We start from the raw sequence: 57,671 nt of genomic DNA, 5'->3' as shown, positions 1-57,671 counted from the left end.
TGTGCTCTCGGACGCAATAGCTAGGTCTGCGTCTGCAATTGAAAAGGACTCATCACCCAAGTCCGCCAAATAAAATCGCATTTTCCAATGAATATGGCTGAAAATATGATCGGCATCCATAAACCAGCTGCGCGGCCGAATAAGAAGTCCAGTGTCCTCCTCAACCATTCGGCTGATCATCTCGGCTAGCTCTCCCTGTTCCTTCGGCGCTGTTTCATCCAGCCATTTCGTCTTATCCAGCGGCAACAGCAAATGCGGAAGCTCCCACATTTGCGCTAGTAGGCCTGTAGCTGGCCGCTGCCTAACGAGCACTTTGCCTTCATTTTCCCCGCTGCCGACAACGATTGCCGCCGCCCTGAACTCTGGACGAGGCGGCTTCGCCTTCGTCTTAATCGGCAATTCCGTCTCTCTGCCTGCAAGTCTAGCCTCACAATGCTCCATTACGGGACATGGCAAACAGCTTGGAGACTTCGGCGTACATACGAGTGCTCCTAGCTCCATCAGCGCTTGGTTGAAATCGCCGGCAGCGCCTTCCGGAATAAGCGAAGCAGCCAGCTTCTCAATGCTCACTCGCGTAGATGCTTTCGCAATATCATCCTCCAAGCAAAAATATCGAGAGAGCACACGCATAACATTTCCATCAACTGCCGGTTCTGGACGGTTAAACGCTATGCTCATAATCGCACCGCTAGTATAAGGTCCAACGCCCTTTAATCCAGCAACGGAGGCCTTGTCATCTGGCACGATGCCGCCATAACGCTCTACTACTTCTTTGGCTCCTGCTTGCAAATTCCGAGCGCGCGAATAGTAACCTAGACCTTCCCAACTTTTGAGCACTTCCGTCTCTGGAGCCTCTGCAAGCGCCCTTACGGTTGGGAATTTACTCATGAATTGGTTGTAATATGGAATAACCGTATCTACCCTCGTCTGCTGCAGCATAATTTCGGATACCCATACCCGATAAGGATCGCGATTCATCCTCCATGGCAAATCACGCTTAATCAGTCGATACCAATTTAGAAGCTCTGTGCTAAAATACGTCTTTACGTCTATTTCTCCCATTATTTGTTCTTCTCCTCGTTCTTTCTCGTTGTAAGATTTTTTGGGTTGCCTCCGCTGCTCTTACCAATTCGTCTGTATTGAAGCGGTGTGATGCCTGTATATCTTTTGAATAACCTTGATAAATAATGGTTTTGCATGCCCACCTGCTTCGCCACGACTGCTACCGGAAGCTCCGTTTCCATGAGCAGCTGCTTAGCGATCGCGATGCGGCGATTCGTCACATATTGGATCGGCGAGCAGCCCATGATGCTTTTGAAGGATGTAATGAAGTAATTAGGATGAAGAAAAGCAAACTTCGCCAGCTCATTGATTTGTATATTTTGATGCAAATTCTCCTCAATATAAGCGAGTACCTCATTCCATTTCACCTCTAAACTAGGTTGATGAAGTGTTTGTCTCTGAACATGGCTCTCGTCCAAATAGTAGGCAAGCAGCTCGAGCAATACCGACTTTAGCCGCAGCTCTCTCGTAATCGAATGGCAATGCTGATATTCATTCATTTTTGTAAAAAGGTCCTTCATCATCTGTCTATCCTTCACATAAACAAATGGCGGAAGCTGTAAAGTATCTATGACTTGAAAATCACTCAGCGCCAATCGGAAATGGCACCAATATCGTCCAAAAATTTCATTTCCCACTGTCCCAAACGATTGTTGTGTACCCGCAGGCAAAAAATAAAGCGTGTCAGGCTGCAAATTATAACTCTCATTTTGTATGTTAAGCCTGGCTTCTCCCTTTTCTGTATAACAAAATCGGAAAAAATCTGGCTCGGTTTTTTGCTCGAACCAGCCCGGCTCGTTTTCGGTATAGGCGGTCATAATAACCTCGGCCTGAATGTTGTTCAATTGGTTTTGCAAAATACTTTCTATTGTCGGTTTCATGAATTCTCCTGTAAGTAAAACTGAGATATAATATTTATATCTTCTCTCTATATGGTTAACTATCTTCTCTATTATACGAACTAACGATTCAAATTCATATGGAAGTCTTATGAATACCCTATATAAGTATACTCTTCCATAATAAAGAATTCACGAAAGGGATGCTATTTATGAATAGAAAATGTAACTTCTCTATTGTAATGACATGCCTCTTCTCTGTGACACTGCTATTTTCTTTGGCAGCCTGCGGAGGAAAGGGAAATAGCGCGACTGACAAAAGCAATGCACTTGATGGGCCAGAGGAAGTGATTTCAGTTTATAAGGCCAATTGCGTCAGCTGTCACGGAACAGGGCTTCAAGGCAGAGTTGGCCCAGCAACGAATCTCCAAAAAGTTGGAGAACGCATGAGCGCGTCAGATATTACGAAACAGATTGAGCAGGGTGAAGGTTCGATGCCTGCCTTCAAAGAGCGCTTGACTGCTGAAGAAATTGCTGGACTTTCAGATTGGTTAGCAAGCAAAAAATAAACAGTCACCTAGCAACAAAAAAGGATGCTTGAGCAGATTATGCTGCTCAGGCATCCTTTTTTCTTGTTCATTATCATTTAATAGCCGATATGATGACCGTTTATTTTTGGAGAACTCATGAAATGAAGTGCCGCTTGGCCAGCGTACGTCCAATGTGTTTCACCCATTTGGGGATGCATCGGAAAAAGATCACCCTGTACCAGCACTAAGTCTCCGCCCCAATCGTCCGAATACAATCCGTCGAACTCAACCCATTGCCCGGTTTTAAACCGGCGCTTCTTTTTTTGAAGCCGCTGCTCCTCCATTGTCGGCATCCCCTCTCGACTAGCTAACTTGGTATATTACATTCCAAGTATAGTCAAAAGGTTACTCCGATATCCGTTCCGCAACGGCAAACGCAGAAGCCAGCTTCCGCTCATGTGTAATCGTGACATGAATTCGGACAGCTTCAGGGTGAAGTCCTAAGCGATTCCACGCTGCCACAGTTAAGGAGCACTCAGGCTTACCGCAGCTTCCTCGCAAAATTTCGATGTCTGTGAATCCGATCACATTTCCAATCCCGCAGCCAAAAGCTTTCACAACGGCTTCCTTCGCAGCGAAGCGCCCAGCCGTAAATTGATAAAGCCGCTCGCCAGTGTACGCCGCAGCCAGCTCTCGTTCCCCGGCAGATAACACCCGCTCCAAAAACCTTCTGCTTGTGCGGCCGTCCAATATTTTCGCGATTCTTGTAATATCTGATAAATCATGTCCGATGCCGATGATCATGCTAACACCCGCCTTTTCCCTGATGGTGAGATTAGCAGAAGCATGAAACGAAGTCAAGCATTGACGGTTCTTTGCTCTTATTTGGACGAATAGAACTATTCCGTTAACGAATCGCCTATCACTCGTTCATAATGGAAGTTGTTTCCTTTCTCGTCTTTTACATCTATAGTAATTAAGCCATTTTTCTTATCATCGATAAATTCACCTGATGAGCGATACGTATATTTCGTAAAGCCTGGAAATTCAAATGGTTCAACAACCTGAGGCTGCAATTCCAGTGGAATGACTATTTTGCTGCCTTGCTGAGTCTCGGCTTCCGTTTGATTCGAGTCCAGCGTAACAGCCGCATCTGCTGATAAGGGTGCTCCCTGCTCTTCAGGCAGCCACACATCAAGGCGAACAACCTGATCATTCGTCTGTTCATTCTCCGAAACACGTAAACTCATATGCGCTTGCTCACCCATCACATGCCAATAAATCGGTTCAGACAGCTTCGATTCCACGCGTGCTTCCGGTGGCGATGTTGTAGACAACCAGCCTGCCAGCACGAATAAAGCAACTGCAAGCAGCACTTCGATTCGAATACCGACCAGCATGCCTCTTGAAGCGCTCGCCTTCGCGATTTTCGGCATGAATACGAGCTTATGAAGTGCTCCAATGACAACCACTAGCAGCATAAGGAAGGTTTTAGCGAGAATTAGCTTGCCATACGCTGTGGATAGCAATTGCCCCCATGCTGAGAGTCTAGCCGCTGAAAGCCATATCCCGCTGATCAAAATAAGAATCATGCTTGGCAGCGCCCAGCTTGCGAAGCGCACAGCCGCTTGATTCAAGCGCTCCACAGCATTCCTATGGAAAGTTAATGACAGCAAGCCTGCAAGACCGCCAAACCATATTGCGGCGGCAGACATATGGACGGCATGGGTCATAATTCCAAGCGCCACATCCGTTAAAGCAGCATTCGCATGGCCTGTAAGCGGGAAGGTCACAATCAATACCGCTGCTAAAGCAAACTTGATAACATTCGCCCATCGCCGCTCCCGAATAGGAGCAAAAGCAAGAAGCAGCGTGATTAATGCAAGCGCAGCTCTAAGCGTCCCTATCTTCCCAACCATTGTTCCGTTAGCTAATGCATAGATGGATACGCCGCCGAATTGCTCTGCAAGCATCGACAAGCGGATTAATCCGGATATTACCCAAATAAGCGTTGCTGCGCCCATCACTAATCTCTCTGCTCGGATTGAGAAACCAAAGGGTGCCTCATTTGCATCGTCTCTCCAGATGACATACCTGAAAAATAATATTCCCGTGAGAATAACTCCAGTCAAAATATCGAGCACGCGCAGCAGCACCATAATACCCTGGCCTTTCGCGTGATCATGCTCACTCGTTTTTGCATTGCTGTCCCCGCTTTGGTTGCCATGGCCGCTATGCTTGCTAACTGCGTCCTGTTCTACCTGCGGGGTAGAATACTGATCATCCGCAGCAGCAACAACATTATCGGTAGTCGTTTCTTCCGTATCCACTGTCTTATCTCCACTGCTCGGGTCAGTAGGAGTAGGAGTCGGAGTCGGAGTCGCAATGGTGCCCTCACTGATCGCTATCGACTCTGCAGTCGGCTTAGGCGAAGCAGTTGGCTTGGGCGTTATAATCGGCTTGTTTGTATACTTGGGCTTATCCGTCGCCACGGGTCTCTCGGATTGTAATGGCTTTTCCGTCACTTTTGTCCCCGTTCCGGAGTTGTTCCCTACATTCCCAGCAGCAGCACCGTCCAGTGATACTGTATCATCCGGTTTAACCGCCTCAAGCTTCACACCTACCGCAAATTGAAAGGAACCGTCTGTTATATGCGAATCCAGCGATAATACCTGCCAGCTTACTTCATAAATGCCCTTATCCAGCTTAGGAATCGTATAGATTAGCGTTAGATCGTCGTCATTGCTTAGCTTACCTGCAATAGCAATGCTGCTATCGATGTTTTTTAGTGAAATATTGCTTAGTTTCGTATCCACTTTTTCTGTAAATTTAATTCGAATGGCTGATGGAGCTTCCGCCAGCTCCGCGTCCTCGTAGGGTGTCGATTGCGCAATATAGGCATGCGCCGAGACGAAGCTCGGCAAGCATGCCCACATCATGAATATCGCAAAAATCAATCGTATCTTTTTCATCTGCAATCCTTATTTCGTGTAAATAGCGATAGCTGCTTGATTACCGCCTACTGCCGGAAAATATTCAACAAAAGCACCAGTTGCTTCTGCTGCGGAACGGAGTGTTACTGCACCTGTGCCTTTATAAGCTTTGTCTACATATTGCTTAATGAACGCTGCATCGACCTTTGTTGTTCCATTCGAAACCGTCAGACTGCTTACGGCAACTACGTTTCCATTTACGTAAATATGGGGTTTAGCGGACAGTGTGCTGCCTGGAAGTTTCACAGATTTATTTTGAACGGTAAACGTCATAGTCGCCTCATAATTGGTTGTGCTGTACTCGCCTTCCTTGGCTTCCGATGTGCTTGGTTTTGCACGTACTAAGTAATAATCAGCAGCGTCTGTCGTAAATGAAACCAAGCCCTTTTCATCCGTCTTCAGCTCCACGGCTTCAGAATTGCTGCGGCGAATAATATCAACGGATGTGTTAGCAAGCGGCTTGCCTTTTAGAAGCAGTTGAATCGACACCTTTTCACCTTGCGTTGTTGCAGCAGGGTTGAACATCGGAATGAGCTCAGCTCTATCCGGGCTTACTTGTTTAGCGAAACCTGTAAGTGCTTTGACCCGCTCAACAACAGGAATGTCACTAATCGCTACGAAAGATTTAGCACTGCGCAAGGTACGGCTTGCAGCATCTGCGCCCTTGTACACGCTATCTGCTTCTGTAGAAATAATATACGCGCCTGGAACATTTGATTTAAAAGACGCTACGAAATAATTATTTAGTGCTGGCGTTGTTTCCGTAGCCGGCTCGCCAGTGTAGAAACGAGTACCCGTAATATCTGATTTCAGCCCTGCTGGCGTAGTCACATATACTTTCGAAGTACTGCCCCACTGACCTTCTAGCCGATAGCTTTTGTGCTCGTTGGAGTGATTGCCGTACATAAGCTCAACATAGGATACTTGGCCCTGTGCTATGATTGGAGCACTTGTCTGCGACCATCCGTCATGCGCGAACACTGGAGCCGCCGCTCCTAGTGTCAACATGGCAGCCAGCGCTGCTCCCGCGATTTTTTTCTTAAACTTCATAAAAAATACCCCCATCGGTTTGGATTAACTGTCCAAATTGTAACAATGGGGGAGTAGTATCACATGACTCATTAGAGCTATATAGTGGTGAACGATATGTGAATACATTGCGTTACGGCTTTAGTCAGTGCAGCTTTCCTTCCGCCAGGCACGATAATATACTCAAAAATAATTTTTCAAATCTTATATTCCGTAAAATCAATTGATAGCCCATTAATCCATTTTTCGCTTTTACCTTGTCTATCAACATTTAGTTCAAGCACGCTCTTATCCTGGCTCACATAACGGACACTAAGCTTTTTGTCTGTTGACCAAGTTGGCATATTCCGCTTTGCCTCTTCCACAAACTCCGCATAGCTGCTTATGCCCCTCTTAAGCGCATCGCTGTAACTGATTGCTTCGACAATTACGCCGTTTTCCGAGCCTTCGCTTGTCACGATATGGCGGTCGGAACGACGATCCAGTTCATAGGGCTGCATTAGGTAGAGTGCCAAATAGACATGGCCTGTCTGGCCAAGCAGCATCCCCGGCTCTTGCTGCCACTCTATACAAGGCAATACCCCTACAATAGTATTGTCTATGCCCGTGGGAATAGGATATAGGGCCATTATCGTATTTTTGTAATAGAGGACTTCCGTGTGCTCGGTTTGATGCCTCAAATCATCCACTGCGTTCGACTCTGCCGGATGGAAGAAATAGAGTTGATTTACGCCGCTTTGCTGTCCGAGTGGCAATGAAATGTCCCAGCGATGCTGCTCATTGTCAAACTCCTTGAAACGCTCCCACATCCCGCCTGATGCAAAATCCGATGTAATGTAAGCATAGCTGTGAAGCGTGCTTACTCCCCCATCCGTTAGCTTCGTGATCACCTTATTCACCTCAGTGGGCTCATTGCGATTAAGCGCTGTACGACGAGCTGTTTCAGGCGCCTCGTAATATAAAAATCCCGCATACTCCGTCCGAGGCATTTGCTCTGGAAGCTCGAAATCACCGAATTGCACATAATCATGCAAAACGTTGCTATCAAGCGGAATGTCATGCTTCTGACCGCGGCAATGAGCGCCTACCCAAGCCCCTTTCAAGTAAAACACCGCTCGCTCGTTCCAGAGAAAATCCAGCATGTCGGCCAGCTCTCGCTTAATTGCTGCGTCACTTATCTCATGCCATGCGCATGTGAATGCCTGCACCCAATGCCAGAACCAAGGCATACTGCTGTACTCGGACATGCCATGCTTACGAATATGGGCTAATGTGAGCTGAAGATTGTTTCGCCCATCCTCCAGCAGCTCAGCATCATCAAACATTTGTCCGAAAATCAGCTTTGCAGCTGTATATTTAGCATCATGATGACCAAATACATTTTTTTGATGGTAGAAGCCGCTTCGATAAATATGTATAAGAGCTGCATCAAATGCCTGTATTAGCTTTTCGTCAAAATACGTCCTATACCGGCCCGCAAAAAATGCCATCAAGCTCCCCATCAGCTCCACGGGCAGCGTATTTGGTTTTGAGTCCTTAGGAACCAGCTCCAGCCACAGCGGCCAATGACCATAGGTAACGCTCTGAGCATCCTGATCTTGAAGAGCGAGCACCTCCAAAAGAACAGTTACTGCCGTTTGTTTAGCAGATTCCCGCTCGAAGGGCAGCGGCTCTGATTGATCAACTGCTGCTGCGAACAAGTAGGAAGCATAATAAAAATTATCGCGTAAATCATGATGAAACCATAGACCGCTGCTTAAAATAGGCTGGCGATGCGCTGCTATCGCAATTTTTTGAATGATCTCTTTTTGATTAGCTGTAAAACTCATTATACGGATCTCCTCAATTTACCTTTTTTCTTCTAATCATATATAATATCTTTAATAAGAGAAACCTTTTCGTTATTTTCTATCGCTAATCATAATAACTTTTTCGGATCAGGAGGTCTTTTTATGTTCAGAAAAAAAATCCCTCGTTAATCCCGAGGTCCACCTCGTATCCTCTCATTAATGAACCCAGCTTATAAGAAATGAGAGGAAGATGACCATGTGGCCAAAATTAGTGGATTGGAAAGACCTGCGCTTCGGCGTTGAAATTGAGTTTATAGGTGGAAGCCCGGAAAGCTTGGAGCTATTGCCTGGCTGGGTTATGTCTTTGGATGAACGACAGATAGATGAGAGCGGAACGGAGTCAGGAAGCGAGCTTAAGCCGCCACCGATCTTATGGGCAGATCGAGAACAAATTCAGACCACGCTAACCCGCCTGCAAGAACAAGGAGCAACGGTTAATTGGAGCTGTGGGCTTCATGTTCATATTGGACTGGAACCATGGGGAGAAGACGCTGTCCTCCCGCTTGTAGACGCTGCACTGGAATATCAACAAGCCATCCAAGCATTACTCAATACTAGTGAGCATCGATTGCTGTTTTGCCCGCCGGTTACGCCTGAGATGCGAGAAAACTTTATGACAAACAAAGGTGCTGATGCTGTTCTCCATCGCGGGCGCCCCCAATCCCATCGTTGTGGAATAAACTTAGCAGCTTGGTTTGATATGGGTACGGTGGAAATTCGGTACGCCAATGGTTCTGTCAGCTATGATGAGATCCTCCATACCATTGAACTGTGCTTGCGGTTCGTAGCAGCGATAGGTGCCGGACGTAAACTTTCAGCTGATCCTCGAAGCTTGGCTCTCGAGCTTGAAGCGCCTATTCAAGGTTATCCTGCTGCTATTCCGATTCCTCAGTGGTATCAAGAAAGATGTTGGCTTGAGGAATCTCTCATTCCAATCTTAACCCCACTTGCAACAGCTCTTGTACCAGGTGGAGAAATTCATCACATTTTACCCGTTCAAAATGGCATTTTGGTTGCTATTGAGAAATCTGGCGGAAAACTATTTAAATATGTGCTGCGGCCTTCTGATAAGAGCTGGACAGTAGTCTGTCAAATCGAATAATAGCAATAAAAAATCAAGTAATGCAAAAACCCTTCCGCCATTTTTTTGGTGGAAGGGTTTTCTTATGTCTTTTGGATAAAATACCTATCAACGATCAAAGCAATCATAATGCCCACACTGTACCTGATTAAATCTACGGTCAAAAAACCGCTCCCGAGCACTAAGGCACCAACAAATGTGCTGCGAATCTCATTCATCCAATCCACTTGATAGAGCTGACTAAACTCAATGCCGAAACAAAAGATGACGCTTATACCTCCAGCCCAAAACAAGTTCTTATTCACCCCTATAGCACGAAAACCAAAATAAATCATGCTTGCCCACAGCGCATCGCCAAAATGCTCTGCAACGAACGCTGGCAGTGAATCAGCATACCTTCTAGAGCTGTAGCCAAGCACCATGGATATGACCACTGCTATAACGTATGGTATTCTCTCTTTCAATAGGTACTCACCTACTTAACCGGCTTTGCATATCTGAATAAATTTGGCTGTGGATCTTATTCCAATCTTGGCTGCTTCTACCCAACATTATTTTATCGATCGGCAAATCCTCTAGTATCGCAAATTCATATGTCTTTCGCAGTTCAAGCACTTCAAGAAGACCCTCTACTCCCTTTAGCTCTTTACTTTTACCGTAGCCTTGCTCCGTGTAATACCAAGTAATAAAGTCTAGCCAGTCCGTTGACCTCTCAGCAATAATAGAAGGGAATGCATTTCTGAAGTCATCTTGATGCAAATAGCACACTACAGGATTTAACGGCTGAATCAAGCGATTCAACTCATGAATGTAGGCAGATATGTCAGGCTCAGAACAATTTTCTCGTGCGAGCATGATTGTTAAAGGATTTTGCAAAAAGCAGCATTCCAATATGTACACTTCATCTCCGTTAATTGCTTGTTTCGCAAAATCGCTCCACTTTTCTAAGATGAGTTGTTGATGCTGCGCCAAAGAAATGTTATATACATCATAGGCTGCGAAATCTTCTCTATTGATCGAATCCGTTTCCATCAGCAGCTTCCCGTAATAAACAACAAATCCGTCCTTTTTTGCTTCTGAATATTGTTTGATTAGCTGCTGTTGTTCCGTATATTTTTGCAGCAATTGCTTAAATTGCGCTTCTGTAAAATAAGCCGTGGAATCATAATCCGCTGGGTGATCCAAATCGCCCTCCAAAAACAAGCGATTAGCGATATTTTGTTCATCCAATAATTGTTTCACATAACGAGCCGTACTCGTTTTTCCTGAACCGGGCAATCCCTCAACAAGGATTAACTTCGTATTTTTCATAGCTTACAGCTCCTTCCACAACTAGTATATTCTCTCCCTCTTTCATTTTTCCTCCCCGTATTGTTGCACACTTCACGTTTCTAAACCTGCTCGATTGCAAAAAAAAAACTGCCCCCTGCCGATTTCTCGGTTCAAGGAACAGTCTTCTTAACGCATGAAACCAAAGCAGCGATTTATATACCCGGAATCGGGGAGCGCTTATGCTCGGTTTTCAAATATTGTTTTTCTAGCTTCTCGCGAGCCTCGTCGCTAATTTTCTTACCTTCGAGGTAGTCGCTGTTATCACCGTAAGTGATGCCTAGCTCGCCTTCGTCGGTTTGTCCGTCCCATAGGCCTGCCGTAGGCGCTTTGTCGAGCACGCTTTGCGGTACCCCAATATGAGAGGCCAGCTCACGAACCTGCCGTTTGTTAAGCGTACTAAGCGGAGTAACATCGACCGCTCCGTCGCCCCATTTCGTGTAAAAACCCGTAATGGCCTCAGATGCATGATCTGTTCCAACTACTAGCAAATTAAGGTCGAATGCAAGCGCGTATTGCATAACCATCCGCGTTCTTGCTTTCACATTGCCTTTGCCTCCACGGCTTAAATGACGCGGAATGCCTAATGACTTAAAGCTATGCTCTACCTCAATCGCGATTTCATCCACGGCTTCTTCGATATTCGTCTCAGCGCGATGCTTCAGCTGGAATGCTTCCGCCACTGCATAGCTATCGGCAATGTCGGATTGCTCGCCATAAGGCTGAAACACACCAAGTGTCATATACTCGCGACCCGTTTCCGAGCTAAGCTCATCTGTTGCCAGCTTGCAAAGACCCGCTGCTACCGCGCTGTCAATTCCACCGCTAATCGCAATAAGCAAGCCCGTTGTTCCCGATTGCGTTACATATTGCTTCAGGAAATCAACCCGTTTGCGAATTTCCTGCTCTGGATCGATTTGCGGCTTAACGCCAAGTCTTTCAATGATTTGCTGTTGTAAACTCATATCTACCGTCCTAATTAGCGGCAAAACCGATCGAAAGCGTCCGTCAAATCAGCTGCAATGTCCGCTGCGGAACGATTCTCGATCTGGTGGCGCTCGATAAAGTGTACTAGCTCTCCATCCTTCATCAAAGCGATTGAAGGGGAAGATGGCGGATATGGAGCAAAATATTCACGAGCTTTTGCAGTTGCTTCTTTATCTTGCCCTGCAAATACGGTATACAAATGATCAGGAGTAATATCGTGTTGAAGCGCATCAGCTACGCCTGGACGGCATTGGCCTGCTGCACAGCCGCAAACGGAATTGATAACAACAAGCGCCGTACCTTTTGCGTTTGGCAATTTTTCTTCAACTTCCTCAGGTGTGCGAAGCTCCTGAATACCAATGCGAGTAAGATCGTCTCTCATAGGCTGCACCATATCTAACATGTATCGCTCGAATGACATCGACATCGAAACACACTCCTTTAATTACTTTATTTTAGCTACTATTATACCTTCCGTAGTCAAAATAAAGCAACCGGAGCGCATTCACTCCGGCTGTTCTTTTTCGGTTTAAACAGGAGAATCTTTCGGTTTGTCCAAACCATATGCCGCATTTTTGTCAGGATGAGTAAATATGCCTCCCTGTGGCGGAAGGCCTTCCTCAAAAATATCCCGATTCTCTGCCGTTAGAAAACCTATATCCTTGAACGGATGCACCCATTCGTCGCCAGCCATGACGGCTGGATCGGTATCCACGCTCCACTGCGACAACGGTGAATCTGGAGACTCATATTCATGATCGCCTATGACAATGCCGTGTGAATTCACAAACGGCGCACGGCTTCCCCGTCCTTCGCGATACTGTGGCAGAAATTCGATTTCATAAGGATCTAATGCGGGATCATCTTTATGCGACATGTCTTCGTGCTTCTGTTCATGATCGTACATATGATCACCTCCGCACTAGGTTGAAGGACGGTTAGGTCCATCAAGCTTTTTGTCAAAACCAGCAGATTCGGGTGACTTTCTGTCAGCTGCCGCATTGTTTGCAGCCTGTTTCGCTTGCTCAGCCGAACGACCTTTTTCCTCATTATGCTGTGTCATTGTGAGCACCTCCTCCCGTCATAACATATAACCGCAATAGCCGGTTATCTTTCAGAGGTAGTATGCTCAGCTAGCGCTTTCCTTATAAATCCTGAGATAGACGAACCATGTCAATGACCTGTATCCCGTTTTCATAAATAGCTTCCGCATAATGTCTAATAAAGAAGTCTCGGTCAATACTCGTCATACGAAAGCCACATTTCTGATACAATGCAAGCTGGCTGACTCCTGAATTGCCAGTTCCGATTTCAATTGTTTTGTAGCCAAGGAGTTTTGCATAGGATATCGCATAAAGCACCATTTGCTTCCCAATCCCTTGGCCTTGCTTTGACTCAACCACTGCGACATTTACGATCTCGACGGTCTCTGGCCTTGTAGGCAAGAGTACAAATACAGCAATGATTTCATTGTTAACAACACCTACAAAACATTCCCCGCGTTTTATGTATTCTCTAACAAGCTTAACTGAAGGATCTGCTAACAGCAGCAGTTCCATAGGAGGCTGTTCGTCAGCCAACAACTTACGTATTTCCACCACGATATGCTCCTTTATTTAACCCGCGAGTTCCATCGGCACGTCGAAAGTAACAATAAATGCTGTACCTTCACCTTCCTTTGATTCCACGTCAATTCGGCCATTATGACGCTCAGCGATGCTTAAGCATAAAGGAAGACCTAGCCCTGTGCCTTGTGTCTTTGTGGAGAAAAAAGGCTCGAACAAATGCTGCATCTGTTCAGGAGGTATACCGACACCCTGATCGGCAATCCGCAGCTCAATCTTATTGCCATAATAGCGGGTACTGATATGTAACGAGCCCTTATTGTCCATAGCTTCCATTCCGTTACGGGCAATATTAAGGAAAAGCTGTTTAATTTCTCTATCATTCATCATGATTAAAGGTAAATCCTCACAAAGGCTCACTTCAATCGATTGTCCGCGCAAATTAGCATCGGCACTAAGCAGCGGTATGAGCTCATTCACAACGTCATGCAATGAGATCAGCTCCATAGCTAGATCCCTATTCTGAGCAAGCGATAGAAAATCACTAATGATCATATTTGCACGGTCTAGCTCTTCGATTACAATCTTAAAGTATTCCTCTTGATTTTTTGGACTTCGTTCCTGAATCAACTGGACAAACCCGCGAATAACCGCCATTGGATTGCGTATTTCATGGGTGATGCTCGCAGCCATTTGACCAACAAGGCTAAGTCGTTCCATACGTCCAACCTCACTCTGAAGCTGATGCAGCTCAGTAACATCCTGAGCGATAAGCGCTGCTCCTGCATTTTCATCATTAAACGATGAGCGTAAAGAAATAGTCGTCAAGACCAGCGTTTTATCGCCATTTACGTAGGGAACGAGTGTGTTCTTCTTTCCGTCTAACGCTAGAGAAAGTAGATTTATACAAGCATCACCGTGTCCATCTTGAAAGATAAGCGGAAACGAAGTGCCAATCAGCTCCGTATCTTCGGTATACAGTGAATGAAGGCTGAGCACCGTCTTCGCCGTCGCATTAAAATGTGTGATTTTGCCTTCACGATCGACGATGATTACACCAAATGAAGTCTCGTCTATAAATTGCTGGAGCTTCTCCACTTCATTGCTATAATTAACTGACATTCGTTTCACTTCTTCATAAAGCTGCTGTTTCTCCTTCACATTCTCGATCATAAAAATAGAGAGCCAGGTTGCCATTAATGCTGCAAAAATATAAAGCAACTGCACATAAACCATCGTATTTGACCACCAGATGCCATTAGATGACATAAAACCAGTAAAGGACGCAATGTAGTATACGATCAAAATCGAAATGATCAGCAAGCCTTTCCGTTCTTTCTGCTCTTTGCCTAGCAACGTGGAACGCTTGAAAGAGGGGATTGAAAGCAGCATAAACGGGACAAAAGCAACGACCAAAATAATAAAACTGATCATTTCCCAGCTGCTATCTAACATCGGAATTCTCACTGCAGTATAGATGATCGTTAAAACTGCTAATGTTGGCAGGCCTCCATAGAGCGAGCCTATCACATAGGGAATTAGACGAAAATCGACTTCATAGCCCATTAAATTTGGGCCGGTCAACATACACAGCATCATAGACCCACCGCAAAATACGCTCATAAAGATCGGTATTCCCTTCCATCTTTGGTCTTTATCATACCAAAGCTGAAAGGCGAAAACAGGCAATAAGGAAACAATGAATTGTAAGAGCAATTCCTTTAACACAGACGACACGTCCGATCCTCCTACCACACTCTGAATCTTTACCATAATATGTTTTTTAAGCTAAGCAGCATAGCTTTATATACAATCTATTAATCCGATTAAAACATAAAATAAATGTATTTACAATTGCTCTTTCAGCCACTGGATTAGCACTTGAACTGCCTCTTTTCCTTCCACATCGTTGTGCAATTCATGATATCCACCATCCCAGCGTCTAAAATAACATTGTTCCCCGAGACTTTCGGCTAAAAGTGCACTTGCATCCATGGAAGTCACTCGGTCGGAGGTACCATGCATGAGCAGCAGAGGAACCTGGAGGCTTGATGCATGAGCAATCGCCCATTCGCCGCCATCCGTAATTTCCGAAAAGGTATGGAGTGTTATTTTTGTATGACATAACGGATCTTCCACGATCGGAGCAGCCTGGTCATAGCCTGGACGAAATAAATCCGCAGGATTTAAGCCCGTTGATTGCTGCAGCGTCGGGATAACGGAAGCCAGTCTGCGACCAAACCACTCCACCGCAGGATGCGGTTTGAATGCCAGCCGCAGCCAAGGACTTGTCAGTATGAGTCCTTGAATCGGTGGATGAAGTCGCAACGCACAATTTAGCGCCACATTGCCACCCATACTATGCCCATATAAGAAGATCGGGCTGCCTGAATGCCGCTTGCCAGCCGCTTCTATCATAAGTGCAGCATCGCTTACAGCTGCGCCAAGTGAATGAAGATGCCCTCGCTTGCCTGATGAGCGGCCGTGTCCTTGCTGGTCCAGCGCGATAAGAACAAATCCCGCAGCCGTTAGCTGGGCAGCTACATGCCCATAACGGTCGCCATGCTCCCCCATGCCATGAACGAGACAGACGACCGCTTTGGTCTCTTGTGATTCTGACATCCATTCCCTTAAAAATAATTGCGACCCTTCTGCACCAGTTATTTGCCATTCGTCACGCAGCATCCAAACGCCGCCTTTCTTTTGTGGTATTATAGTACTACTAATAATATAGCAGGTGGAAAGCGATGCAATATGATGCAATTGTAATTGGCGGCGGCTCCGCAGGTCTAATGGCGAGCATTGCCGCAAGCAAGGATGGCGCTAAGGTGCTTCTCCTCGACAAAGGCGATAAATTAGGACGCAAGCTCGGCATATCCGGCGGCGGCCGCTGTAATGTAACGAATAATAAAGAGTTGGACGAGCTGATCAAGCATATTCCCGGAAATGGACGATTTCTTCATAGTACCTTCTCTAACTTCAACAATAAGGATATTATCGCCTTTTTCGAGAACCTCGGGATTGCACTTAAGGAAGAAGATAACGGACGAATGTTCCCTGTATCGGATAGAGCTAAGACTGTAGTAGATACGCTTGTGAACCAAGTACGTAAACAAGGCGTTAAGATCATATTGAACGCTCCAGTCGATCATATCATGTATGACAACGGAAGGGTCACTGGTGCACGTACAAAAGCTGGTGAAACATTCCGAGCAAATAGTGTAATCGTAGCTTCCGGCGGGAAATCAGTGCCTCAGACCGGCTCAACTGGAGATGGTTATGCATGGGCAGAGAAAGCTGGGCATTCGATAACTGAGCTTTTCCCAACCGAGGTACCGCTCACGTCGAATGAACCTTTCATCGTAAGCAAGGAGCTGCAAGGGCTTTCCCTGCGGGACGTAGCGCTTTCGGTTTGGAATCCTAAAGGGAAACAGATTATCCAGCATAATGGCGATATGCTTTTTACGCATTTCGGTATTTCAGGACCTATCGTGCTGCGTTGCAGTCAGTTTGTAGTAAAGGCTCTAAAACAATTTAAGACCGGCAATATTGAAGTCGCAATTGACCTCTTGCCTGATAAGAGCAAAGACGAGGTCTATAAGGAAACGCTGAGGCTAACCGAACTTGAACCCAAAAAAACGATTAAAAATGTCCTTAAAGGCTATTTGCCTGAAAAAATGATACCGATTCTGCTTCAGAAGGCAGGTTTGCCGGATAGCCTTACTTATGACAATATTCCTAAGCAGGATTGGATAGCCCTATCTCAGCTGATCAAACATTTTCCAATTAGAGTGTATGGCTCTTTATCCATTGAAGATGCATTCGTAACCGGCGGAGGCATTCAGTTAAAGGAAATCGATCCAAAGACGATGCAATCCAAACTTATGAGCGGACTGTTTTTTTGTGGAGAAATTTTAGATATTCATGGCTATACAGGGGGCTACAATATTACTGCGGCTTTCTCGACTGGCTATACGGCAGGGCTAAACGCTGTGATTCGATAACTTATATAAAAAGGCTGTCTTAACGTCCTTAGACGTTGAGACAGCCTTTTTTTCTGCATTTATGTACCTCATTATCTGCTAAATTCGCACATCACCTGAGAAATGATCATATGTTCCGGGATCAGGAAGAAATTCCTCGTTGTAATCCGCAGCGTCGTCACGATTGTGCAGCCCCTCAGCATCGTTACCTTGTTCATCGGACGAAACCCAATCCTCATTCACAAGATGTGCCGGAATGGCAATCGCATCAAGCGAATAAGCACTGCCTGTCACTGCATCTGCGTCGATATCAGCTTGCTCGACAAGCTGTCCGCCATGTGATTGTGCTATTTCTAACGCAGATGTAAGGTCGCTTCCCTCTAAATGAACATGCATGCGGCTTCCTTCATGAAGAACGGTCTCGTATCCGAGCTCCCTCAGCGTCTCGCAAGCAAGAGCTGCACTCTGAGCATCGTTAAAATCAAATAATAAGGCTGAATTTGTAGACAAAAGTGATCATCCTTTCTGATGTTTTGTTTAACATGCCCTATTCATAGAAAATCATGTAAAAAAGAATACTGTAAGACGTGACGATATATAATTACAAATAACTATTTTATTATGTTATGTTTTATGACATACTCATTACATAAGTGTGCAGCTAGGCTAATTGATAAGGAGGATGTCATCGATGAATCAATTATTTTATTTACTTTCAGATCCTATGCTTATCGTCGAATGGGACGAATCCCGTTGGTCTATACGCGATGTCAATCAAGCTTTTGCTGACTTTTCTGGATTTAAGAAATCAGATCTCATACTTCTTGATCCATCTACGATAATCTCGACTCACGAGACAAGTCTCTCCTTCGATGAAGCCGTTCATCAACTTGCTGACGAACAAGCCTTCTCGCCACTGCTTGAATGCAAGCTTGTCACGAAGTCATCGACTCCCGCAGATGTACGGATGTCCTGCCGCAAGCTGCAGCTCGAGGATCGCACTGTTTATGTCATCATCTGCAAAGATTTACGTGAAGCCAAATGGATTGACGAGTATATTCTGCACCATAAAATAATGATCTCAACCGTTGTAAATGAGCGCTATAACATTATGAGCTTTAAACATTATTATGCGCCTGTACAACAGCCATCCTCCTCGTATTTGAACAAATCTATATTTGAGCTTGTTCCGGACCATGAACGAAATAAGATTAAGCGTGTATTAGAATATGCCAAAAACAACCGAACAGCCGAATCCGTAGACTTCCATCTTAAGTTCGGGGATCGCTGCTATAACGCCGATGCCGTTATTCAACCGTTTTACAATGGCAATCGGACCTTAAAAAACTTTGTTATCATATTAACTAGCCTTCATATGAATAATCAAGATGAGGACCCTTCTTATAAGCTTCGCATGCTTATGCTTAGCAAAAATATATCAGTAACCTCACTCGCTCAGTCTACGCTTATCTCTCTTACGACCATTTCCAAAATTCGCAATGGGAAAATAAAAAAGCCCCAGCGTCTAACGGCTGAATTGATCGCCGGAGAGCTGGGAGTTAGACCCGAAATGATATGGAGCAGCTATAAACGATAATAGCTGCTCCGCGTTTCTTTTGTATACGATTAGCTGCGATAAGGAGCAAGCGCCTCATTCAAGCCTTTTGTTTGCTCATAAACCTGCTTGTAAACGTTGAAAACACCTTCATATGCAGCAACTGCTTCAGGCTGCGGTGAATACGTATCCGCATGTTTAACAAATTTGCTGGCGCAGGAATCCAAGCTGTCGAACCAACCTACTCCATACGCAGCAAGCATAGCAGCACCTAAACCAGGCCCTTGCTCGTTCTCTAACGATACGACCTTTGCATCAAAAATGTCAGCCTGCATTTGCAGCCAAACCGGGTTTTGTGCGCCGCCGCCGATCGATATGATCGTATCAACCGTCTTGCCTGCACGTCTGAACATATCAACTGATTCATTAAGTGAGAAGGTAATTCCTTCCATAACAGCGCGAGCAAAATGAATACGCTCATGTGATCCGTCGACGCCGATAAAGCTTGCACGTATGAGCGAATCCGCATGAGGCGTACGTTCGCCAACGAGATATGGCGTGAATACCAGTCCGCCCGCTCCTGGCTTCACTGCTCCTACACCTTGGAGCAATTGATCGAAGGATTCATCAGGAGCGAATGTTTTCTTAAACCAGCTTAGGCTGTAGCCAGCAGCAAGTGTAACGCCCATCACGTAGAACGAATCCTCTTTGCCATGATTAAAGAAATGCACCTTACCCGCAAAATCCTTCGTTTTGTCATTCTCATACGAGAGAATAACGCCTGAAGTACCGATGCTGCAAAGCGTCAAGCCTTCGGATAAAATGCCCGAGCCAATCGCTCCGCATGCGTTGTCTGCTCCACCCGCGAACACCTTCGTCGTGATTGGCAGCCCCGTGCTTTCAGCAAACTGCGGCTGTAAAGTACCTACGAGTCCATGGGACTCAATGAGCGGTGGATAGAAACTAGCCGGGATTCCGAATGCTTCAAGCACTTCATCACTCCACGTCTTTCCAGCGACATCAAGCAGAAGCGTACCTGCCGCATCAGAGTAATCCATATGAAGCTCGCCTGTTAAGCGATAGCGAAGATAATCCTTCGGTAAAAGAAACAGCTTTGCCTTCGCAAAGGCTTCAGGCTCGTTCTCACGAACCCATAAAATTTTTGGGAGCGTAAAGCCCTCCAAAGCCGGATTACGAGTAATGCTGAGCAGCTTTTCTCCTAGCGTGCGTTCGATTTCACGGCATTGCCCAGTTGTACGCGTGTCATTCCACAAGATAGCGTTGCGAACAGGGTTCCCTTCACCGTCAAGCAGCACAAGTCCGTGCATTTGGCCGGAGAAACTAATGCCTTCGATTACACTTGGATCGATGCCTGCTGTTGAAGTCAGCTCACGCAAAGCCTCAACTGTTCCATCAACCCAATCATCTGCCCGCTGCTCGCTCCACCCGGAAAAAGCATGGAACAGAGGGTAGCTGCGGGATACTTCCCCAGCTATCTCACCTTCGCGGTCAACAAGCAGCACTTTGACGGCGCTCGTTCCTAAATCAATTCCTATTACATAGCTCATTTGACAGAGTTCCTCCCGACTTAAACGCTGAAAATAACTTCACTCAGGATCAGGCGGATGCGTTCTTGACGTCCGGACTCATTTTTGATCGGGTTGTTTTGCAGCGCATATTGCTCAAGCGATGCAAGTGTTGCTTTGCCAGACACGATATCCGCGCCGATGCCTTCTTTGAAGCTGCGGTAACGGTTATCGACGATATTGTCGAGGATTTTCTCCTCTGTCAATTTCGCTGCTGCTTTCAAACCCCAAGCGAAGCTGTCCATACCGGCGATATGAGCCAGGAACAGATCATCGGTTTCGAATGATGCACGGCGCACCTTCGCATCGAAGTTGACGCCGCCGCGGCCGATACCGCCAGCTTTCAATACTTCGAACATCGTGAGTGTAGTAGAGTAGAGATCTGTTGGGAACTCATCTGTATCCCAGCCAAGAAGCAGATCACCTTGGTTCGCATCAAGCGAACCAAGCATGCCATTGATCGCTGCTGTACGAATTTCGTGCTCGAACGTATGTCCTGCAAGCGTAGCATGGTTAGCTTCAAGGTTAAGCTTGAAATGATCCTTCAAGCCGTATTTTTGCAGGAATGAGATCGTTGTTGCTGCATCATAGTCATATTGATGTTTCGTTGGCTCTTTTGGTTTCGGCTCAATTAGGAATTGAGCGTCAAAGCCAATTTCCTTCGCGTAAGCGATAGCCATATGATACAAGCGTGCTAGGTTATCGAGCTCAAAGCCCATATCCGTGTTAAGAAGTGTTTCGTAACCTTCGCGGCCGCCCCAGAAAACATAGTTTTCCGCGCCAAGCTCTTTACCCACTTCAAGACCTTTTTTGAGCTGCGCGCCAGCATATGCATAAACATCGGCATTACATGTTGTGCCTGCGCCATGAACAAAACGTGGATTGGTGAACATGTTAACGGTGTTCCAAAGCAGCTTTTTACCGGAGGATTTCATGTTATCCTTCAATAGAGCTACGATGACATCAAGATTTTTGTTCGTTTCTTGCAACGTTTCTCCTTCAGGCGCAATGTCCACGTCGTGGAAAGCAAAGAAAGGAATATTCAATTTAGTCATGAATTCAAAGTTAGCTTCAACGCGTGCTTTCGAACGGTCAAGGCCGTTATATTGATCCCAGCCGCGTACCATTGTAGCTGAACCGAATGGGTCCGAACCATTCGCATTAAATGTATGCCAGTAGGCAACCGCGAAGCGCAGATGCTCTTCCATCGTTTTTCCCATGATCACTTGGTTTGGATCGTAATGTTTGAACGCAAGCGGATTGTCTGAGCCCTTACCTTCAAATTGGATCGTGTTAATATTTTTAAAATAAGTCATCGTAATCAAAATCCTCCTTCATGGAATTCGATATTTTTGAGAGTGCTTACATAAAGAATAACATGCCACAACTTAGTTTGTCTATTAAACAAACTAAGTTTTTGTGTTAAAATAGTTACGTCATACATTCTCTGCTGAAATAGCCAAATAGTCGTGTACCGCTTAAGTAATCTATTGATTAGACTTTTCGTGATACAATAATAAATATTGTGATTTGGACGGAGGCAATCTTTTTTGAAAATGAAAACAACAGGTGACTTAGCGCTCATCAAAAAAATAAATACAGCAATCGTGCTTGAAGCGGTACTAGGTTATGCCCCGCTCTCGCGAGCTCAAATATCGGAGCTGACCGGATTAAATAAGGCGACCGTTTCTAGTCTTGTTCAGGATTTGATCGACAGCCATCTCGTTGTTGAGAATGGTCCAGGACAATCCAGCGGCGGGCGCAAACCCGTCATGCTGCTCTTTAACGGAACGGCTGGTTATGCTATCGGTATCGATCTCGGCGTCAACTATATTCGCGGCCTACTGGTAGACTTGGAGGGCAATGTGATTGCTGAGCAGCAGCGCAGTTTGAAGCAGCAGGCTGTTGATCATGTGATCGAGCAGTTAATTGCATGTATTGAGCTGCTTATTAATGATGCGCCAGAGAGCTCATATGGAATTGTCGGAATCGGTGTCGGCGTGCCAGGTATCGTTGATGATAACGGCACGATCCTTTTTGCACCAAATTTGAAATGGCGCCAGGTTGAGCTGCAAAGGCTGCTCGAAGAGCGCTTTAATCTGCCGGTTACTATAGACAATGAAGCGAATGCGGGCGCACAGGGAGAGCAGAAATACGGGGCAGGACGAGGCATTGCTAACCAAATTTATGTCAGCGTCGGCATCGGTATCGGTACAGGCATTATATTGAACAAAGAGTTATATAAAGGCGCGTCTGGTTTCTCAGGTGAGCTGGGTCATCTCTCGATTGAGTATGATGGCAAAGCTTGCAGCTGCGGCAATCGGGGATGCTGGGAGCTATATGCTTCGGAGAATGCTTTGCTTGAGAGCACTGCATCGTTAGGCTTTGAGAACTTAGAGGAGTTGCTGCTTGCAGCAGCTGCCGGCGATGAGCGTGTTATCGCGCATATACGCTCCATTGGCGATTATTTGGGCGCAGGAATTGCCAATATCGTCAACGTATTTAATCCTGACGTTGTCATTATTGGCAATCGCATGAGCCGTGCAGCCGAGTGGCTTGAACCTGCCGTACAAGCTGCCGTCGATCAGCGGACACTCTCCTATCATCGCGAGCGTATGCGGATCTTGTTCGCTGAGCTTAAGGAGCAGTCTGCCGTCCGCGGCGCGGCCTATTACGCCATTAGCACGTTTTTCACAAAGATCAATAACGGACAGTAGGTTGAATAACTAGTGAATTTAAACCTATGACTATGCAACAAGTAAAATAATCTATTTCTCTCCACAGCTTGCAGCGAGCTAGCTTCTATAGAGCTTCCGCTGCAAGCTGTAATAAATATGACAACCTCAAAAAAAGATTCATACCGCGTATCCATCCTAAGTGTAATTCCCTCTTGAAATGGCTATATAGCAGCTTTTCCTCCAATAAATATTAAGCGCCCGCAAACATGTACAATACTTAACTACAATAAAACTTCATTATCTTCGTCTCCTTCAATTATCGTTTTATAGTTAGTTTTAAAGTTAATAATATGGAGATTGTTTTATTAATCATTGACATTTTGACCTATTAATCTTTAATATTAAACATATACGACTTTATAATTAACTTAAAAATTAATTTGTTGGAGGAATGATAAAATGGATCAACTGCAAATCCCTCGTCCAGAATACCCTAGACCACAATTTATTCGTCAATCCTGGCTCAATTTAAATGGTGAATGGCAATTTGAAATGGACCCTGGAAAAAGCGGTATTGCCCGAGGTTTAAACCAAGAAGAACAAAAGCTGTCTCAAAGCATTATCGTGCCATTTTGTCCAGAGAGTCGCCTATCCGGCATCGGACATACCGATTTTATACCAGCTGTCTGGTACAAAAGAAGCTTCAAGCTTCCAGAACATTGGAGCGGTGGGCATACACTTTTGCATTTTGGAGCGGTAGATTACGAGGCACAGGTATGGGTTAACGGCATTCACGTTGGCAAACACCGAGGCGGTTACAGCTCATTCTCCTTTAACATTACTCAAGCGCTGCGAGAAGGAGATAATGTCGTTACTGTATATGCAGAGGACGATACTCGCTCTGGCTTACAACCACGCGGCAAGCAAAGTGGTTCATACCATTCACAAGGCTGCGACTATACACGCACAACAGGTATATGGCAAACAGTTTGGCTCGAGCATGTACCACAAACCTATATAGAATCTTGTCGGTTTATTCCTGACCCAGAGAATAGCTGTCTGCATGTTACTGCCAAGCTGGTCGGCAATACAAAAAATATGCAACTCCGTTGCAATGCTTCGCTGGATGGAGAGACAGCTGGGCAACAATCTGTAAATCTAAGCTCAATGTCAGTTGCGCTAACTTTGCCCCTCTCAAAAGTTAAGTTATGGAGTACGGATTCGCCTGCGCTTTACGATCTAGAGCTTGAACTCATTCAAGATGCCAATGTAATAGATTCTGCATCGTCGTATTTCGGATTACGCTCCATTCAATTAGATGGTATGGCATTCCGAATTAACGGTAAATCCGTATTCCAACGGCTGGTCCTTGATCAAGGCTTTTATCCTGAAGGCATTTATACAGCACCCACTGACGATGCTTTAAAACAAGATATTGAGATGTCACTGGCTCTTGGCTTTAACGGTGCAAGATTACATGAGAAGATGTTTGAACCTAGGTTCCTCTATTGGGCGGATAAGCTTGGATATCTAGTATGGGGAGAGCATGCTAACTGGGGACTCGATATATCAACCGCTGCCAGCCTTGCTCAATTTCTACCGGAATGGATTGAGGGCGTAGAACGCGACTTCAACCATCCAAGCTTGATCGGATGGTGTCCATTCAATGAAACCTGGGACTCATCGCGCGGCACAAGGCAAGATAATGACGTACTTCGCGTCGTTTACGAGACGACCAAAGCGATCGATCCGACGCGTCCAGTTATCGATACAAGCGGTAACTTCCATGTTGTGACCGATATTTTTGACGTCCATGATTATGATCAGAACCCCAAAACATTCCGTGAACGATATCAGCCGCTTGCCGAAAAAGGTGAGGCGTGGGTTTCGTTCTCAGATAGACAGAGCTATAACGGTCAGCCCTATTTCGTCAGTGAGTATGGCGGAATTTGGTGGAATCCTAATCAATCGGATGAGAAAAGCTGGGGCTATGGAGATCGTCCACAAAGCTTGGAGCAATTTATTGAAAGATATGACGGCTTAACCAGCACTCTACTTGAAAACCCTAATATGTTCGGTTTTTGCTATACACAACTCTATGATGTGGAACAAGAAGTAAACGGTCTGTATACCTACGATCGTAAACCGAAATTCGATGTAGAGCTGATTAAAGCGATCAATAGCAAAAAAGCTGCAATAGAGGATTAAGCGTAAAGTGTTCCGGTATAGTGGCGAAGAAAAATAAACAAAGACAGGCATGCTGCCAGCGCAGCATGCCTTCTTTATTTGAATTTCGCTACCTTGAAGCCCGCTTCATTATTGAACGCGGTGTACGCCAACCCTATCTATCGTTTGCCCTTCGATTGTTATGTCAACTGACTTCGTTTTTACTGTGCCATTATTGTAGTAAGCAGAAAAGGTGAAGGTTAAGGTGCCTTTAGCAAGCTTTGCAAATGATGCATCCCAAAGCTCACCCTTCCAGCTGGATTGCCCTGCGTTTAACGCCGCGAGGGACGTTTCGTAAGTACTCATGCGCACCTCTACCCGATCCGCTTTTGTAGCAGTACCCGTTAGAGTTGTATCTGCCTCCAATATAAATTTCTCTCCTGCCCAAAATACCGAATAGCCGCGCGGCAAATTCTCGTCCCCTGATTGTTTTAAATTGAAAGCCTTACGATGCTGATCCCATAGCTCCGTATGCCTTACATAACCATTGACTTGAAGCGGCAATACCTGCAACGTTTTGGTCAGGCTAACCGGATCAGCGATGCCGTCGCTCACCGTGATCTTCATGCTCCAAAGTCCGACCGCCGTCAACCTCAGAGAAGGCCCTTTTACCGGATAGCTTGGACCATTAACGGTATAGAAATAGCTGTTCTTCACGCCGAGTGGACTCGTCAGCTCATAAGCAATCGTAAGTGTATTGCCATCAGCGTCTGATACATTCGATAGAAAAGAGGTCATATCCCCTTCATATACAGGTTTTGGCATCCAATCAAAGTCAGCGGTTGGAGGACGATTGGTAACGAAATGAATATATTCATAATGCCCTTCATTGCCGGCAACATCATAATCGAGTACGGTAAGACGGTATGCTTGTCCCGAAATCAACCCAGCGACTTTGTATGATTGTTTAGAAAGTGCTAACGGGATACTATATTCCGTTGTACCGTCACCATTTAGATCGATATTCGTCACACTGCCGTCAGCATTCACTTTTTGCAAATAGAATGTTCGTGTGGCATGCCCCGATGAAGGCTCAGCATCATAGAATGCATTAAAATTAACCGTTACTGCCGTAGGCTCAACGATGAGTTGTTCTTTTACATCAGCTGGCTTAACCGTGTCTACAAAGAAGAAACCATTACTTGAATACGGTCCCCATACATAACTATCATTTGCTCTAGCTCTCCAGTAATGCAACCCCTCGGCTAACGTTGTTGTTGTGTAATTAGCTGCAGTCGTAGCAGAGTTCGTGTCCATTACCATAGCACCACTCGATGCTTTGAACACCTCATAGTCTATTGCTTTAATTGGGTGGTTCTCTGGATCAACTGTGAACACTCGCAGCTGTGGACGATTCGTATTTGTGTAGATCGGATGATTTCCATCAGGGCCATTAAATGAAAGCAAATAGGTTTGTGGAGGAAGATCCAGCACAAAATATCTACTATTGCTCATATTTGACCATACCCCTGCTGAATAAACTTGACCTTGCACCTTAACGACACGACCTGGAACAATGTTTCCTACAAGCATAGGATAAGTAACTGCATTTCCTTCATGCTCGATGTACAAAGCCGTTTCATTATTATCGACGTAAGTAAGCGTTAACCTGTACCTCTCTTGCGGATCGTTCTGAGCATCATAATATGTCCATCTAATGGTTGGCTCTTTAATCAGTACCGTTGGAGCTGATGGAGTCGTTCCAGTCGGAACAGTAATGGTCATGACAGGTTTCGTTTGGTTTACAGGCGGTATCCCATCCTTATAGACAATCGTTTGCCCCCAATATGACCATGCTCCGTGAATATCTCGTACTTGCTCCTGTACAATCAGTTCCACACCTGGGCGATTATAGTACTCTCGTTTCCCTGCTGTCCATGTGCTTTGGTCAGCCCAGCGGGTGCGAAAAAGTTTATCTGATAAAATATGAGCAATATCCGGATCATAAGACGTATCAAACGTTTCATAATTAAGTGCTTCACCTTCTGCAAAAACCTTGCCTGTAAACCTTACGTCAGGCTGCGCGACAGGTCTTCGATGCACGTAGAGCAGCTTTTTCACTGGCTCCGACCATTTCCTATAAGCCGATAGACCAGGATTGTCTTTGGCGCGGAAGGTGATTTCATACACACCAGCTCTTTCGAGCGAATTGATTGTTGAGCCATATGTTTTACCGTTATGGACACTTAATCTTTCTGGATTTTCAAAGAAGTTTGGATTGTGACTGTAACTCCACTCCTCTGCTGCCATTGGATCTTTTTCAATGTCATTGAACAACTTCTCATACGAGATAGGATCATTGACGAGAACGGAGTCATAGGTTTGTTCGGTGTAGGTGTCGCCATAGTTCGTTTTCTTCACATTCGAGAATACAGCGTTGGATTGCCCCAGTGACATTAAACCTGCGTAGCCTCTTATATACGTACCATCTGCAACCTCTAGTACTTTTGCATAATTCACATATACGCGCTGAATGCCATTAACCGATTCTACTTTAATCGGGTACGTGTTAAAAGCTGTCCTTGTCATAGGTGTAGATTGCAACAACGTCTTAGCACCGTTCACAACACGGTATAGCGACAAAGCATTTTTGCTCCACTCCATAGCGTACATGTTCTTTTCATTCTGAATCTGGAAAGCAGCTCCGATTACCTTATCATTCTTCATGTCACTTACATTCGCATGAAATTCTAATGCGTAATTTTTCATTGCGCTTCCTGCATCATAGAGCAGTCCGCCCCAATCGTCATTTGTGATTTCAACCGTATTGGCATCTATTTCTTTGATTGATCCACCAGCTTTAGCTGGAACAAACGGCATCACATTTTTATCATAGAAAACATAAATGGAACCGTCAGGCAAAATAGGTGTTGATGAGGTTCCAGATCGATCTTCATACGATACTACTGGCGGTCCGGAATACGGTGTTGCTGCAATGACACTATTTGTTGATGCATTATACAAAGTAGCCGTTATTTTTCTAGGTGTTCCAGGATCAAATGTAATCCCCACCGGATTAAACACAGGATAAATAATTTGATTATGCTGATTGATAAATATTTTTCCAAGGTTAGCAGAATAACTTTCACTTTCGAAACCACCGCTTTGGTCTCCGTATATATTGAAAAATGCATTATATGACTGGTGTGTTCTGCCTTGAGAATACGTGAACCCACTGGCGAATACTAATGGATTGGCATTAGGCGCTACTACTGCAAACGATAATCCGGAGTCATCTTGATATCTAACGATACTTCTTACAAAAGCGTTCTCAAACACTGGTTCTCCGTTATAGTTTGTTCCGTTGTAAATAGCTTCAAAAAAAGTATTACCTATTGTACTACCATTAAGTTCCACGTAATTTACATAAACATATTTTTTTGAATCCGATATAGAAGCATGAGATAGTCCAGCTGCTCCTCCTATTGCATGAGTACGAGTTATTCCGTCTTGTTTTACCTGTACAACGTAACCTCTCAAGCCTGCTAATCCAGAGGAGTAGCGATCTTCAAAGTTATAGGTGAAATACACATCTCCGTTGTCATCTTCAGTCATATTAATGTTTGTAATATATCCGCGATCCAAAGTTTCTCCTGGCGCTTCCCATACCAAACTTTTGGTTTTTAGGGAGTACTTGAAAAATCGCAATTGATTCCTGTAACCATCATAGTAATTTCCCGGAACATCATAAGAAAATTTACTAGCTACATACATAAATTCACCATCAGATGATAATTCAAGAAGGGCTGGCCCTATTTCGCTACCTAGTCCACTAGGCGAGGTTTTATTAGACTGCATGGAAATCGTGTCTATATATACACCATTTTTATCGTACCTAGCAATTTTAACCAAATACGGGTTGGTTGCGCGTTCTCTTCCATCAGAAAAGTAAAAAGTTTCGTCTCCTCCAATTTGCATAAGTGTAAAATTACTAGGTGTATCAAAAGTAACTGTCCTCAAAAGTTCTCCTGTAATTGAATTTCGTTCATAAAATGTATAGGGAAAGTTAGGCGAATTATAATCTTGCTTATAAGAATATAGCCTGTTCCCACCGAAAACCTTGTTAAACACAGTTTCTGTATTAGGAACACTCCAAGTCGGTTTAGCAACAATTTCAGAAGCAAGCTGATATTTTGTACGTGAGTTTGCTCCATTCCCTGAGTTCGGGTATCCGACTGAGAAATTTGCATATACACCGTTTTTGGTTGATAGTGTTGTAGCATCTGCTTTCCAAGCTGCTTTTTGAGCATTTCCACCTTTGTATGGAAGCTTTGACGTCCACGAACGAAATATCGATTGCGTTGTATAGTTAGTGACTGGAGGCCCGCTATCTTCTCCCTGCCCTGGCTGCTGCGTAGTTCCAAACACGTTAAAGTTAGCAGATGGCGCGTAATTCAGAATATCGGTGGCAGCAATTCCTGAATAACCTTTCATTCCAAAGTCTTCGGTCACAACAGCACGATATTGGCGTTTACCAACGGTAGAGTAATTAAGGGAATGTATTGTTTTGAATTTCCCATCATATAAGGTTCTCCAAGCTTCTTCTTCAAAGTTCTCATCGCCATCTCGGTCATAGCGTTCTTCGAGAGAAAGATACTTTAGAATATCGCCGTCAGGACTCTCTGCATCGATATAAAGCATAAAGCCATTACCCCGATAAGACTCTTCTGGAGCTACCACTCTTACCGTAGGAGGTGCATCCGGCACAACCTCCATAATCAGTTCATCCCAATCACTAACTCTTCCAGTAGTATCGTAAACTTTACCTTCGATACTATACTCGCCTAAATCAGTAGGCGTTATGTTGAACCAGCCATTTGTATAAGCGGCATCTCCTACTCTTTTATAGCGCATTTCTGATCTACTAAAATCTATTTTTTCGCCTCTATCCTCTAAAGGTGTATACGAGTTTAACAGGTTGTATGGCCGCTCTAAAGGTCTTCCTTGTATAACACGAGTTATTCCCGATACGATGGCTACTGGTTTGGGATCGATAACCCGAAGAACCGCTCCATCCCGATGTGATCCACCAAATTCATCGGTAACGGTTATTTCAGCTGTGTAATAACCCGGCGCTGGATACGTGATATTCATAAACTCATAGTCCGTAGTATTCGGCAGTACTGCGCTTAAGTTGTCTGTGAACTTCCATGTATATCCGTTCAAACCTTTTGATCGATTGATTAGTGAGGACTTTTCTCCTGCGATGATACTAGGAGGGTCAAATTCGATGTCTGCTTTTAAATCAGGCTTAGGTGTTGGCGTTGGTTCAGGTGATGTCGACGGGCTTGGATTTGGCGTTGCTTGATTCGCTATATTTATAATCAGCTGTGCCCATTCTGAAACCTTTTTTGCGCTGTTGGTAACACGCAGCTCAATGATGTATTTCCCTTCAGCCGCAAAATCTTTTGCTGTTGGTTTTCTCGCAATCATTTTTCCTACTGGGGTTTTATATTTCCATTCCTTTAGAGTAATGGCTTCCTTGCCTGGAGAGTAGGAGAGTTTATCATCAAGCATCGGCTTTGTTGCCGGCTTCATGGTTATTTCTGGGGTTGTTCGATGGTCTCCCTCTTTATGAGAGATGATGGCTATTGGAGTCGTTGGTTCGTTTTTCTTGTTAAAGGCGATTTTAAAATCTTTTGTATTGTTATTTTCATTTGATTCAGCTACCGCTTCACCAAAATCTGTCTTTGCAGTGAAGCTCTTAATGCCGCTTGATGTAGAGGTTAGATTGACGGTAACTGTTTTGATTTGTCCGGGAGGTATGTTTGAAATGATTTCTGATTTGATGTTAGTTCCAACTATACCTACTGTAAAAGCACCGCTGTTTTCTGTACCTTGATTCTTTGTTGTTATCTTTATCGGTACAGAGTCGCCTACCCAAGCATCAGCAGGACTAACCAACGTACTAATCAAGAGATCAGGTTGTTTTTTTACCACCAATTTATTTAAAGGAGGAATATAAAACATCTCATACCACCAAGAACCGTCAGGTTTCCATATATTCCACATTTGAACAATACCTGGACTGAAATCTGTAGGAATCTGTTGGATAATGACATACTCTTTAAGGGTCTCCCCCGTCCATCCTTTACCAGTTCTTTTATTATAGCTCTGAATAAAAGTAGGAGATTCTCTATAGGGATCTACAATAGACTCTAGCCATTTACGTGCATCAGGATGTGATGTTAGCATTGGTGTTGGAGTAATTTTCTTACTTTCTCCTACTGTTGTATTCCAAGGTGTTTTCACCCAATTCTTCCCAACATTTAGAGTAGCTCTAGAATCGCTTCGAAATAGCCAGTTACGATAAAGATTACCGTTAATATCCCAACCGAGATAACGCCATTCTCCATCATCAAATAGGTTTCCTTCTGATGTTGAAATATCCAATGGTGATCCGTATACAACTAAATTACTCCCCATACCACAACTATTTGAAAGAAAGTTTCCGTTTAGTGTTTTCTTACCCTTTCCCGTTGTAATAAAAGTAGGAATATTATTTTGCTCAATAAGAAGCTGTGAGTTTGTATCATACGTTGATGGCAGAGGACAATCTTTCCTACCTGCAGCTAAAGTAGTTGATGGAATTGATGTTATTACTAATAAAAAAAATAATATGAGAATAGCATTTTTTTGTAGTGATTTATTCAAGGAGCTCACTCTCCAATCCGAATCATCACTGTTTTGTTATCACTTCCCTTGTAAACTTTAAAAGTCCGATTATCATATTTTGTGTCTATTACACTATTTGCATTATTAGATTCTAAACCATTAACTTTATTGTAACTTGAATATGCTTTATCAATTGATTTAGGGAAGTAGTACTTTAGTATTTCTTTAACAACCTTCTGATTTTCAACGTTTGATTCAGAAATGATAATTGAAGTCTTTTTCAATTCAACCACGTATTCAATCGCTAGTGTATAATCAAAAAAGTCATCTGATCCTTTAGAGTTAATTAAAACAATACCACCAGTACCAAACATAGTCGTCCCATTGAAATTAGGCAGAGACTGAACCATTGTATTCAGTGCATCTCTTGTTTTGGGATATGTAACAGACTTACCAATCTTGGCCGTCAATGTGTTTGTAATCATCACTACCGCCTCAGCACGAGTCGCGTTCTTCTCTCCGCCCATCGAACCATCAGGATAACCCTTCATAATTTCCAGTTTCTTCGCCACAGCCAGATAACCCGACTTTGCGCCCTCGGCATCTTTGCCAATCGCACGGATCGTCATGCGCGCAATCTCTTCTCGCGTTATCATACGATTAGGTTCAAAAGTATTTTCTGCATAATCCCCGACCTTAATAATAGATTGTTTCAACCCCGTAGCAATAAAAGGCCGAAACCAACCGCTATCATCAACAAAAGGCGTATCTGTATCTTCCGTTTTAATTTTCATAGCGGCTACAAGCGATTTCAAAAATTCAGCGCGCGTCATATTTGCATTTGGCTTAAATGTTTTGACATCATAGCCATTAATCCATCCCTGATTAACTGCAGTCGCGATCTCTTCTTTTGCCCAATGCGTTTTTGTATCCGTAAAAGCAACCGCTGCCGCAGCTGTCTCCGTTCTAATCAGCAATGTTACCAGCAAAGCCATTGCAAGCATGACTCGTCCTATTTTTTGCATATTTAACCACTCCCATTTTTTTTATAATAAAGAATGTTCATTTGCGAACTACACATATTTATCACACATATTTTTACAGAAGTTTCATAATCATTCTTCTTGTCTATCTCTTTTCCCTTCTTTTCTCACCTCTTCCCTCTCCAACATTTGCTGTATTTCGACAACATTCCTTCTCCCCCATCAATAGGCTACTCTCCAAGAGACACTACTGAAGCAACGCAAAAAAAGCACGCCCCTCCCTCTACCGAGGGTATAAGCGTGCTTCGCTATCCTTCATATCAACTACAGCAAATATTACTTCACACGGGAGAATCTGTCAATAACCCCCGCCAACTAAGAACTAGACTGAACAACAAGCGGTTTATGCTTAAACAACGGAACAAGGAGCAGCATTCCCAAAAACATAATCGCCCCTGCGACGCAATAAATGCCGACGAGCGGAAACACCGTTTTGAGCTGTCCGGCAACAAGCGTCATAATAACCATCATCCCCATAAACATTGGGGTAAGCACACCATTCACCCGTCCCGTATAGGACTCCTCGGAATATTGCAAAATCATTGTGCTAATTCCGATTTGAATCATTGGGAAGCCCAATCCACTAATGAATTGCAGCACTAATGTAAGTGGTATGCTTGTTGATAAGCCTACACCAATCATACAAATCGAGCTAAAAAGCAGGCCGATTGCGAGCAGCTTTTGCGGAGCTACTTTTTTGGCAATAACCATGACAGCCCCTCCGCCAACCAGCATCGCTATCCCGTTAACCATTAGAATATATTGTAAAAACTCCTTTGGCTGGCCCAAACGCTCAAGCACGATGAACAAGCCAAGCGTCTGGGCAATCCCTACCGCCGTACCCGCTAGAGCAAACGTACCTCCAAGTGCTTTCAAGACTGGACTACGCCATACATACTTAAACCCATCCTTGAACTCCTTCCAAAAATGCCGTTCCAATGCAGCATCCGTTTTCTCCACTTCACGATCACGAGGGATTCGAAACAAAACGACAGCGGACAGCAAGAACGCTACACCCATTACTCCAATTGAAACTTCGATGCCGAATTTTTGATACGATATCACACCAAGTGACGGCCCAAGCACCATAAATATCGCCATAAGCGATTGAAACATCGCCATCGCTGATTGCAATTGCTCAGCCGGAATATGCTGCTTAAACAGCTTCATTGCCGATGGCTGTGAGAATTGCGATAGGATCGCCGATACAAACGTAGCAAAATACACCATATGCCACGATCCGTAAAGTAGAGTAATCAGTACAACAAACACGGACAACGCTGATAAAAAATCACACCAAATCATCGTAAGCCTCGGCTTCCAGCGATCTGCGAAAGTTCCGCCGATGAACGAGAATACGAAAATCGGTAAAAACTCCACGAAGCCCATCAAACTAATCGCGAACGGGTCCTCGTTTGTCTTATCTGTCACATACATCAGAATGGCAAAGTTTCTTACCCAAATCCCGATTTGAAGCAGCACGTTTGAAAAAATAATCGTTTGAAAAAATTTGTTGCGGAGCAAACTTTCTCCCGCTCCCGTTACTCCATTAGCAGACATTTCAACCAGCACTCTCCCTCATCAAACAAAATGATTAATTCTCTGTCTTCTCGGCTGGGCCGTGATAGCCCTTCTCTCCATAAGGCTGCAGCTTCTGGGCCCATAGCTCCTTTAAATCGTTGACTTCTCTGTTGTACTGTCGCACCATATCAACGGGTTGACGGTCTTCCGGGTCCAATACGTCTTTATAATCATAACGGATTTTTTGCTCCAGCTTAACGGTCTCTAGAATGAGAAAGGAGAAGTTCTCTGGGCCGAATTGCTTCCATTCCTTCTGCAGCTCCTTATTCGCATGACCATCGATATTAAGCACAAACTGCTCTTTTCCCCACAGGGCATCTAAATTAGTCGAGCCTCCTAAATATATTTTTCCATTAATATTATTTTTGATTTGAAATACACCCATCATCCGCTCACGCTCTTGGTATTCAGCTGTCAGCTGCTTCCGCTTTGCCTTATCCATTTTTGGTTCACCCTTTCGATCTTCCTCTTGCTCCTGCACGTTAGCCAGAGCTTTCTTCTTATCCATTTTCCCTTGCTTGCCCTTAGCAGGCTTCTTCGGCTCAGTCTTCTGCTCACCCTGCTCAGCCGTCTCATTCTGCTCTGGCTCAAGTTTCTTGATTCCTGAACCCTTCACCCAATACACCCGGCCATCGTCCTTGCGATCCAAGTATCCATATTCGATTAGATAGCGGCGCAGGGTAACATAATCCTCTTCCCAAAAAGTAGTCAGCCGCTCATTCACTTCTTTCTCGGTATAGCGGACTCCGCTTTTGAAATAAGAGGCGATATGACGCAGTACTGCTACTTTACGCTTCTCCTTGCGCGGGAATGAGGCGAGCGGACCTTCAGGTCCATCCGGAAAATATTGCTTCAACAGCGCAGCGTATTCATCCTCTGTAATCGCATAACGTTCATCTACTTGCGTCGCAGTCCGGTGCACAGGCACGAAGCGCGGAGCTGCCGTGTTGCCTTGCTCCATCATCTCAATGATCGCGAGCAGCAGCTTCGCTTGCTTCGCTTTCTCCTTAAGCACGAAGCGATGATTCCGGATCGTCGATGCGCTGCCTATGCCGGTACGACTCATCATCTCATTATCAGTCAACTGATCGGCAAAACCTTGAATCAGCTCCTTCTGCAAATCGGTCAGACCCGTCTGGCGCTTATCAAGCTCGAGTAAATAATCAAGCATGGAGCCATGCTCCTGCTGTACATGATAGGCTGCATATTTACGTGCCTCATACCAGCGTCCAGAATGCTCATCCCGAAAAATCTCTCCATCCTCAAAACGTTCTCCGCATATGAGGCAATAATAATATCCTTCTGCTTCCTCGTATACATAACCTTGCTTCAGTTCTTCCACCGACGATGACCAAAATCGTTCCTCTGTATCCATTTAAACAAACACTCCTTAATAACGTTTGCTTTATTAATAAACATTATATAGTTATGTTTAGTTTTTTTCAATTTGTTTTTGCGAAAGTAAAAAAGCCGCCTTAAGGAAATCTCCTTAAAGCGACCGTTCTGTAACCGATTTAAACAGTTTCTTTTCTATCCTTTGGCAGCATAAGCGCCAGCAAGCCCATCAGCGGCAATACACTGCACGCTACCATAACGAAGCTTAGCGAGCGCGCATCCGCCAAATATCCGAGCACAACCGCGCCAAGGCCACCCATACCGAAAGCAAGTCCCGTAATCAGTCCCGAAGCAGTCCCTACCTTGCTAGGCATAAGCTCTTGTGCATATACGACACTGACCGAGAATCCGGATTGCAAAATAAAGCCAAGCACAACGATTAGCGGATATACCCAAGCCAGCGGCAGATGCGGCAGGATAAGGGCGAATGGTGCTGCGCCTAGAATGGAAATCAGCATCATTTTTTTGCGTCCAATCCGATCCGCTAATATGCCGCCTAGAAAAGTGCCGGCAACACCGGCTGCCATAAATAGAAACAATGGAATCTGTGCTTGCTTAATCGTTAGGTGATATGTTTCCACCACATAAAACTGATAAAAGTTACCGATAGCTGCGGCATACCAGGATCGTGCGAAAACGATCACAAACAGGATAGCAAGCGCAAACCCGACGACCTTGGGTGCAAGAGCAGGCTTCACTTTACCGACGGCTTTGCGCTGCATCTTACCATCATGATCGGCTAACTGCGTCCTATACCAAGGAACGACCTTCATCAAAATAATAATAGCTGTAGCAGCAAGCAGTGTCCCCCATATAGCGCCCTTCTGTCCAAACGGCAGGAAGATCAGCATCGTCATCAACGGACCGAGCATTTGACCAAAATTGCCGCCAACCTGATAGATCGACTGGGAGAAAGCTCTGCGATTGCCTGCGGCTAAATGTACGACCCGCGAGCCCTCTGGATGGAACACAGCAGAGCCCAGCCCCACGAACACAACCGCGAGCAGCACCAAGTAGAAGTTCGGAGCGAAGGCTAGACCAACCATCCCGAGCATACTGGCACACATCCCGACAGGCAGCATCCAAGGCGCGGGCCTTTTATCCGAGATCAAGCCGACAACAGGCTGCATAACGGATGAAGTCATATTGAGTGTAAAAGCAATCCAGCCGATTTGTGCCAAGCTTAACCGCAGTGATTGCTCCAATACAGGAAACAAAGCTGAAACAACCGATTGCATCATATCATTCATGAGATGAACGGAACTGATGCAAATTAATATCGTGTATACGGTAGCAGATTTCATGGCTTCTTTATTGATTTTTCTCGATTCTAGCTGTGCAGACATGATTAGTAGGACCTGCCTTTCTTAACGAAACACTCGTAACCGTCGATGAAGCGTGCAGCCGACTAAACTAAGCTATTGCAAACTTCATGCACACAGGACTAGGTAGTTCAAGCTTCGATTCCAGCTGGGATAGCAGTCCGCTCTCCGCATCTACCGAGAATACAGTAATATTGCCTGTCTTCTGATTAGCAACGAGCAAATGATCTCCACTTGGCGTTATTACGAAATTTCGCGGCAACTCACCGCCGCAATCGATATGTTGGATAAGTGAAAGCTGTCCGTTGCCTTGATCCACTGCAAATACGGCAATGCTGTTATGCCCACGGTTAGAACTGTACAAGTAACGTCCAGATACACCTAAATGAATATCCGCGGAATCGTTATTGCCATTATAATCAGCCGGCAATGCAGATATCGCCTGGTTTGCTGTTAACACACCTAGCTCTGCGTCTACATCTAACTGTGTAATCGTGGAATCCAGCTCATTCATCACATAACCCGTTTTTAAATGTGGGTGGAAAATCAAATGACGCGGACCAGCCCCACGATGTACCTTGCTGATTCCATGAGGAACAAGCGAACGCCCTTCCTCATCATAGCGATAAATAACGATCGCATCGATGCCCAAATCAACGGAGCAAACATAAGAAGAACCTAGCGGGACGATGCAATGAGCGTGTGGCGCATCCTGCCTTGCGGCGTTTGGACCCAGCTCGCCGGCATGCTGCTGGACAGATGATGCCTCTTCCAGCTCCCCATCAGCCTTAATTGGAAATAATGCATCGCTGCCGCCTGTATAATTGGCAGCAAAGAGCACCTGCCCTGCATTGTCTGTGCTAAGGTAACATGGATGAGCGCCATATGTAAGTAAGCGGTTTCCTGTAGACTGCAGCAAACCCGTTTCTCTATCGATCTCAAACGACGCGACCGAACCACCGCTCGCATCTCCTGTTACATCTGTTTCACTTGCTGCAAACAAGCTGCCACCACCCGGATGCAGCGTCAAATAAGAAGCATTCTCAAACCCACTAAGACGCTGCAATAGGTTTAGCTCACTTGTCGTTTCATCGAACGAACACACATGAATAGTTGATTCCTCTGCTGTTCCATATGACCCGATATAAAGGATCTTGCTGGATGTTGATTGTCCCTTTTGATTGCTCATTTTATACCCTACCTCTCTGAACTTTTGGCTTTACAGTGACCATAGCACAAGCCGCTTCATCAAACAATGTCTTTTTTTTATAAAAGACTTCACAAATACTATTGTGACATGTTACAATGTAAGCGCTAACAAATCAGCGATTCACATTTCTAAAGGGGGAATTGAGATGATGAATGTTGTAATGAGCGAACGGAATGTGTATGAGGATTTCGAGTTGGAAACAGATGTGCTCTATTTTAAGCTCGGTATGCAAGGACTCGTAAGCTTCCATGGCAGAAACTATAATATAAAGAAAAGAATGACTGCCGAACAGATTAGCCAGCTGACGAGGGAACGCAGCTTCTATCAAGTCAGCTCCAATTGCTACATCAATATCGGAAAAATCAAGACGATTGATGCTGGTACGATTTATTTTGACTCCGAAATAACCGACTCTAAGCAGGTAACCGTAAATCGCCGCAAGCAATTCGTCATCCAACAGCTGTTTTCACAACGTGCTTCGAGTAAAGAATTACGGATAACAAAATAGTTGTACATACAACCGCTCCAATTTCCGCTATTATCGGAATAGGGCGGTTGTTTGTTGTTCGCTGTCCTGCTATTCTAAAGTTGAATATTATAAAATTTTACACCGATTAAGTCTTTATTAATAACTTTTAGGAGGATTACCATGTCTACGCAAGGACAAGCATTTGAACAATTATTTCATGATGAACAAGCTGTATGGCTGCAGTGGGGCGCTTATGAAGCAGCTGTATTGCCAGCTGTTGGTGCCAATCTCATTGCTTTTCGCGATAATGCAAACAACTATACCTTCCTTCGTGAACCATCCCTAGAGGAAATGGATGGCTTTAGAGCGAATCCGGGCATTCACGGCATCCCTGTCCTGTTCCCTCCCAACCGTTATGAAGACGGTACTTTTACTTGGAATGGCAGAACTTATAACTTCCCTGTAAATGAAGCAAAAACCGGCAACCATTTGCACGGATTTTTCCATACAGCAGCTTGGAGTGTCGAGGATTTTGGCACAAACAAAACGGAAAGCTACGTATCGCTCAAAATTTCAATCGATGAAAGCCACCCCATCTATACGTATTTGCCGCATCGCTTCACGATTAAGCTTCGTTACGCATTGAATGATACAGGCCTGCTCCAGCATGTATCCGTACATAATGAAGGAACGGATGCGATGCCTTGTCTGATCGCATTCCATACGACGATCAATGCGCCGTTCGCTTCGAACAGCACAGCAGATGATTACCGCTTCACGCTAACAACCGGAAAACGCTGGGAACTTAACGAGCGGATGCTGCCGACAGGCAACTACCAGACGCTAGTAGCGGACGAAGAAGCAATGAAAACAACAGGTATCTCGCCTTTCTGGGAGTCGATGGACAATCACTACACAACCGAGCCGCAAAACGGCCGCAATGCAATGGAGCTGACCGATACACGTAATGGTGTAACACTTGTCTACGATATCGGAACGGCTTATAAGCAGTGGATGATTTGGAACAACAATGCTACGCCAGGCTTCTTCTGTCCAGAGCCGCAGCTAAATCTCGTCAATGCGCCAAATGTGAATTTGCCAGCTGAGCAAATCGGGCTTGTCTCGCTTGAGCCAGGCGGCATTTGGGAAGAAACAAGTCGCTTGTACGTTAGAAAATAGTCATCGATCAAAGGATAGCAGCGACACCGCTGCTATCCTTTTTTTTATGGAGTAAATGTTTTCAGGCAATAAATCGTCGCTATTTCCATCCAAATACAGGACAGGAGTGACTATTGTCGAGAAAGGCTGTAAAATGTAAGCATCAGCCCCTCTTATGTCGAAAACTGAAGGGAGAATATGATGCGGCAACCATTATGGAAAGCACTTGTCATAACAAGCTTCCTATCCTTTATTCTCATCATCATTCCACAACCAACTGTCCACGCAGGTTTAATTGATCGAATCAAAGACATTTACAATACACCTGAGAAAATAAGCGAGCTCCAGCAGCAATATATTGAAGCCACGGAAGCACTTGCTAAGCAACAGCAGCAGCTTGAGGAATCCGCAAAGGCTGCAGCAGAGTATGCGCTTAAGCAAAAGGAGCTGCTTGAACAAAACAATCAGCTAATTGCGCAAAATGCGGAGTTGCAAGCCGAGATGGATCGCATGAAGCAGGACAAACAATCCTTTATAAGCAAGCTTATTAATACTGTCATTATTATCGCAGCTGTTTTTGTTGCTTATATCGTCTCCCTACGCGTCTGGCGTTATGTCGTATGGCGCAAGCAGCGGAGCACAGGCGGCAGAGGAATCAGCGGATGAAAATAACGGTTCCCGCCCAGGTCGGGCATGTGCATCTTAACCTTGAAGCTGTGGACAAGCTTCATGTGCTGCATCCAAAATCGATCATTGCCTTTCAAGGCGATCCGCAAAATCGCGAGGATCGTTTCATGGATTTGGCTGGCATGTATCGCAAGAAACGCTGGATTCGCTCCCTCATTTCTGGACCTTCCGAATTCATTGTTGGCCTGCCGGCAGGCTGCTCGCTCGAAACGCTGCAGATCGATGAGAAAAGCAATTTACTGTTCGATTTCAGACATATCATTTTTTTCTCGGACGGCATGAATTTGAAGTCCGTTGTGCAGAAGCTCAAAAACGCATGGATTACGAAGGAATTTGTCCGTATGCGATTTTCCGGTCCGGGCTTGCTTGGCATTATTACGGCCGGGGATATGAAATCCATTCAGCTTCATCCGGATCGTCCTTTATATGTTGAGACTGGAGCGCTCGTCGCATATCCTGAGCATGCATCCATCCAGCTGTCCGTTTATGGCAATAAGCTCGCAAGCCAGCATATGAATGTACAGTGGGAAATTCGTGGCACCGGCCCGGTGCTCATCCAAACGGGCTCACGCGATGCCGATCTGGAGGATCAACTGCAAAACGGCGGTTTTATCAAAAGAATTCTTCGCGAAGTGCTGCCATTTGGCGGCATCTATATCAAATAAAAGAGAGGCCCGCCGACCGTCAGCAGACGGAAGACAAGCCTCTTTTTATTTTAAATTCCTATTAATGAAAAACGATGTGTATAAGCTTGGTTCGCAAACAGGATGTATTCATTCTCTGGGCGTTGGCCCCAGCTGTCATGCCCGCCAACGCCGGTTTGCTTATGATTCACGCGAACGACCGTTTTATTGCTCTCTGGCAGCAGATGAATATGATCATGTTCCTCCAGCTCAAAAGGAGTGTAGGGCAGCACATTCAGTTCAAAATGTGGTGCACCCTTCAGCACGAGTCCTTCGCCTTGCGTATTCGTAATCTCTGCATGACGAACTTCCATCTTATTGCCGCATTCCTGTGGCCGTATATACGGTACAAACTGATCCTTAACGCTGCCAGTATAAAGACCTAGCTTGCCTCCAGTCTGGCGATCCCAGTACGTCTCGTCTGGACCCTTGCCATACCAGCTTACTTGATCAAATCGAGCAGGCATTTGGAATAACAATCCGAATTCCGGAATTTCCGGCAAGTCTGCCCCGGGCTGCAGCTTCTCGTATACATCGATCTCTCCGTCTCCGCTTACCGTGTAAACAAGTGAAAGCAAGGATTCCGATGTCGTAGGTAAGCTATATTGTACACTAATCGTTACACTGCTTGCCTCAAGCTCCCAAGTCATGGCTTGCAGAACGCGCTCCGTACCCGCTTCTCGCCATGTTGCACAGCGCATATGCTGCTGATTGCCGCGATCATTATCCGTGTACGCACGCCAGAAATTCGGAGTCACTCCTTGTAATAACCGTTCTGTGCCATTCCACATATAGGACGTAAGACTGCCATTTGTTAGATCAAATTGCGCTGTGAAGCATTCACCGCTTACAAGCAACCTATTTGCCAATTGTTCTGCATGAATAGCTGGCTTAGCCGGTACTAGACCAATAACAGCATCTACAGGCGCAGGCAGTACAAATTGCTCGAAGGCTATTTCATGACCCGCTTCTGCCCAGAGGGTTTGCTCCTTCAGCAGCAGTTGTACCGTTAATACGGCCTCTTCCGCGGTTGAAGAAAGCTTTGGCAGTCTATATGGAATCGTTAACGATTCCGTACACTCAGGTTGCGCAGCCGCTTCTATCGTACCTTCTTCCACAGTAACGCCGTTAATCGCCACTTGCCAAGCAAGCGTAAAACGATTCAAAGCGCTGAATAGATGACGATTGGTCACCTTAATGGAACCGTTCTTCAAATCAATTGCTTCAAACTTTGCGTTCTGGTATACCTTCTTCACCTCTTGCAGCTTAGGCGACACCGTGCGGTCTGCAAAAATAAGGCCGTTCCCGCAGAAATTGCCGTCATGCGGCGATTCGCCAAAGTCGCCTCCATACATCATTTTCACTACGCCGCTCTCGTCGGTCACACGAATGGCTTGATCGATCCAATCCCATATGAAGCCGCCCTGTAATACCGGATACTTCTCGAAAACCTCCCAATACACATGCAAGCCTCCACAGGAATTCCCCATCGCATGACTGTATTCGCATAAAATATAAGGTTTTTTCGGGTTACTTCTAGCATACTGCTCGACGCCCTGCGGACTCGTATACATATGGCTTTCGATGTCAGAAGCCGCTTCCGATTCACGGAAATGAAACGATCCTTCATAATGAACGACACGGGACGGATCAGCTTCACGCAAGAAATCATGCATTTTAATAAAATTGTCCCCGCCAAATGCTTCGTTTCCGAGCGACCATATGACGACAGAGGCATGGTTCTTGTCACGTTGCATCATCGAATTGCAGCGATCCAGCACCGCTCCCATCCATTCCGGTCTGCTTCCAGGTACAGTCTCACCAAGCTCCTTCTGTCCATAAGACCAGGAACCATGGGTTTCTAGATTCGTTTCATCAATGACGTATAAACCGTACTCGTCACAGAGCTCGTACCAAAGTGAGTTGTTCTGATAATGTGAGGTGCGTACGGCATTGATGTTATATTGCTTCATGAGCGCAACGTCCTTACGCATATCCGATTCATTTATAGCACGGCCTGTATCGCATGAGAACTCGTGTCTATTTACCCCTTTGAACATAATCCGGCGTCCATTAATTTGCATCAAGCCGTCTTTTATCTCGAACTTGCGGAAGCCAACCTTACAGCTTATCGCCTCAAGCAGCGTGCCATCCTCAGATTTCAAGCTAAGTATCAACGTATACAAATTCGGCTGCTCTGCGCTCCATTTGAGCGGATTTTGAACAGCGCCGCGCAGTTGGACAGAAGTTAGCTCCTCACCTTCCACCTGCGTTTGAATCGTCAGCGGGTTTGGAAATACGGCAGCTCGATTCGCATCAAACAACGTTGCCTCCAACGTTATTTGACCCATTGGCCTAACGAAATAGTTAAGCAGCTTGGCATCAATAATCAGCTCTGCGTCACGGTACTGCTCATCAAGCTCTGTGTGTACAAAAAAATCGTATAGATGCACCTCGGGGGTTGTGTACAAATAAACATCACGGAAAATGCCGCTCATCCGCCAAAAATCCTGATCCTCCAACCAGCTTGCATCACTCCATCGATAAACCTCTACTGCCAGCTTATTCTCTCCGTCTACAAGGTAAGGGGTTAGATCGAACTCGGAAGGCGTAAACGTGTCCTGGCTAAAGCCAACAAGCTCACCGTTCAGCCATACGTAGAAAGCCGACTCCACACCTTGAAAACTAATAAATACAGGCTTGCCATCCCACGGAGTAGGTACCGTAAAAGTATGGACATACGATCCAACGGGATTATAAGCGGTTGGAGCAAACGGCGGCTTTATGTCCTCGTTACCATCCCAAGGATATCGTATATTCGTATATTGTGGATAATCATAACCCTGCAGCTGCCAATGAGCGGGTACCGTAATGCTGTCCCACTGGCTATGATCATAATCGGCTTCATAAAAGTTGGCGATTCGTGATTCAGCATTTGTTGCGAATGCAAATTTCCACTGCCCATTCAACAGCAAATAATTCGAAGACTTGCTATGATTGCCTTCCAACGCCTCATGTTCCGTATCGAAGGGCATTAATGAAGCATGCGCATCCATACGGTTCAATCGATAAATTTCCGGGTTGTTGTTCCACTCCGGATAACCGTTTGCCGGCGGTGTATACACTAGCTTTTTCCGCATATAATCAAGCACCTCGTCACATTTAATTTGTATGATATTCACATTATAAGGCATTCCAATTTCTCGTATAATAAAACAATATTCATATCTTCTATAAAAATATGAACATTCCAATACCAAAGCCTCTCAATAATGAAAGCGCGCGGCAAAAAAAAAAGGCTGATCAGGCAAAACACCTGATCAACCCTATGACTAACAAACCTGCCTCTCCTAAAGCTGCAGCTGCTTCAAATTATAAAATTCGCCTTTGCTCGCCATCAGCTCTTCGAAGGTGCCAACCTCGGCAATACGACCGTGCTTCATGACGACAATGCGGTCTGCATCACGGATTGTGGACAAGCGATGAGCGACAATGAATGTTGTCCGACCCTTAATAAGCTCCTGCATAGCCTTCTGAACATGAAATTCCGATTCGTTATCGAGTGCGGAGGTTGCTTCATCCAAAATAATGATTTTGGGCTCGCGTACGAGTGCGCGTGCAATGGCGATCCGTTGACGCTGCCCGCCGGACAGCTTGCCGCCATGTTCTCCAACCATGGTTTCGAGGCCATCAGGCAGCTGCCCGATAAATTCAGATAGATTAGCCATCTCAACAACGCGATTCACTTGTTCATCTGTAATATCACGAAGACCATACGTGATATTGTCTCGAATCGTTCCCGAGAACAAAATATTCGTTTGCGGCACGACTGCCAGATGCTTGCGATAACTGCGCAGATCAATGTCCGCCAAATCGATGCCGTCCATCAACACTTTCCCGCCCGTTGGCTGCAGGAAACCGATAACGAGATTGAGCACCGTTGATTTGCCTGCCCCAGATGCACCAACAAATGCGATGCATTCGCCAGCCTCTACTTCAAGCGTAACATCCTCAAGCACATGATGCTCGCTTCCAGGATACGACAGCTCAACGCCCTCGAAGGAGAATTCACCGCGCACATCAGAAACTTTTCTTTTGCCGCTGTTATTTTCAATATCGGTCGATACCAAAATTTCTTTGATGGAATGAATCGATTCAAGCCCTTTTGCAATTTGCGGATAAATGTTAATAAGACCGGTAACCGAAGCCAAAATCATTGCAAAGAACCCTTGGTACATCACGACATCGCCAACCTGAATTTGCCCATTGTAGGCTAAATAAGCAGTAAAGATTAAACAAAGCACCTGAAAAATTTGAAACGTTACCCAGTTTGTCGAGCCAAAGTATGCCTCTACCAAATCTAGCCGATAGCCTTTGCCTTGAATGTTGCGAAGCGTCTGGTCAATACGGGCAATCTCAACCTTCTCCAGACCGTGTGCACGCGTAATCGGAATCATCTCAACCATCTCCGACACGCGAGAGGACATCTGTTCGATTTCTTTACGGAATTCCTTGTTCGACTTACGGATTTTACGGCGGAAAATGGTTACAATCGTTATGGACATTGGAATAGTCAGTATAAAAAACAACGACACAATCCAGCTGCTGTTCAGCGTTATGATGAAGGATACGATGATGTTAACTACAGCAGGCGCCAAAGCAAGCATGAACTGCTTTGACATCATCTCAACTGCTTCGACATCGCGCAGCACCTTCGACTGCAGCTTGCCCGCAGGCAGCTCTCTGTGTTGATTAATGGACAACTGCTGGAGCTTGCGCACAAGCGCGCTCCGAAGTCCCGCTTCTACATATCTTACCGCACGGCTCAAAAAAGAAATGTAAGCAGCATGAGTCGGTATGTTCTGTAAGATGACGATCAAAATAATAACAAAATTAATCCAAATGCCGCTAAGCGGATATTTTGCTGGATTCGTCGCAATGTTGATAATATTCGCGGTAACGATCGGCAGCACATAAACAGGCGCACTCTTAATGAACAAAAATAATAAAGAAATAAATAGATTGGTAAAGTTTCCTTTGTATAATGACAATAAAAATTTTAACGGGCTGACATTTTCCTCTAGTGCCGCGTTCTCAAATGTGCTCGCTAGTCCTTTCGCAGCACCAAGCTGAGTTTTCAAAACCCTCTCTGACATTGCTCTCTCCATCCTTCTGCAGCTCTACATGCTGTCAAACCATTCTAAATACGGCAAGCTACCGCATCATTTTACGCTCATTCCACCTTCCTGTAAATGAATGATATTGCACATCTTATATTCAATTTTGCTCATCGACACTAGTGATGCTTGGCTTTATAATCCTTAGGCGTTTCTCCGACCATCTTCTTAAAAAGCTTATTGAAATAAACAGGATCACTATAGCCGACCAGCTGTGATATCTCATAATTTTTCAGATTCGGATGATCGCTCAAAAACTGCTTTGCCTTCTCAATCCGAATATCGATCAAATAGTCTGTCAGCGTCATGCCTGTTTCCTGTTTGAATAGACGGCTCAAATAATTTGCGCTCATGCCAACGGTGTCCGCTATTCGTTCCATTTCGAAGTTTTTGCCGTATTCATGCTCCAAAATCGTCTTCATTTGCTCGATGACATAATGTTCTTTTTCCTGCGAGATCGTCTCCAGAGGTGGAGTAGACACCGTTGATTCAGCTAGCTGCCCATTCTCACTTCGCTCTTGCTCGATCTGGACGAGCAGATCATGCAAGTTCGTCTTGTCCACTGGTTTCAGTAAATAATCCCGCACGCCAGAGCGGAGAGCCTTGCGGGCGTATTCAAATTCACTAAAGCCGCTAAGTACAATAGTCGTAATCGACTTGTTGCGCAAGTGCTCAATAAGCCGCAGCCCGTCCATCATCGGCATTTTTATATCGGTAATGAGCACATCCAGCTCGCCTTCACCAAGCTTCGAAATATGCGCCCATGCGTCCATTCCATTGCTATAGGAGCCGATAACCGTAATGTCTAAATCCATTTTCGTTAATATTTTTTCTAGACCCAGTCTAATGAATTCTTCATCGTCCGCGATTATAATGTTCAAACCTGCTCGCTCCTCTCGCGTGTGCCTCTTTTAGTTTGTGCTAAAATCGGTACATCTGCAATGAAAAGAAAGCGGACGGTTTATTTAACCGCACCGCTTGTCACACCCGCGAAAATATATTTTTGCAAGAATAAATAAAGAATTGACGTAGGAATCATAATGATTAGAATCGCCGATGATATCATTTGCCAATCCCCGCTGTTAACCCCAAAGAATCGCATGAGCGATGTCGAGACGACAACATGCTCGGCCCTAGGCAAATAAAGGAGCGGAATGAACATATCATTATAGATACTAATCGTTTTCAAAATAACGATTGTCGCTGTAGCTGGCGCAAGCAGCGGGAAGATGATGGAGTGGAAGATCCGGAGCAATGAAGCACCCTCTATCATCGCACTCTCATCCAATTCATAAGGGATGTTCTTAATGAATTGCAGATAAATGTAAATTTGCAAAATATCTGCGCCTACATAGATTAGGACAGGTCCCATCAGGTTATTCGTCAAGCCAAGCGCTTGAATCGTTTTGTAGTTGACGACTTGAATTGTAATGGCCGGTATAATCGTTGCGAATAGGAACAAGCCGACTAGCGGCCCTTTAAATTTGAAATTGAAGCGCCCAACTGCATAACAGAAAGCCGATCCAATCAATATGTTCAAAATAAGCGTTATCGCAATAATGAACAGCGTATTCCCGAACGCATGGAGCATATCGGCCTGCTTAAAGGCTTGAGCAAAGTTTTTTAAATAGAGGAAGCTATCCGGCATGGAGATCGTCGATTTAGTGTGAAATTCATCCTTCGTCTTAAATGCATTGACGACGATGATATAAGGCGGGAACAAAATCGCAAACGCAGCCAATAGAAGGCTTAAATATTTGATTGTGTCCCAAAGCTTATTGGATTTATTCATCGATTATTCCTCCTTTCCTTTCAACAAGAACCGCTGAATCGACAAAACAATAACAACAAATAGTAACAAGACGACGCTCATTGCAGATGCTAAGCCATAATTGTTAAACTGAAAGGCGGTCTCGACAATTTTCATAACGAAGGTTTCGCTCGATCCCGCAGGCCCGCCCTTGGTCAGGATATAAGGCAGATCAAATACCTCTAAAGCGCCGGTAACCGTAAAAAATAAATTGAGCTCGATAATTTTGTAAATGTTCGGCAGCGTAATGCTAATAAATTTTTGCCAGCCGTTTGCCCCGTCAATCGATGCAGCTTCGTAAATATCGCTTGGAATAGATTGAAGTGCCGCCAAATAAATAACCATATTGAAGCCCATAAAACGCCAAAAGCCAATGGAAGCAAGCGTGTAGTTTACAAACGATCCACTGCCGAGCCAGCTAGTTTTGGACAGAGCATCAAATCCTAGCTGTCCTAGCAAATAGTTCAAAGATCCGTTTGTCGTGTCGAATACGTAACCGAATAAGTATGCTACAGCAACGCCATTTAGGATGTACGGTAAAAAAAGCAGCAGCCTGAAAAAGTTTTTACCTTTGAGCTTGCTGTTCAACACCACTGCGAAATATATCGCGGCGATATTTTGTACGATTCCAACAGCGAAATAGGCAAAGTTATGTTTAAAGACGCCAAAAATAGCTGGATTAGAAAATACTTCCCTGTAATTCGACCAACCAATCCAAGGTTTATTAGGACTTAATCCGTCCCAGCTTGTAAAACTTAATCGAATGAGCTCCATTGCCGGATAATAGGCGAATGTCAGCAGCAGCAGCAGCGGCAATGCGACGAAGCCAATAATGACATAGTTCTTCTGTGTTCTAAAAGACAATCTGCTAAACATGAGACAACCCCATCCTCCCTGCGTCTTTCTAATCTGAAGGTGCAGAATGGACAACCGACTTACGGGTTATCCATTCTGCACACAGCCCTTACAAGCCTAAATCTTTTTTCGCTTTCGCCCATGCAGTATTCACTTTATCAAATACCTTTTGCGGGTCTTTAGCTAATACGAATTCTTGTACAACTGCAGCTTGATCAAGCTGCGCTTTGTTTTGAATTTCTGTCGCAGCATCTACTGGTGCAGCTGGCTCGAAAAATTTAGGGGTAAAGCTGTTGAATTCCGAAAGCTGTGGAAGCTTAGATTCTTTGTCTTTCAAAGTTGGAATGAAACCTGCGAAATCATCATAACCAGATTCCTCGATCATCCATTGCACGAACGCTTTACCTGCTTCAACATTGCCGTTTTTATTAACAGCATAGAAGAAATCCGGGTTAAGCGGTGCTTTTGCTTCGCCCGAGTTGTCGACAGGGAATGGAAAGAAGCCAATATCCTCAGCAGGAGCGCCGTTTTCGATTACTTGATTGATTACCCAGTTACCAATAAGATACATACCGAATTTGCCTGTTGCTACGTCTTTTTTCGATTGCTCCCAGTTCGTCGAGTTAACGTCTGTTTCTAGGAAACCTTTGGTGTACAACTCACGAAGAATACCCCATGATTTGCCGTATACATTGTCAAGCGTGTACGGTGTGTCGGTTTCGGCACGTTTGTTTTGGTGATCAGAGGCTCCTCCAATTAGAGTTGTAACATCATATACCCAAGTATCAAGCGGCCATTTGTCTTTGAAGTTTGATGCAAGCGGCACGATCCCTGCGTCTTTAAGCTTTTGTGATGCTGCAAGGAATTCGTCGTATGTTTTCGGAAGAGCTGTAATGCCTGCTTTCTCGAATGCTTTCTTGTTGTAGACGATACCTACAGTTGAACCGCCTGAGGATACGCCGTACATTTTGCCCTCTTGCGCTTTCAAATCTTTGAAGTGAATTTCACCGGAGAATGTAATGTCGTCAAGCGGAGTGAAATAATTAGGCAGCTCAGCGTTTGGAATCGTTGGAACAAATACGACATCCGGGAAATCGCCGGAAGCGATACGGATTTTCAACGTTTTATCGTAGTCCGTTATCGCTTCAAATTTAAGATCGACACCGGGATATTTGTCTTCAAAACGTTTTTCGTAATCGACATACTGTTTATCAATCATGTCGGTACGGTTGGTTAAGAATACTACTTCACCTTTAATGGTTGACGCCTCTTCTGTTCCACCGTTCTCCGGCTTGTTCGTTGCGGTGTTATCCGTGCTTGGCTTGTTCGTTGCTGTATTCGTACTCGCATTATTCCCACCACATGCAGCTAAAGATGTTAGCATAACTACAGAAACAAGTGCTAACGAAATGACTTTTTTCATTTTTCAAATCCCCCTCGGCCCGTTTTGATTCCGCTTACATTTTGATAATACCTCATAAAATACGCATCTAAAATGGTTTAAAATATGATTTATAGTCTTCAACTGTCATTTTATGAAAACGCTATTTTTAGCATTTTCACTCATTATTGTGCATACATATGATGCTTTTAGCGTTATTAAATGAAGCGATTTTATGAAGTGGATTGCTTTTGAAGAAAGCTATTGCAAACAAGACTAGAATCATGTTTACTTGTTATATAACAAAAATATTATTAGCAATAACAAAAATATCAAAAATAAGGTGGGGCGACTTCTATGAGAACTAAATCAGCCTATATAGGCGGAATGACATGGGGCTGGACAGGCGTTCGAGGCACGTGGACCGGCGCAAAAGCGGATCGTTCGATGGAATTGATGGCTGAGCGTTTAAGCGTGAACTGGACGGCTATTGCGCTTGGCGCTCTTCAAGATCATGCGCACTCGACTGAAATTAAGTTTCGTGAAGCGCCGACGGTTACCGATGATGAGGTTCGCAGTGCTATTCAAAAAGCGAAGGAAATAGGCCTTAACGTTTGTCTGAAGCCGGTCGTCAATTGTGCGGATGGCACATGGCGTGCACATATTAATTTCTTTGATCTCGATGTGCCTTGCGAGCCAAAATGGTCTGACTGGTTCGCTTCTTATACAACTTTCATCTTGCACTACGCGCGAATTGCCGAAGAAACGGGTTGTGAAATGTTTTGCGTTGGATGCGAGATGGTTCAAACCGATCGCAGGGAGTCCGAATGGCGTGAGCTCATCACAGAGGTACGCAAAGTTTACTCGGGCATCGTTACGTACAATTGTGACAAATATCAAGAAGGTCAAATGAAATGGTGGGATGCTGTTGATGTCATTTCTTCAAGCGGCTACTACCCTATCGATGATTGGGAAGAACAGCTGAATCGTATTGAGAAGGTCGTAACGGAATACGACAAACCCTTTTTCTTCATGGAAGCAGGCTGTCCTAGCCGTGAAGGCTCGCAATATATTCCTAACGATTGGGGACTCCTCGGCGCGCCAAGTGAAGAGGTGCAGCGTCAGTACTACGAGACAATGTTCTCCCATACAGACAAACGTGCTTGGGTAGGCGGCTTTATGCTCTGGGATTGGCCAGCACGATTATATGAAGAGACAGACGCTAGTACTAACGACGATTATTGTATGTATGGCAAGCAAGCTGAGCAAACCGTTCGTCAATATTATGCGGCGAAAATAGCTGAAACGCGTGACGGAGGTTTGAGCCAATGAATGAAAACAACCAGCAATGGCTTGCAAGCATCAAGCAAGAGCTAGAAACAAACATTCTTGGCTTTTGGATGAAGCATACGATCGATGAGCAAAATGGCGGTTTCTATGGCTATATCAGTAGAAATTTAACCGTTAACAACGAAGCAGGCAAAAGCTTAGTGCTTAATACACGTATTTTATGGACCTTTGCCTCTGCTTATCGCATGACTGGAAATGAATCATATTTAAAAATCGCTGAACGAGCGTACCATTACGTGATCGAGCATTTTGTAGATCAGGAATACGGCGGATTATACTGGATGGTCGACGCAGCCGGCAATCCAGCGGAAACGAAAAAGCAGGTGTATGGCCAAGCCTTTGCCATTTACGCCTTATCCGAGTATCACCGCGCTACTGGCGATGATGCTGCGCTTCAGCAAGCAATCTCGTTATTCCATACACTTGAGCGTTATAGCTACGATGAGGAGTATAAAGGTTATTTCGAGGCTCTTACACGCGAGTGGCTGGAAACTGACGATAATAGCCTGAGTGAAAAAGATTTGAATGAGAAGAAGTCGATGAATACTCATCTCCACATCATGGAGGGTTACACGAACCTTTACCGGATATGGAAGTCAGATGAACTGCATGCCAAGCTGAAAGAATTAATTGAAATAACGATTAAACATATTATTAATCCAGTCAACGCGCACTTTATTCTTTTCTTCGATGAAAAATGGAACGGCAGATCCGAGCATATCTCTTTCGGTCATGATATCGAAGGCAGCTGGCTGCTGGTCGAGGCGGCTGAGGTGCTTGGGGATGAAGCATTGCTGGCTGATGCCAAAGCAATCTCGATTCGAATGGCGGAAGCGACGCTGAACGAAGGCGTAGACGAGGACGGCGGTCTTCTGAATGAGGCAGGTCCAGGTGGGCTAATTGATACGCACAAGGATTGGTGGCCGCAAGCGGAGGCTGTTGTTGGTTTCTATAATGCCTATCAAATGACGGGCGATGAGAAATACCGCGAGGCTGCCGTAAGATCGTGGCAATTCATTGAGAACTTTATCGTCGACAAACAGTTTGGTGAATGGCATTGGAGCGTAACGCGCAATGGATCTCCAAGCGAAAATGTTCAAAAGGTTAGTCCATGGAAATGCCCTTATCATAACGGTCGTGCTTGTTTTGAAATGATTGAACGTTTATCCGGCACATCAACTTCACACTAATGGAGGTTTATCCAATGAGTAAATTTAATGAACGCAAGCAAATGCTGACAGATCGCTATGAGGCGCTCGTGCAGCGTAAAAACGAGCCTGCAGCATTCGGAAACGGCGTATTTGATCGTTATGTACACCCTGTTCTAACGGCAGAGCATGCTCCGCTGATCTGGAAATATGATTTCAATCCAGAAACAAATCCTTATTTCATGGAGCGACTTGGCGTACATTGCATATTCAATCCCGGTGCTATCTTCTTAAACGGCAAGTTTCATCTCGTAGCGCGCGCCGAGGGCAATGACCGCAAATCCTTTTTTGCAATTGCTGAGAGTGATAGTCCTGTTGATGGATTCCGCTTCTGGAACCACCCTATTCTGCTTCCAGAAACTAGCGATCCGGACATCAACGTCTACGATATGCGCCTCGTTCAACATGAGGATGGCTGGATTTACGGCCTGTTCTGCACAGAGAGAAAAGACCCTTCCGCACCAAAAGGTGATCTATCGAGCGCTATTGCACAATGCGGTATCGTAAGAACGAAGGATCTAAAGCAATGGGAGCGCCTCGCTGATCTAAAAACAGCATCCAACCAACAAAGAAACGTCGTGCTTCACCCTGAATTTGTTGATGGAAAATATGCTTTCTACACTCGTCCGCAGGACGGCTTCATCGACACAGGCTCAGGCGGCGGCATCGGCTGGGGACTATCCGATACAATCGAGAACGCCGTTGTAGAGCGCGAAGTCATTATTGATGAGCGCCACTATCATACGATCAAAGAGGTGAAGAACGGTCAAGGTCCTGCACCGATTAAGACGGATAAGGGCTGGATTCATATCGCTCACGGCGTACGCAATACAGCGGCGGGCTTGCGTTACGTGCTCTATGCTTTCTTGTCCGATTTGCAAGAGCCTAACAAAGTCACACATCGCCCCGGCGGGCATTTGCTAGCACCTGAAGGCATTGAACGGGTCGGCGACGTATCGAATGTAGCCTTCTGCAATGGTGTAATCGCTCAGGAGAATGGCGACGTATTCATTTACTACGCCTCCTCCGACACACGTTGTCATGTTGCAGCAACTACAGTCGATCAATTGCTCGATTACTGCCTAAACACACCTGAAGACCCGCTTCGTTCATACGCATGCGTGGAACAGCGCATCGCCTTAATCGATCGCAACTTACAGCTTTAATCGTCTAAACCGCAGAGGGTGTGTTCCATAAGGTCTTAACAGACTTTATGAAACACACCCTCTTTTATTGTTTCGAAGTACTAGCGCCGCCTAAAACTCATATCACTCTGCCCATAAGTCGATTTACTCTCCTTGGACTGCCTAAGAGTTATCGTACGTTGTAGTTTGTGCAATAGAACACGCTTCGGCCCGGCTGCTTCCAGCGTACACTGCAATTACTGCAATAGAATCACCTATTCATCGCTAAATGAAGGAAACAAGTCGCAATCTATTGCATTTATGCAACGCAGCCAATTTCTTTCTTGCCCATATAAGCTATCTACTGCACAAAGTGCAGTCCAGCAACTACCTCGTATTGTCCCAGAATCAGAAGAAGAAATTAAATTATATGAAACGGCAGAGCATCGAACAGCTATGCGGAAGCAGCGCAGAGAGGAGAGCAAGAAGTTCGCCGATTATTTGCTATCGAAGTATCCTTGGGAATGAGCCTATTATCCTTTTAACTTTTTTTCAGTTCGAAGTGAAGGATTGCTGCGCGTTCCCTCGCCCAGCCATTTCATTGTCACAATACCGATAATTAAGCACCACACTGGAGCAGAAATACCAAGGAAAGATATATTAGCTACCGCAATCGCAAATGTGAACGCTGTTGAATACCGATAAGTCGATTCCGAAAATGCGGATTGAAGACTTTGAATAAATACACCCATTAGCGAGAAGCCCGTTAGCATCCAAATAAAAGATAGCGGGAGTATATTAATGAAGGCGATAACTTTCCAAGCGAATAATCCAAAAATAGATACCAACACTCCTGAGACGATAGCAGCATAAGTACGAGATTCCTTCTTACCTGCTTCTTCGCTGCTGCACAGCATACTCATCATTCCGCCTATATTTACAGTATGTCCGCCCAAGAAACCGACAGCCGCTGTGGCAACACCGGTTATCGTTATCGTTTTGGAAGCAGAAGGCTCATATCCGTTTTTCCGAAGTGCCGCCAAGGCAACGAATAAATCATTGCTAAGCACGAGCATTGTCATAGGCAGCGTCAAGGATAACATGCCGTTTAATGAAAATTCGGGCTGCACCACATGGGGCATCGCGAACGGCAGCGACTCCATCGCCGGAAGATCATAGCCAATCCAAAGAGCTAGCAAGCCCATACAAACAACGCCCAGCACGGGAGGACATCCCTTAAAAAAGCGTGGAAATAAGAAGAAACCTAGCATTGCCATAAATCCAACAAAAGGCGCGTCCTTCATTGCAGGAACGATCTTCACAATATGGCTGAAAATTAAACCCGCTAGCATCGCGTCCATAAGCGGCTTCGGGAGTACGGCAAGCAGCTTATCAGATAAACCTGATAGTCCGAATACAACGAATATGATCCCTGTTAAAATACTTGCGCCAGCAAGCTCCTGCACCGAAAACTGGGTAGCAGACATACTTAAGAAAGCGGCCGCTGTGATGGAATGAGCGCCGCCAAACGGAATTTTGTATTTTAGCGTCAATGCGATATTCAATAGTCCACCAAAAAAATAAACGGCGAACAGCCATGAAATGAGCTCCACAGTCGTAAAACCCGCATTTTCCGCGCTGCTTACAATTAGAACCGCCCCTCCTGTACAAGCGAGCAATGCAGATAAGATACCCGTAAATAGATTTTGATGATTCAGTTTTGCATGTTGTGACATAATCAAATCGCTTCCTAATCTTATAGTTATACTGATTCGTAGTTGTTCAAGTGCTTAAGTATAACCTTTTGAGCGCGATTTGTATCCATCCACTCTCCAAAAGATATCATCATCCGTTGCTGATTCGATCTAGGGAAACAGAAGAAAGCCAGAGATCATATTTACTAACACAATCATATACAAAAGAGGTTGCACCTCCAGTAGATGTCTCTACTGGAGGCACACCCCCTTCAATGGTTATGGTGTCACTGGAGTCCGAACAGACACATGATCCACATGAATGGTTGCCCGATCATCGTACCAAACGCGGAACTGATAGGCATGCCCTGCTACAAAATCAGCCTCAATCACAAAGTCCTGATAGACATCAGCAGAGGTGAAGTACCCTCGAAGAATCGCTCTCTCGCCGACCACCTTATTGCCCGTCCCATCAAAAATATCCAGGTTCAACACACGATTTGAATCGCCTGTATTCGCATCTATCTTGATCCTGAAGCTAACCTTGTGGCCGCCGGAAGGCAGATCGGACACACCCGGTCCGTGCAGCATATGACCCGAACCGTGATCCGCCGTGTTAGCATACCAGCTGTCTCCGTCAGCTGCTCCGGTATTATGACCAAACGCGCTCTCAGCTTCAAATATGCGGTTATCATATTGATCGGAGACAATGATCGGCAGCTCTGCCTCTAGTCCGTTATATGCAGCTTTGACAGTTGCTGCGCCGTTTCCAAGCACCGTCAACACTCCATCTTCACTAATACGAGCAACTTCGCTGCCACTAGCGATCGACCATGCCGCATCTAGTGTTAGATTTACGTCCGGCTTCCCATCCTGAACGGCTCTCCCCCACGCTTGAAGCAGCTTCTCGCCGGAGTCTGCACTAAGTGACAACGACTGAACGTCTCCTCCGCCGAACTTAAAGTATATGCCATCCGTATCGGATATCACCTGCTGGGGCATGTCCAAACGGATATGATCCATCTTGATGTCGGCAGTATCGTCGAAATAAACTCTAAATTCATAAGTGCTTCCAAGCGAGAATGGAACGTCGATAAGCGTAAAATCCTCATAAACGTCCGCGGCTGCAAAGTCGCTTCGCATTAACGCTTTCGAGGCGACTACCTGATCCAAAGTAGGACTGTAAATGTCCAGAAGCGCAACCCGATCGTCTGCTCCCGCAACACTTCCAATCTTCGCCTTAAACGTAACGTCATGGACTCCATTCGGAATATCAGCTACGTAAGGACCGTAAAGCATATGACCCTGACCATGCTGTTCCGTCAAAGCCAACCAGCCGTCTCCGTCCAGCTTCCCCGTATTGTGTCCAAAATCATTCTCCGCTTCATAGATTTTCTGTGCTAGATTGCTTTCCATAATAACGGACACACTATCAATCTTCACGCTCGCATTGCCATCGTACCAGACTCTGAATTCATAGGAATGTCCTAAAACGAAATCAGCCTCCAAGGCAAAGTTCTGATAGGCATTTGCCTTTTGAAATTGCGATCGCAGAACCGCTTTCTCCGCTACTACTTTATTGTCAGTTGCATCAAATATATCGATATTCATAATCC

The 57,671-nt window shown here is 45.0% G+C and carries 46 protein-coding genes (2 of these 46 only partly in view); 13 read left to right on the top strand and 33 right to left on the bottom strand.

What is annotated here, in order from left to right; translation table 11 throughout:
- Both mutY and AC787_RS02405 read right to left on the bottom strand, forming a co-directional pair.
- On the bottom strand, nucleotides 1–1,062 hold the 5' portion of the coding sequence (gene mutY, locus AC787_RS02410; protein WP_054023338.1) for an A/G-specific adenine glycosylase. It extends 180 nt beyond the left edge of the window; the window shows 1,062 of its 1,242 coding nt (coding positions 1–1,062); its start codon is at nucleotides 1,060–1,062; the stop codon falls past the left edge of the window.
- Entirely contained in the window at nucleotides 1,062–1,943 is an 882-nt protein-coding gene (locus AC787_RS02405) for a helix-turn-helix transcriptional regulator (protein WP_054023337.1), read from the bottom strand. The genes mutY and AC787_RS02405 overlap by 1 nt, the downstream gene beginning before the upstream one ends.
- Before the next feature lie 170 nt (nucleotides 1,944–2,113).
- On the opposite strand from AC787_RS02405, the gene AC787_RS02400 reads away from it, so the two are divergent.
- Nucleotides 2,114–2,470, top strand: coding sequence for a c-type cytochrome (locus AC787_RS02400; protein WP_235560882.1), 357 nt, complete (start codon nucleotides 2,114–2,116; stop codon nucleotides 2,468–2,470).
- Nucleotides 2,471–2,547: 77 nt separating this feature from the next.
- On the opposite strand, the gene AC787_RS02395 is transcribed toward AC787_RS02400, so the two are convergent.
- The 5 genes from AC787_RS02395 to AC787_RS02375 form a co-directional block, all read right to left on the bottom strand.
- Nucleotides 2,548–2,775 (bottom strand): hypothetical protein, encoded by a 228-nt coding sequence (locus AC787_RS02395; RefSeq protein ID WP_054023336.1) that lies wholly within the window; start codon nucleotides 2,773–2,775, stop codon nucleotides 2,548–2,550.
- A 61-nt stretch (nucleotides 2,776–2,836) separates the two neighbouring features.
- The gene (acpS, locus tag AC787_RS02390; RefSeq protein WP_054023335.1) at nucleotides 2,837–3,235 is read right to left on the bottom strand and encodes a holo-ACP synthase; all 399 of its coding nucleotides are present in this window, start codon (nucleotides 3,233–3,235) and stop codon (nucleotides 2,837–2,839) included.
- Between the two features lie 95 nt (nucleotides 3,236–3,330).
- A complete protein-coding gene (locus tag AC787_RS02385; RefSeq protein WP_054023334.1) occupies nucleotides 3,331–5,403 on the bottom strand; it encodes a copper resistance CopC/CopD family protein in 2,073 nt (690 codons plus the stop codon).
- 9 nt (nucleotides 5,404–5,412) lie between these two features.
- Nucleotides 5,413–6,474 carry a DUF4198 domain-containing protein gene (locus tag AC787_RS02380; protein WP_054023333.1) on the bottom strand — a complete coding sequence of 354 codons (1,062 nt, stop codon included), beginning with the start codon at nucleotides 6,472–6,474 and terminating at the stop codon, nucleotides 5,413–5,415.
- Between the two features lie 176 nt (nucleotides 6,475–6,650).
- Complete coding sequence (locus tag AC787_RS02375; RefSeq protein ID WP_054023332.1) at nucleotides 6,651–8,282, bottom strand: hypothetical protein; 1,632 nt, start codon at nucleotides 8,280–8,282, stop codon at nucleotides 6,651–6,653.
- Nucleotides 8,283–8,499: 217 nt separating this feature from the next.
- Here AC787_RS02375 and AC787_RS02370 point away from each other — a divergent pair, with 217 nt between their 5' ends.
- Entirely contained in the window at nucleotides 8,500–9,405 is a 906-nt protein-coding gene (locus tag AC787_RS02370) for an amidoligase family protein (RefSeq protein WP_054023331.1), read from the top strand.
- Nucleotides 9,406–9,467: 62 nt separating this feature from the next.
- On the opposite strand, the gene AC787_RS02365 is transcribed toward AC787_RS02370, so the two are convergent.
- The 9 genes from AC787_RS02365 to AC787_RS02330 all read right to left on the bottom strand — a co-directional run bounded on the left by AC787_RS02365 (nucleotide 9,468) and on the right by AC787_RS02330 (nucleotide 15,950).
- Entirely contained in the window at nucleotides 9,468–9,848 is a 381-nt protein-coding gene (locus tag AC787_RS02365; RefSeq protein WP_054023330.1) for a DUF2809 domain-containing protein, read from the bottom strand.
- 7 nt (nucleotides 9,849–9,855) lie between these two features.
- A complete protein-coding gene (locus tag AC787_RS02360) occupies nucleotides 9,856–10,695 on the bottom strand; it encodes a hypothetical protein (protein WP_054023329.1) in 840 nt (279 codons plus the stop codon).
- Nucleotides 10,696–10,868: 173 nt separating this feature from the next.
- Nucleotides 10,869–11,678: an ammonia-dependent NAD(+) synthetase gene (gene nadE, locus AC787_RS02355; protein WP_054023328.1), complete on the bottom strand. Its 810-nt coding sequence runs from the start codon at nucleotides 11,676–11,678 to the stop codon at nucleotides 10,869–10,871.
- Nucleotides 11,679–11,692: 14 nt separating this feature from the next.
- Nucleotides 11,693–12,127, bottom strand: coding sequence for a BrxA/BrxB family bacilliredoxin (locus tag AC787_RS02350; protein ID WP_054023327.1), 435 nt, complete (start codon nucleotides 12,125–12,127; stop codon nucleotides 11,693–11,695).
- Between the two features lie 102 nt (nucleotides 12,128–12,229).
- Nucleotides 12,230–12,607, bottom strand: coding sequence for a DUF3905 domain-containing protein (locus AC787_RS02345; RefSeq protein WP_054023326.1), 378 nt, complete (start codon nucleotides 12,605–12,607; stop codon nucleotides 12,230–12,232).
- 15 nt (nucleotides 12,608–12,622) lie between these two features.
- Nucleotides 12,623–12,763 (bottom strand): hypothetical protein, encoded by a 141-nt coding sequence (locus tag AC787_RS34420; protein WP_162839303.1) that lies wholly within the window; start codon nucleotides 12,761–12,763, stop codon nucleotides 12,623–12,625.
- Between the two features lie 82 nt (nucleotides 12,764–12,845).
- The gene (locus tag AC787_RS02340; protein WP_054023325.1) at nucleotides 12,846–13,298 is read right to left on the bottom strand and encodes a GNAT family N-acetyltransferase; all 453 of its coding nucleotides are present in this window, start codon (nucleotides 13,296–13,298) and stop codon (nucleotides 12,846–12,848) included.
- An 18-nt stretch (nucleotides 13,299–13,316) separates the two neighbouring features.
- On the bottom strand, nucleotides 13,317–15,002 hold the full coding sequence (locus tag AC787_RS02335; RefSeq protein ID WP_054023324.1) for an ATP-binding protein: 1,686 nt from the start codon (nucleotides 15,000–15,002) through the stop codon (nucleotides 13,317–13,319).
- 111 nt (nucleotides 15,003–15,113) lie between these two features.
- Nucleotides 15,114–15,950 carry an alpha/beta hydrolase gene (locus tag AC787_RS02330; RefSeq protein ID WP_054023323.1) on the bottom strand — a complete coding sequence of 279 codons (837 nt, stop codon included), beginning with the start codon at nucleotides 15,948–15,950 and terminating at the stop codon, nucleotides 15,114–15,116.
- A gap of 62 nt (nucleotides 15,951–16,012) precedes the next feature.
- Between AC787_RS02330 and AC787_RS02325 the strand changes: the two genes are divergently transcribed.
- Entirely contained in the window at nucleotides 16,013–17,269 is a 1,257-nt protein-coding gene (locus tag AC787_RS02325) for an NAD(P)/FAD-dependent oxidoreductase (protein WP_054023322.1), read from the top strand.
- 78 nt (nucleotides 17,270–17,347) lie between these two features.
- On the opposite strand, the gene AC787_RS02320 is transcribed toward AC787_RS02325, so the two are convergent.
- Nucleotides 17,348–17,758 (bottom strand): hypothetical protein, encoded by a 411-nt coding sequence (locus tag AC787_RS02320; protein WP_054023321.1) that lies wholly within the window; start codon nucleotides 17,756–17,758, stop codon nucleotides 17,348–17,350.
- A gap of 181 nt (nucleotides 17,759–17,939) precedes the next feature.
- On the opposite strand from AC787_RS02320, the gene AC787_RS02315 reads away from it, so the two are divergent.
- Nucleotides 17,940–18,845, top strand: a complete 906-nt coding sequence (locus AC787_RS02315; protein ID WP_054023320.1) for a helix-turn-helix domain-containing protein — start codon at nucleotides 17,940–17,942, stop codon at nucleotides 18,843–18,845.
- 29 nt (nucleotides 18,846–18,874) lie between these two features.
- Here the strand turns inward: AC787_RS02315 and xylB are convergent, their stop codons facing one another.
- Entirely contained in the window at nucleotides 18,875–20,371 is a 1,497-nt protein-coding gene (xylB, locus tag AC787_RS02310; protein WP_054023319.1) for a xylulokinase, read from the bottom strand.
- Between the two features lie 20 nt (nucleotides 20,372–20,391).
- The gene (gene xylA / locus AC787_RS02305; protein WP_054023318.1) at nucleotides 20,392–21,705 is read right to left on the bottom strand and encodes a xylose isomerase; all 1,314 of its coding nucleotides are present in this window, start codon (nucleotides 21,703–21,705) and stop codon (nucleotides 20,392–20,394) included.
- Between the two features lie 240 nt (nucleotides 21,706–21,945).
- Here xylA and AC787_RS02300 point away from each other — a divergent pair, with 240 nt between their 5' ends.
- Both AC787_RS02300 and AC787_RS02295 read left to right on the top strand, forming a co-directional pair.
- A complete protein-coding gene (locus tag AC787_RS02300) occupies nucleotides 21,946–23,106 on the top strand; it encodes an ROK family transcriptional regulator (protein ID WP_054026849.1) in 1,161 nt (386 codons plus the stop codon).
- Nucleotides 23,107–23,526: 420 nt separating this feature from the next.
- On the top strand, nucleotides 23,527–25,275 hold the full coding sequence (locus AC787_RS02295) for a glycoside hydrolase family 2 protein (RefSeq protein WP_054023317.1): 1,749 nt from the start codon (nucleotides 23,527–23,529) through the stop codon (nucleotides 25,273–25,275).
- A 108-nt stretch (nucleotides 25,276–25,383) separates the two neighbouring features.
- On the opposite strand, the gene AC787_RS02290 is transcribed toward AC787_RS02295, so the two are convergent.
- The 6 genes from AC787_RS02290 to AC787_RS02265 all read right to left on the bottom strand — a co-directional run bounded on the left by AC787_RS02290 (nucleotide 25,384) and on the right by AC787_RS02265 (nucleotide 38,438).
- The gene (locus AC787_RS02290; protein ID WP_414730963.1) at nucleotides 25,384–31,719 is read right to left on the bottom strand and encodes an Athe_2463 domain-containing protein; all 6,336 of its coding nucleotides are present in this window, start codon (nucleotides 31,717–31,719) and stop codon (nucleotides 25,384–25,386) included.
- Between the two features lie 233 nt (nucleotides 31,720–31,952).
- A complete protein-coding gene (locus AC787_RS02285) occupies nucleotides 31,953–32,933 on the bottom strand; it encodes an S-layer homology domain-containing protein (protein ID WP_054023315.1) in 981 nt (326 codons plus the stop codon).
- 333 nt (nucleotides 32,934–33,266) lie between these two features.
- Nucleotides 33,267–34,511: an MFS transporter gene (locus AC787_RS02280; protein WP_054023314.1), complete on the bottom strand. Its 1,245-nt coding sequence runs from the start codon at nucleotides 34,509–34,511 to the stop codon at nucleotides 33,267–33,269.
- 34 nt (nucleotides 34,512–34,545) lie between these two features.
- Entirely contained in the window at nucleotides 34,546–35,907 is a 1,362-nt protein-coding gene (locus AC787_RS35145) for a DUF2087 domain-containing protein (protein ID WP_063847474.1), read from the bottom strand.
- Nucleotides 35,908–36,046: 139 nt separating this feature from the next.
- Entirely contained in the window at nucleotides 36,047–37,273 is a 1,227-nt protein-coding gene (locus AC787_RS02270; protein WP_054023313.1) for an MFS transporter, read from the bottom strand.
- 67 nt (nucleotides 37,274–37,340) lie between these two features.
- Nucleotides 37,341–38,438 (bottom strand): lactonase family protein, encoded by a 1,098-nt coding sequence (locus AC787_RS02265; RefSeq protein WP_054023312.1) that lies wholly within the window; start codon nucleotides 38,436–38,438, stop codon nucleotides 37,341–37,343.
- Between the two features lie 166 nt (nucleotides 38,439–38,604).
- Here AC787_RS02265 and AC787_RS02260 point away from each other — a divergent pair, with 166 nt between their 5' ends.
- The 4 genes from AC787_RS02260 to AC787_RS02245 all read left to right on the top strand — a co-directional run bounded on the left by AC787_RS02260 (nucleotide 38,605) and on the right by AC787_RS02245 (nucleotide 41,438).
- Nucleotides 38,605–38,967 (top strand): LytTR family transcriptional regulator DNA-binding domain-containing protein, encoded by a 363-nt coding sequence (locus AC787_RS02260; RefSeq protein WP_054023311.1) that lies wholly within the window; start codon nucleotides 38,605–38,607, stop codon nucleotides 38,965–38,967.
- 141 nt (nucleotides 38,968–39,108) lie between these two features.
- Complete coding sequence (locus AC787_RS02255) at nucleotides 39,109–40,107, top strand: aldose 1-epimerase (protein ID WP_054023310.1); 999 nt, start codon at nucleotides 39,109–39,111, stop codon at nucleotides 40,105–40,107.
- A gap of 177 nt (nucleotides 40,108–40,284) precedes the next feature.
- Nucleotides 40,285–40,752: a hypothetical protein gene (locus AC787_RS02250; RefSeq protein ID WP_152970567.1), complete on the top strand. Its 468-nt coding sequence runs from the start codon at nucleotides 40,285–40,287 to the stop codon at nucleotides 40,750–40,752.
- Nucleotides 40,749–41,438, top strand: a complete 690-nt coding sequence (locus tag AC787_RS02245) for an AIM24 family protein (protein WP_054023308.1) — start codon at nucleotides 40,749–40,751, stop codon at nucleotides 41,436–41,438. The genes AC787_RS02250 and AC787_RS02245 overlap by 4 nt, the downstream gene beginning before the upstream one ends.
- 50 nt (nucleotides 41,439–41,488) lie before the next feature.
- On the opposite strand, the gene AC787_RS02240 is transcribed toward AC787_RS02245, so the two are convergent.
- The 6 genes from AC787_RS02240 to AC787_RS02215 form a co-directional block, all read right to left on the bottom strand.
- A complete protein-coding gene (locus AC787_RS02240; RefSeq protein ID WP_054026848.1) occupies nucleotides 41,489–44,596 on the bottom strand; it encodes a glycoside hydrolase family 2 TIM barrel-domain containing protein in 3,108 nt (1,035 codons plus the stop codon).
- A gap of 210 nt (nucleotides 44,597–44,806) precedes the next feature.
- Entirely contained in the window at nucleotides 44,807–46,612 is a 1,806-nt protein-coding gene (locus tag AC787_RS02235) for an ABC transporter ATP-binding protein (RefSeq protein WP_054023307.1), read from the bottom strand.
- Nucleotides 46,613–46,752: 140 nt separating this feature from the next.
- A complete protein-coding gene (locus AC787_RS02230; RefSeq protein ID WP_054023306.1) occupies nucleotides 46,753–47,514 on the bottom strand; it encodes a response regulator transcription factor in 762 nt (253 codons plus the stop codon).
- 80 nt (nucleotides 47,515–47,594) lie between these two features.
- Entirely contained in the window at nucleotides 47,595–48,425 is an 831-nt protein-coding gene (locus tag AC787_RS02225; RefSeq protein ID WP_054023305.1) for a carbohydrate ABC transporter permease, read from the bottom strand.
- 3 nt (nucleotides 48,426–48,428) lie between these two features.
- A complete protein-coding gene (locus AC787_RS02220; RefSeq protein ID WP_054023304.1) occupies nucleotides 48,429–49,319 on the bottom strand; it encodes a carbohydrate ABC transporter permease in 891 nt (296 codons plus the stop codon).
- An 88-nt stretch (nucleotides 49,320–49,407) separates the two neighbouring features.
- A complete protein-coding gene (locus AC787_RS02215) occupies nucleotides 49,408–50,721 on the bottom strand; it encodes an ABC transporter substrate-binding protein (protein ID WP_054023303.1) in 1,314 nt (437 codons plus the stop codon).
- A gap of 315 nt (nucleotides 50,722–51,036) precedes the next feature.
- Between AC787_RS02215 and AC787_RS02210 the strand changes: the two genes are divergently transcribed.
- From AC787_RS02210 to AC787_RS02200, 3 genes are read left to right on the top strand one after another with little or no spacing between them, the layout of a single operon-like run.
- Nucleotides 51,037–52,011, top strand: coding sequence for a glycoside hydrolase family 113 (locus AC787_RS02210; RefSeq protein WP_054023302.1), 975 nt, complete (start codon nucleotides 51,037–51,039; stop codon nucleotides 52,009–52,011).
- Nucleotides 52,008–53,219 carry an AGE family epimerase/isomerase gene (locus AC787_RS02205; RefSeq protein WP_054023301.1) on the top strand — a complete coding sequence of 404 codons (1,212 nt, stop codon included), beginning with the start codon at nucleotides 52,008–52,010 and terminating at the stop codon, nucleotides 53,217–53,219. Before AC787_RS02210 ends, AC787_RS02205 begins: the two co-directional genes overlap by 4 nt.
- Nucleotides 53,220–53,233: 14 nt before the next feature.
- Nucleotides 53,234–54,403 carry a glycosidase gene (locus AC787_RS02200; protein ID WP_054023300.1) on the top strand — a complete coding sequence of 390 codons (1,170 nt, stop codon included), beginning with the start codon at nucleotides 53,234–53,236 and terminating at the stop codon, nucleotides 54,401–54,403.
- 491 nt (nucleotides 54,404–54,894) lie between these two features.
- Here AC787_RS02200 and AC787_RS02190 read toward each other — a convergent pair whose 3' ends face one another.
- Both AC787_RS02190 and AC787_RS02185 read right to left on the bottom strand, forming a co-directional pair.
- Nucleotides 54,895–56,097: a benzoate/H(+) symporter BenE family transporter gene (locus tag AC787_RS02190; RefSeq protein ID WP_082360597.1), complete on the bottom strand. Its 1,203-nt coding sequence runs from the start codon at nucleotides 56,095–56,097 to the stop codon at nucleotides 54,895–54,897.
- 237 nt (nucleotides 56,098–56,334) lie between these two features.
- Nucleotides 56,335–57,671, bottom strand: partial view of a GxGYxYP domain-containing protein gene (locus AC787_RS02185; protein WP_054023298.1) — the 3' end only. 1,786 nt of this gene lie beyond the right edge of the window; only the last 1,337 of its 3,123 coding nucleotides appear in the window; its start codon lies beyond the right edge, outside the window; its stop codon occupies nucleotides 56,335–56,337.

The sequence above is a fragment of the Bacillus sp. FJAT-28004 genome (assembly GCF_001280845.1).
Classification (GTDB): Bacteria; Bacillota; Bacilli; order Paenibacillales; family Paenibacillaceae; genus Pristimantibacillus.
This window is presented reverse-complemented; position numbering and strand designations above follow the sequence as displayed.

Bases quoted from the DNA above. Each gene is read 5' to 3' on its own strand.
- AC787_RS02285 (WP_054023315.1), bottom strand. From the start codon at position 32,933: ATGCAAAAAATAGGACGAGTCATGCTTGCAATGGCTTTGCTGGTAACA.
- AC787_RS02350 (WP_054023327.1), bottom strand. From the start codon at position 12,127: ATGTCGATGTCATTCGAGCGATACATGTTAGATATGGTGCAGCCTATG.
- AC787_RS02405 (WP_054023337.1), bottom strand. From the start codon at position 1,943: ATGAAACCGACAATAGAAAGTATTTTGCAAAACCAATTGAACAACATT.
- AC787_RS02200 (WP_054023300.1), top strand. From the start codon at position 53,234: ATGAGTAAATTTAATGAACGCAAGCAAATGCTGACAGATCGCTATGAG.
- AC787_RS02250 (WP_152970567.1), top strand. From the start codon at position 40,285: ATGATGCGGCAACCATTATGGAAAGCACTTGTCATAACAAGCTTCCTA.
- AC787_RS02265 (WP_054023312.1), bottom strand. From the start codon at position 38,438: ATGAGCAATCAAAAGGGACAATCAACATCCAGCAAGATCCTTTATATC.
- AC787_RS02255 (WP_054023310.1), top strand. From the start codon at position 39,109: ATGTCTACGCAAGGACAAGCATTTGAACAATTATTTCATGATGAACAA.
- AC787_RS02315 (WP_054023320.1), top strand. From the start codon at position 17,940: ATGAATCAATTATTTTATTTACTTTCAGATCCTATGCTTATCGTCGAA.
- AC787_RS02205 (WP_054023301.1), top strand. From the start codon at position 52,008: ATGAATGAAAACAACCAGCAATGGCTTGCAAGCATCAAGCAAGAGCTA.
- xylB (WP_054023319.1), bottom strand. From the start codon at position 20,371: ATGAGCTATGTAATAGGAATTGATTTAGGAACGAGCGCCGTCAAAGTG.
- AC787_RS02215 (WP_054023303.1), bottom strand. From the start codon at position 50,721: ATGAAAAAAGTCATTTCGTTAGCACTTGTTTCTGTAGTTATGCTAACA.
- AC787_RS02235 (WP_054023307.1), bottom strand. From the start codon at position 46,612: ATGTCAGAGAGGGTTTTGAAAACTCAGCTTGGTGCTGCGAAAGGACTA.
- AC787_RS02400 (WP_235560882.1), top strand. From the start codon at position 2,114: ATGAATAGAAAATGTAACTTCTCTATTGTAATGACATGCCTCTTCTCT.
- AC787_RS02370 (WP_054023331.1), top strand. From the start codon at position 8,500: ATGTGGCCAAAATTAGTGGATTGGAAAGACCTGCGCTTCGGCGTTGAA.
- AC787_RS02330 (WP_054023323.1), bottom strand. From the start codon at position 15,950: ATGCTGCGTGACGAATGGCAAATAACTGGTGCAGAAGGGTCGCAATTA.
- AC787_RS02375 (WP_054023332.1), bottom strand. From the start codon at position 8,282: ATGAGTTTTACAGCTAATCAAAAAGAGATCATTCAAAAAATTGCGATA.
- AC787_RS02290 (WP_414730963.1), bottom strand. From the start codon at position 31,719: ATGGGGAGTAATTTAGTTGTATACGGATCACCATTGGATATTTCAACA.
- AC787_RS02190 (WP_082360597.1), bottom strand. From the start codon at position 56,097: ATGTCACAACATGCAAAACTGAATCATCAAAATCTATTTACGGGTATC.
- AC787_RS02220 (WP_054023304.1), bottom strand. From the start codon at position 49,319: ATGTTTAGCAGATTGTCTTTTAGAACACAGAAGAACTATGTCATTATT.
- nadE (WP_054023328.1), bottom strand. From the start codon at position 11,678: ATGAGTTTACAACAGCAAATCATTGAAAGACTTGGCGTTAAGCCGCAA.
- AC787_RS02295 (WP_054023317.1), top strand. From the start codon at position 23,527: ATGGATCAACTGCAAATCCCTCGTCCAGAATACCCTAGACCACAATTT.
- AC787_RS02300 (WP_054026849.1), top strand. From the start codon at position 21,946: ATGAAAACAACAGGTGACTTAGCGCTCATCAAAAAAATAAATACAGCA.
- AC787_RS02380 (WP_054023333.1), bottom strand. From the start codon at position 6,474: ATGAAGTTTAAGAAAAAAATCGCGGGAGCAGCGCTGGCTGCCATGTTG.
- AC787_RS02210 (WP_054023302.1), top strand. From the start codon at position 51,037: ATGAGAACTAAATCAGCCTATATAGGCGGAATGACATGGGGCTGGACA.
- AC787_RS02345 (WP_054023326.1), bottom strand. From the start codon at position 12,607: ATGTACGATCATGAACAGAAGCACGAAGACATGTCGCATAAAGATGAT.
- AC787_RS02385 (WP_054023334.1), bottom strand. From the start codon at position 5,403: ATGAAAAAGATACGATTGATTTTTGCGATATTCATGATGTGGGCATGC.
- AC787_RS02360 (WP_054023329.1), bottom strand. From the start codon at position 10,695: ATGAAAAATACGAAGTTAATCCTTGTTGAGGGATTGCCCGGTTCAGGA.
- AC787_RS02395 (WP_054023336.1), bottom strand. From the start codon at position 2,775: ATGGAGGAGCAGCGGCTTCAAAAAAAGAAGCGCCGGTTTAAAACCGGG.
- AC787_RS02280 (WP_054023314.1), bottom strand. From the start codon at position 34,511: ATGTCTGCTAATGGAGTAACGGGAGCGGGAGAAAGTTTGCTCCGCAAC.
- AC787_RS02260 (WP_054023311.1), top strand. From the start codon at position 38,605: ATGATGAATGTTGTAATGAGCGAACGGAATGTGTATGAGGATTTCGAG.
- xylA (WP_054023318.1), bottom strand. From the start codon at position 21,705: ATGACTTATTTTAAAAATATTAACACGATCCAATTTGAAGGTAAGGGC.
- AC787_RS02245 (WP_054023308.1), top strand. From the start codon at position 40,749: ATGAAAATAACGGTTCCCGCCCAGGTCGGGCATGTGCATCTTAACCTT.
- AC787_RS02240 (WP_054026848.1), bottom strand. From the start codon at position 44,596: ATGCGGAAAAAGCTAGTGTATACACCGCCGGCAAACGGTTATCCGGAG.
- acpS (WP_054023335.1), bottom strand. From the start codon at position 3,235: ATGATCATCGGCATCGGACATGATTTATCAGATATTACAAGAATCGCG.
- AC787_RS02325 (WP_054023322.1), top strand. From the start codon at position 16,013: ATGCAATATGATGCAATTGTAATTGGCGGCGGCTCCGCAGGTCTAATG.
- AC787_RS35145 (WP_063847474.1), bottom strand. From the start codon at position 35,907: ATGGATACAGAGGAACGATTTTGGTCATCGTCGGTGGAAGAACTGAAG.
- AC787_RS02270 (WP_054023313.1), bottom strand. From the start codon at position 37,273: ATGTCTGCACAGCTAGAATCGAGAAAAATCAATAAAGAAGCCATGAAA.
- AC787_RS34420 (WP_162839303.1), bottom strand. From the start codon at position 12,763: ATGACACAGCATAATGAGGAAAAAGGTCGTTCGGCTGAGCAAGCGAAA.
- AC787_RS02225 (WP_054023305.1), bottom strand. From the start codon at position 48,425: ATGAATAAATCCAATAAGCTTTGGGACACAATCAAATATTTAAGCCTT.